Annotated in this window: 61 protein-coding genes and 1 tRNA gene (2 of these 62 cut by a window edge); 32 read left to right on the top strand and 30 right to left on the bottom strand. The window is 64.0% G+C overall.

Going from position 1 to position 52,339, the window contains the following annotated elements; genetic code table 11:
* From R3C13_RS04455 to R3C13_RS04435, 5 genes are all read left to right on the top strand, one after another.
* Positions 1-67, top strand: the 3' portion of a protein-coding gene (locus R3C13_RS04455) for an alpha/beta fold hydrolase (protein WP_371309588.1). The gene continues 875 nt to the left of window position 1, outside the view; only the last 67 of its 942 coding nucleotides appear in the window; its start codon lies off the left edge, out of view; its stop codon occupies positions 65-67.
* Positions 68-119: 52 nt separating this feature from the next.
* On the top strand, positions 120-380 hold the full coding sequence (locus tag R3C13_RS04450) for a DUF2312 domain-containing protein (protein WP_371309587.1): 261 nt from the start codon (positions 120-122) through the stop codon (positions 378-380).
* Between the two features lie 38 nt (positions 381-418).
* Positions 419-883, top strand: coding sequence for a hypothetical protein (locus R3C13_RS04445; protein WP_371309586.1), 465 nt, complete (start codon positions 419-421; stop codon positions 881-883).
* Positions 884-918: 35 nt separating this feature from the next.
* Positions 919-1,773: an SDR family oxidoreductase gene (locus tag R3C13_RS04440; protein WP_371309585.1), complete on the top strand. Its 855-nt coding sequence runs from the start codon at positions 919-921 to the stop codon at positions 1,771-1,773.
* 82 nt (positions 1,774-1,855) lie between these two features.
* Positions 1,856-2,737, top strand: coding sequence for an SDR family NAD(P)-dependent oxidoreductase (locus R3C13_RS04435; protein ID WP_371309584.1), 882 nt, complete (start codon positions 1,856-1,858; stop codon positions 2,735-2,737).
* A gap of 9 nt (positions 2,738-2,746) precedes the next feature.
* Here the strand turns inward: R3C13_RS04435 and R3C13_RS04430 are convergent, their stop codons facing one another.
* Positions 2,747-3,031, bottom strand: a complete 285-nt coding sequence (locus tag R3C13_RS04430) for a hypothetical protein (protein WP_371309583.1) — start codon at positions 3,029-3,031, stop codon at positions 2,747-2,749.
* On the opposite strand from R3C13_RS04430, the gene R3C13_RS04425 reads away from it, so the two are divergent.
* Both R3C13_RS04425 and R3C13_RS04420 read left to right on the top strand, forming a co-directional pair.
* Entirely contained in the window at positions 3,030-3,965 is a 936-nt protein-coding gene (locus tag R3C13_RS04425; RefSeq protein ID WP_371309582.1) for a DMT family transporter, read from the top strand. The genes R3C13_RS04430 and R3C13_RS04425 overlap by 2 nt on opposite strands.
* A gap of 60 nt (positions 3,966-4,025) precedes the next feature.
* Entirely contained in the window at positions 4,026-5,048 is a 1,023-nt protein-coding gene (locus R3C13_RS04420; RefSeq protein ID WP_371309581.1) for an SDR family oxidoreductase, read from the top strand.
* On the opposite strand, the gene R3C13_RS04415 is transcribed toward R3C13_RS04420, so the two are convergent.
* Positions 5,045-5,563 (bottom strand): disulfide bond formation protein B, encoded by a 519-nt coding sequence (locus tag R3C13_RS04415; protein WP_371309580.1) that lies wholly within the window; start codon positions 5,561-5,563, stop codon positions 5,045-5,047. The two genes, R3C13_RS04420 and R3C13_RS04415, sit on opposite strands and share 4 nt — an antisense overlap.
* Positions 5,564-5,612: 49 nt before the next feature.
* Entirely contained in the window at positions 5,613-6,251 is a 639-nt protein-coding gene (locus R3C13_RS04410) for an exopolysaccharide biosynthesis protein (protein WP_371309579.1), read from the bottom strand.
* 87 nt (positions 6,252-6,338) lie between these two features.
* Between R3C13_RS04410 and R3C13_RS04405 the strand changes: the two genes are divergently transcribed.
* Positions 6,339-6,425, top strand: a tRNA-Leu gene (locus R3C13_RS04405).
* 17 nt (positions 6,426-6,442) lie between these two features.
* Here R3C13_RS04405 and R3C13_RS04400 read toward each other — a convergent pair.
* Genes R3C13_RS04400 through R3C13_RS04385 form a run of 4 tightly spaced genes read right to left on the bottom strand, consistent with a single transcriptional unit; the run spans position 6,443 to position 9,801 of the window.
* Positions 6,443-7,129, bottom strand: coding sequence for a DUF3299 domain-containing protein (locus R3C13_RS04400; RefSeq protein WP_371309578.1), 687 nt, complete (start codon positions 7,127-7,129; stop codon positions 6,443-6,445).
* Between the two features lie 53 nt (positions 7,130-7,182).
* On the bottom strand, positions 7,183-8,451 hold the full coding sequence (locus tag R3C13_RS04395; protein WP_371309577.1) for an ABC transporter permease: 1,269 nt from the start codon (positions 8,449-8,451) through the stop codon (positions 7,183-7,185).
* Entirely contained in the window at positions 8,448-9,143 is a 696-nt protein-coding gene (locus R3C13_RS04390) for an ABC transporter ATP-binding protein (protein ID WP_371309576.1), read from the bottom strand. Before R3C13_RS04390 ends, R3C13_RS04395 begins: the two co-directional genes overlap by 4 nt.
* 10 nt (positions 9,144-9,153) lie before the next feature.
* Complete coding sequence (locus tag R3C13_RS04385; RefSeq protein ID WP_371309575.1) at positions 9,154-9,801, bottom strand: DUF2796 domain-containing protein; 648 nt, start codon at positions 9,799-9,801, stop codon at positions 9,154-9,156.
* A 150-nt stretch (positions 9,802-9,951) separates the two neighbouring features.
* Here R3C13_RS04385 and R3C13_RS04380 point away from each other — a divergent pair, with 150 nt between their 5' ends.
* The 3 genes from R3C13_RS04380 to R3C13_RS04370 are packed head-to-tail and all read left to right on the top strand — an operon-like array spanning position 9,952 to position 12,204.
* On the top strand, positions 9,952-10,743 hold the full coding sequence (locus tag R3C13_RS04380; RefSeq protein ID WP_371309574.1) for a ZIP family metal transporter: 792 nt from the start codon (positions 9,952-9,954) through the stop codon (positions 10,741-10,743).
* Positions 10,740-11,546, top strand: a complete 807-nt coding sequence (locus R3C13_RS04375) for a HupE/UreJ family protein (protein WP_371309573.1) — start codon at positions 10,740-10,742, stop codon at positions 11,544-11,546. The genes R3C13_RS04380 and R3C13_RS04375 overlap by 4 nt, the downstream gene beginning before the upstream one ends.
* A 40-nt stretch (positions 11,547-11,586) precedes the next feature.
* Entirely contained in the window at positions 11,587-12,204 is a 618-nt protein-coding gene (locus R3C13_RS04370) for a hypothetical protein (protein ID WP_371309572.1), read from the top strand.
* Positions 12,205-12,208: 4 nt separating this feature from the next.
* Here the strand turns inward: R3C13_RS04370 and R3C13_RS04365 are convergent, their stop codons facing one another.
* Positions 12,209-13,501, bottom strand: a complete 1,293-nt coding sequence (locus R3C13_RS04365; protein WP_371309571.1) for a polyhydroxyalkanoate depolymerase — start codon at positions 13,499-13,501, stop codon at positions 12,209-12,211.
* Between the two features lie 195 nt (positions 13,502-13,696).
* Between R3C13_RS04365 and R3C13_RS04360 the strand changes: the two genes are divergently transcribed.
* Positions 13,697-14,080, top strand: a complete 384-nt coding sequence (locus tag R3C13_RS04360) for a hypothetical protein (RefSeq protein ID WP_371309570.1) — start codon at positions 13,697-13,699, stop codon at positions 14,078-14,080.
* A gap of 9 nt (positions 14,081-14,089) precedes the next feature.
* On the opposite strand, the gene R3C13_RS04355 is transcribed toward R3C13_RS04360, so the two are convergent.
* Together R3C13_RS04355 and R3C13_RS04350 are read right to left on the bottom strand one after the other, a co-directional pair.
* Positions 14,090-14,512: a hypothetical protein gene (locus R3C13_RS04355; protein ID WP_371309569.1), complete on the bottom strand. Its 423-nt coding sequence runs from the start codon at positions 14,510-14,512 to the stop codon at positions 14,090-14,092.
* 33 nt (positions 14,513-14,545) lie between these two features.
* A complete protein-coding gene (locus R3C13_RS04350; RefSeq protein WP_371309568.1) occupies positions 14,546-15,145 on the bottom strand; it encodes a TetR/AcrR family transcriptional regulator in 600 nt (199 codons plus the stop codon).
* 53 nt (positions 15,146-15,198) lie between these two features.
* Between R3C13_RS04350 and R3C13_RS04345 the strand changes: the two genes are divergently transcribed.
* The 3 genes from R3C13_RS04345 to R3C13_RS04335 all read left to right on the top strand — a co-directional run bounded on the left by R3C13_RS04345 (position 15,199) and on the right by R3C13_RS04335 (position 18,819).
* Complete coding sequence (locus R3C13_RS04345; RefSeq protein ID WP_371309567.1) at positions 15,199-16,629, top strand: carotenoid oxygenase family protein; 1,431 nt, start codon at positions 15,199-15,201, stop codon at positions 16,627-16,629.
* A gap of 121 nt (positions 16,630-16,750) precedes the next feature.
* Positions 16,751-17,695 (top strand): hypothetical protein, encoded by a 945-nt coding sequence (locus tag R3C13_RS04340; RefSeq protein ID WP_371309566.1) that lies wholly within the window; start codon positions 16,751-16,753, stop codon positions 17,693-17,695.
* Positions 17,696-17,841: 146 nt separating this feature from the next.
* Positions 17,842-18,819 (top strand): hypothetical protein, encoded by a 978-nt coding sequence (locus R3C13_RS04335; protein WP_371309565.1) that lies wholly within the window; start codon positions 17,842-17,844, stop codon positions 18,817-18,819.
* A gap of 14 nt (positions 18,820-18,833) precedes the next feature.
* On the opposite strand, the gene R3C13_RS04330 is transcribed toward R3C13_RS04335, so the two are convergent.
* Entirely contained in the window at positions 18,834-19,967 is a 1,134-nt protein-coding gene (locus R3C13_RS04330; RefSeq protein WP_371309564.1) for an iron-containing alcohol dehydrogenase, read from the bottom strand.
* Positions 19,968-20,275: 308 nt separating this feature from the next.
* Here R3C13_RS04330 and R3C13_RS04325 point away from each other — a divergent pair, with 308 nt between their 5' ends.
* Both R3C13_RS04325 and R3C13_RS04320 read left to right on the top strand, forming a co-directional pair.
* Entirely contained in the window at positions 20,276-20,947 is a 672-nt protein-coding gene (locus R3C13_RS04325; protein WP_371309563.1) for an OmpW family protein, read from the top strand.
* Between the two features lie 144 nt (positions 20,948-21,091).
* Positions 21,092-22,927 (top strand): dipeptide ABC transporter ATP-binding protein, encoded by a 1,836-nt coding sequence (locus tag R3C13_RS04320; protein ID WP_371309562.1) that lies wholly within the window; start codon positions 21,092-21,094, stop codon positions 22,925-22,927.
* Between the two features lie 130 nt (positions 22,928-23,057).
* On the opposite strand, the gene R3C13_RS04315 is transcribed toward R3C13_RS04320, so the two are convergent.
* Positions 23,058-23,543, bottom strand: coding sequence for a hypothetical protein (locus R3C13_RS04315; RefSeq protein WP_371309561.1), 486 nt, complete (start codon positions 23,541-23,543; stop codon positions 23,058-23,060).
* 297 nt (positions 23,544-23,840) lie between these two features.
* Here R3C13_RS04315 and R3C13_RS04310 point away from each other — a divergent pair, with 297 nt between their 5' ends.
* Positions 23,841-24,716 (top strand): motility-associated protein, encoded by an 876-nt coding sequence (locus R3C13_RS04310; protein ID WP_371309560.1) that lies wholly within the window; start codon positions 23,841-23,843, stop codon positions 24,714-24,716.
* Positions 24,717-24,732: 16 nt separating this feature from the next.
* On the opposite strand, the gene R3C13_RS04305 is transcribed toward R3C13_RS04310, so the two are convergent.
* Positions 24,733-25,374, bottom strand: coding sequence for a TetR/AcrR family transcriptional regulator (locus tag R3C13_RS04305; RefSeq protein ID WP_371309559.1), 642 nt, complete (start codon positions 25,372-25,374; stop codon positions 24,733-24,735).
* Between the two features lie 85 nt (positions 25,375-25,459).
* On the opposite strand from R3C13_RS04305, the gene R3C13_RS04300 reads away from it, so the two are divergent.
* Positions 25,460-25,927: a DUF2147 domain-containing protein gene (locus R3C13_RS04300; RefSeq protein WP_371309558.1), complete on the top strand. Its 468-nt coding sequence runs from the start codon at positions 25,460-25,462 to the stop codon at positions 25,925-25,927.
* A complete protein-coding gene (locus R3C13_RS04295) occupies positions 25,920-26,339 on the top strand; it encodes a hypothetical protein (RefSeq protein WP_371309557.1) in 420 nt (139 codons plus the stop codon). The genes R3C13_RS04300 and R3C13_RS04295 overlap by 8 nt, the downstream gene beginning before the upstream one ends.
* A gap of 8 nt (positions 26,340-26,347) precedes the next feature.
* Here R3C13_RS04295 and R3C13_RS04290 read toward each other — a convergent pair whose 3' ends face one another.
* From R3C13_RS04290 to R3C13_RS04280, 3 genes are all read right to left on the bottom strand, one after another.
* Positions 26,348-26,692, bottom strand: a complete 345-nt coding sequence (locus tag R3C13_RS04290) for a hydroxylase (protein WP_371309646.1) — start codon at positions 26,690-26,692, stop codon at positions 26,348-26,350.
* A 125-nt stretch (positions 26,693-26,817) separates the two neighbouring features.
* Entirely contained in the window at positions 26,818-27,207 is a 390-nt protein-coding gene (locus tag R3C13_RS04285; RefSeq protein ID WP_371309556.1) for a VOC family protein, read from the bottom strand.
* The gene (locus R3C13_RS04280; protein ID WP_371309555.1) at positions 27,204-27,518 is read right to left on the bottom strand and encodes an ArsR/SmtB family transcription factor; all 315 of its coding nucleotides are present in this window, start codon (positions 27,516-27,518) and stop codon (positions 27,204-27,206) included. Before R3C13_RS04280 ends, R3C13_RS04285 begins: the two co-directional genes overlap by 4 nt.
* 113 nt (positions 27,519-27,631) lie before the next feature.
* Here R3C13_RS04280 and R3C13_RS04275 point away from each other — a divergent pair, with 113 nt between their 5' ends.
* Genes R3C13_RS04275 through R3C13_RS04265 form a run of 3 tightly spaced genes read left to right on the top strand, consistent with a single transcriptional unit; the run spans position 27,632 to position 31,176 of the window.
* Positions 27,632-28,639: an endonuclease/exonuclease/phosphatase family protein gene (locus tag R3C13_RS04275; protein ID WP_371309554.1), complete on the top strand. Its 1,008-nt coding sequence runs from the start codon at positions 27,632-27,634 to the stop codon at positions 28,637-28,639.
* A gap of 42 nt (positions 28,640-28,681) precedes the next feature.
* On the top strand, positions 28,682-29,206 hold the full coding sequence (locus R3C13_RS04270) for a hypothetical protein (protein ID WP_371309553.1): 525 nt from the start codon (positions 28,682-28,684) through the stop codon (positions 29,204-29,206).
* 35 nt (positions 29,207-29,241) lie between these two features.
* A complete protein-coding gene (locus R3C13_RS04265; RefSeq protein ID WP_371309552.1) occupies positions 29,242-31,176 on the top strand; it encodes a cation:proton antiporter in 1,935 nt (644 codons plus the stop codon).
* A gap of 149 nt (positions 31,177-31,325) precedes the next feature.
* Here R3C13_RS04265 and R3C13_RS04260 read toward each other — a convergent pair whose 3' ends face one another.
* On the bottom strand, positions 31,326-32,054 hold the full coding sequence (locus R3C13_RS04260; RefSeq protein ID WP_371309551.1) for a M48 family metallopeptidase: 729 nt from the start codon (positions 32,052-32,054) through the stop codon (positions 31,326-31,328).
* Between the two features lie 67 nt (positions 32,055-32,121).
* Here R3C13_RS04260 and R3C13_RS04255 point away from each other — a divergent pair, with 67 nt between their 5' ends.
* Together R3C13_RS04255 and R3C13_RS04250 are read left to right on the top strand one after the other, a co-directional pair.
* A complete protein-coding gene (locus tag R3C13_RS04255; RefSeq protein ID WP_371309550.1) occupies positions 32,122-33,777 on the top strand; it encodes a hypothetical protein in 1,656 nt (551 codons plus the stop codon).
* A gap of 86 nt (positions 33,778-33,863) precedes the next feature.
* Complete coding sequence (locus R3C13_RS04250) at positions 33,864-34,685, top strand: YmdB family metallophosphoesterase (RefSeq protein WP_371309549.1); 822 nt, start codon at positions 33,864-33,866, stop codon at positions 34,683-34,685.
* Between the two features lie 183 nt (positions 34,686-34,868).
* Here the strand turns inward: R3C13_RS04250 and R3C13_RS04245 are convergent, their stop codons facing one another.
* Positions 34,869-35,213 carry an endonuclease domain-containing protein gene (locus R3C13_RS04245; RefSeq protein WP_371309548.1) on the bottom strand — a complete coding sequence of 115 codons (345 nt, stop codon included), beginning with the start codon at positions 35,211-35,213 and terminating at the stop codon, positions 34,869-34,871.
* A 316-nt stretch (positions 35,214-35,529) separates the two neighbouring features.
* Here R3C13_RS04245 and R3C13_RS04240 point away from each other — a divergent pair, with 316 nt between their 5' ends.
* The 4 genes from R3C13_RS04240 to R3C13_RS04225 all read left to right on the top strand — a co-directional run bounded on the left by R3C13_RS04240 (position 35,530) and on the right by R3C13_RS04225 (position 38,027).
* Positions 35,530-35,925, top strand: coding sequence for a hypothetical protein (locus R3C13_RS04240; RefSeq protein WP_371309547.1), 396 nt, complete (start codon positions 35,530-35,532; stop codon positions 35,923-35,925).
* Between the two features lie 256 nt (positions 35,926-36,181).
* Complete coding sequence (locus tag R3C13_RS04235; RefSeq protein WP_371309546.1) at positions 36,182-36,940, top strand: YebC/PmpR family DNA-binding transcriptional regulator; 759 nt, start codon at positions 36,182-36,184, stop codon at positions 36,938-36,940.
* A 142-nt stretch (positions 36,941-37,082) separates the two neighbouring features.
* A complete protein-coding gene (locus R3C13_RS04230; protein WP_371309545.1) occupies positions 37,083-37,706 on the top strand; it encodes a hypothetical protein in 624 nt (207 codons plus the stop codon).
* 9 nt (positions 37,707-37,715) lie between these two features.
* Positions 37,716-38,027: a winged helix-turn-helix domain-containing protein gene (locus R3C13_RS04225; RefSeq protein ID WP_371309544.1), complete on the top strand. Its 312-nt coding sequence runs from the start codon at positions 37,716-37,718 to the stop codon at positions 38,025-38,027.
* On the opposite strand, the gene R3C13_RS04220 is transcribed toward R3C13_RS04225, so the two are convergent.
* From R3C13_RS04220 to R3C13_RS04185, 8 genes are all read right to left on the bottom strand, one after another.
* On the bottom strand, positions 38,028-38,474 hold the full coding sequence (locus R3C13_RS04220; RefSeq protein ID WP_371309543.1) for a GNAT family N-acetyltransferase: 447 nt from the start codon (positions 38,472-38,474) through the stop codon (positions 38,028-38,030).
* Positions 38,475-38,575: 101 nt separating this feature from the next.
* A complete protein-coding gene (gene lpdA, locus R3C13_RS04215) occupies positions 38,576-39,982 on the bottom strand; it encodes a dihydrolipoyl dehydrogenase (protein ID WP_371309542.1) in 1,407 nt (468 codons plus the stop codon).
* Between the two features lie 97 nt (positions 39,983-40,079).
* Entirely contained in the window at positions 40,080-40,445 is a 366-nt protein-coding gene (locus R3C13_RS04210) for a hypothetical protein (RefSeq protein WP_371309541.1), read from the bottom strand.
* Between the two features lie 30 nt (positions 40,446-40,475).
* Positions 40,476-40,913 (bottom strand): hypothetical protein, encoded by a 438-nt coding sequence (locus R3C13_RS04205; RefSeq protein ID WP_371309540.1) that lies wholly within the window; start codon positions 40,911-40,913, stop codon positions 40,476-40,478.
* Between the two features lie 9 nt (positions 40,914-40,922).
* Positions 40,923-41,588 carry a hypothetical protein gene (locus R3C13_RS04200; RefSeq protein WP_371309539.1) on the bottom strand — a complete coding sequence of 222 codons (666 nt, stop codon included), beginning with the start codon at positions 41,586-41,588 and terminating at the stop codon, positions 40,923-40,925.
* 69 nt (positions 41,589-41,657) lie between these two features.
* On the bottom strand, positions 41,658-43,151 hold the full coding sequence (locus R3C13_RS04195; protein ID WP_371309538.1) for a caspase domain-containing protein: 1,494 nt from the start codon (positions 43,149-43,151) through the stop codon (positions 41,658-41,660).
* An 84-nt stretch (positions 43,152-43,235) separates the two neighbouring features.
* Positions 43,236-43,616 (bottom strand): hypothetical protein, encoded by a 381-nt coding sequence (locus R3C13_RS04190; RefSeq protein WP_371309537.1) that lies wholly within the window; start codon positions 43,614-43,616, stop codon positions 43,236-43,238.
* Between the two features lie 46 nt (positions 43,617-43,662).
* On the bottom strand, positions 43,663-44,526 hold the full coding sequence (locus R3C13_RS04185; protein WP_371309645.1) for a ferredoxin--NADP reductase: 864 nt from the start codon (positions 44,524-44,526) through the stop codon (positions 43,663-43,665).
* A 292-nt stretch (positions 44,527-44,818) separates the two neighbouring features.
* On the opposite strand from R3C13_RS04185, the gene R3C13_RS04180 reads away from it, so the two are divergent.
* Positions 44,819-47,014, top strand: coding sequence for a M3 family metallopeptidase (locus tag R3C13_RS04180; RefSeq protein ID WP_371309536.1), 2,196 nt, complete (start codon positions 44,819-44,821; stop codon positions 47,012-47,014).
* Positions 47,015-47,092: 78 nt separating this feature from the next.
* Here the strand turns inward: R3C13_RS04180 and R3C13_RS04175 are convergent, their stop codons facing one another.
* The 3 genes from R3C13_RS04175 to R3C13_RS04165 all read right to left on the bottom strand — a co-directional run bounded on the left by R3C13_RS04175 (position 47,093) and on the right by R3C13_RS04165 (position 49,024).
* Positions 47,093-47,566, bottom strand: a complete 474-nt coding sequence (locus R3C13_RS04175; RefSeq protein WP_371309535.1) for a PTS sugar transporter subunit IIA — start codon at positions 47,564-47,566, stop codon at positions 47,093-47,095.
* 21 nt (positions 47,567-47,587) lie between these two features.
* Complete coding sequence (gene hpf / locus R3C13_RS04170) at positions 47,588-48,181, bottom strand: ribosome hibernation-promoting factor, HPF/YfiA family (RefSeq protein WP_371309534.1); 594 nt, start codon at positions 48,179-48,181, stop codon at positions 47,588-47,590.
* Positions 48,182-48,286: 105 nt separating this feature from the next.
* On the bottom strand, positions 48,287-49,024 hold the full coding sequence (locus R3C13_RS04165; RefSeq protein ID WP_371309533.1) for a WecB/TagA/CpsF family glycosyltransferase: 738 nt from the start codon (positions 49,022-49,024) through the stop codon (positions 48,287-48,289).
* 152 nt (positions 49,025-49,176) lie between these two features.
* On the opposite strand from R3C13_RS04165, the gene R3C13_RS04160 reads away from it, so the two are divergent.
* Complete coding sequence (locus tag R3C13_RS04160; RefSeq protein WP_371309532.1) at positions 49,177-50,976, top strand: PAS domain S-box protein; 1,800 nt, start codon at positions 49,177-49,179, stop codon at positions 50,974-50,976.
* A 9-nt stretch (positions 50,977-50,985) separates the two neighbouring features.
* On the opposite strand, the gene pspF is transcribed toward R3C13_RS04160, so the two are convergent.
* Entirely contained in the window at positions 50,986-52,089 is a 1,104-nt protein-coding gene (gene pspF, locus R3C13_RS04155) for a phage shock protein operon transcriptional activator (RefSeq protein ID WP_371309531.1), read from the bottom strand.
* Between the two features lie 207 nt (positions 52,090-52,296).
* Between pspF and R3C13_RS04150 the strand changes: the two genes are divergently transcribed.
* A protein-coding gene (locus R3C13_RS04150; protein WP_371309530.1) for a hypothetical protein crosses the window boundary here: on the top strand, positions 52,297-52,339 show its beginning. It continues 89 nt past the right edge of the window; 43 of the gene's 132 nt are visible here — the first part of the coding sequence; the start codon lies at positions 52,297-52,299; its stop codon lies off the right edge, out of view.

The following is a 52,339-nucleotide window of genomic DNA, read 5'->3' as shown; positions in this document are numbered from 1 at the left end:
CCATGCCCATGGGGCAGATGTCGCCGACACCATCCGGCGTCTGGCCAGCGGCGGCGAGACCCGCTAAGACGCGGCTCCTTTTCGATTCCGCCCGATTCTGACTGATACTGGAGCCACTCATGGACGATGCCCCCATCGAAAATCTCACCGAAGCCACCCGCGAGAAGCTCCGCCAGACCGTCGCCAAGATCGAGCGTCTGGAAGAGGAAAAAAAGGAGGTCGCCGAGCAGATCAAGGAGATCTATGCCGAAGCCAAGGCGTTCGGTTTCGACACCAAGGCCCTGCGCCAGGTGATCAAGCTGCGCAAGATCGACAAGGCCGACCGGGAAGAGGCCGAGATGATGCTGGAGACCTATCTCATCGCGCTCGGCGAAGCCTGAGGCTGGCGCCGGGGCGTGAAGGCGCCTAGTCTTGGCTCATGGGCCGGGATGTCGACGAACGGAAGAAGCGCGCTGCGCTGCGGAAACTCCGCAAGGCGGCCGAACTTGCCGAACAGGGCAAGGGCCCGCCGCTGTCCGACTGGGAACGGCAATTCCTCGAAGAGGTCGAAGAGCGGATCGAGAAATACGGCTCGGCTTTCGCCGACCCGATGAAGGGCGATGAGGGCGAGGCACTCTCGCAGCTCCAGCAGGTCAAGCTCAAGGAAATCGACAAGAAGGCCCGCGGCAAGGAACGCAAGGGCTTCGGCAGCCGCAGTGCCGGCAAGGGCATGTCCCGCCGCCCGCCCTCCCGTGTGCGGACGATCGGCGACGATGTCGAAGACGAGACCAGCGCGCCCGCGCCCCCTCCGGCGCCGCCTGAACCGCCGGTCCAGCCGCCCCGGCCGCAGGGCCGTCCGGCCTTTCGCGTGATCGAGGGTGGAAAGTCGGGGCAGGAACCCTAGCTTCTCGCAGACGCAATCAGGCAAGGAGTCCTGCCATGAAGACTGTCGTAATCACCGGCGCCTCGACGGGCATTGGCGCAGCTGCCGCAAGGCATATGGCGGCGCAGGGCTGGCGCGTCTTTGCCGGTGTGCGCCGGAAGGCCGATGGCGAGGCCCTGAAACAGTCCGCGAGCGGGAATCTCATCCCGATAATCCTTGATGTGACCGATCCGGCCCAGCTTGCCGCCGCCGTCGAAAAGGTCAGCGATGCGCTTGCGGGCGAGTGCCTTGCCGGCCTCGTCAACAATGCCGGAATTGCCAAATTCGGCCCGCTTGCCATCGTGCCGATGGAAGAGTTCCGCACACAGTTCGAGGTCAATGTCTTCGGCCTCCTCGCCGCGACACAGGCTTTCGTTCCGCTGCTCGGAGGCGATCCGAAGCGTAGCGGACCGCCGGGCCGCATCGTCAATATCACCAGCGTCGGCGGGCGGATTTCCTCACCCTTCCTCGGGCCCTACACGGCGACCAAGCATGCCGTCGAAGCGATGACGGATTCCCTGCGCCGGGAACTCATCATTTATGGCATCGACGCCATCGCCGTCGGGCCCGGCTCCGTCAGAACGCCGATCTGGGACAAGGCCGAGGAGGCGAATGAAACTGGTCCTTATGCGGACAGTGACTGGGCCGGGCCGGTCAAGACCTTCGAGCGGGTCATGGTTGAGGGCGGACGCACCGGTCTGCCGCCGGAAGAGATCGCCAAAGTGATCGGCTATGCCCTGACCGAAGAGAAGCCGAAGGCGCGCTATGCCCCGGTGCCCGACAAGTTCACCAACTGGACCATCGCCTCGCGCCTGCCCAAGCGCATGCTGGACCGCGTCTTCTGGAAACGGCTCGGCCTGAAGAAAAGGTGACGCCCTCGTCACGATTTGCCCTTGACGGACGGCAGGGAAACCCCGCGCATGGTGCCTCAAATATAAACGGAGGAAACACGACATGGCGGATCTCAGCGGCAAAGTAGCGGTCATCAGCGGCGCAGCGAGCGGGATCGGCCTTGCCGGCGTCGAAACCTTCGTGGAGGCGGGCGCGCGGGTCATCGCCGCCGACATCCAGGACGAAAAGGGACGGGCGCTGGAAACCCGCTTCGGCACCGACACGGTGCGCTTCATCCATTGCGACGTGATGAACCTTGCGGAGCTGGAAGCCGTCATGGAAGGCGCTGTCAGCCATTTCGGCCAGCTCGACATTGTCTGGAACAATGCCGGTCATGGCGGCACCCCGGCGAGCATCGAGGAACTGGACGAGGCCGGTTACGACTTGACCATGAACCTGTTGCTGAAACAGGTCTTCTTCGGCACCAAATTCGCCGCCGCCCGGATGCAGGGGAAGGGCGGGTCGATCATCAACACCTCGTCCATTTCTGCGCTGGAAGCAGGCTGGGCGCCCATCACCTATTCGGTCGCGAAGTGCGGCGTTGCGCATTTCTCGCGCATCGCGGCGGCGCAGCTCGCCAAGCACAAGGTGCGCGTCAATGCGATCCTGCCGGGCTTCATCGCCACGTCGATCTTCGGTGCCTCCTTGGGCCTGCCGCGCGAAGTGGCAGACCAGATGGCGGAAATGCTGGCGCAGAATGGCGGGTCGATCCAGCCGATCGGCCGGGTCGGCCGCGGACGCGACATCGCTGAAATGGCGGCTTTCCTCGGCTCGGACGCCGCCGAATTCGTCACCGGCAGCCAGTTCACCGTCGATGGCGGCATCACCGTCGGCCCGCGCCATTCCTGGGACGAGACGGCCGGCGGGCCGGTGCTGGAGGCGCTCGGCATCACGCCGGAGCAGGCAGAGCAGATGATGGCCGGGGCTGGCAGCCTGAAGCTTTGAGTCCTGGCTTCAGGGTTTTGAGGTCGGGTCGAGGCCGGGAATGGCCTCGACAGCGCTCAGCAATTCCTGCAACGAGGCGGCGCGGATCACACGCCGGCCCTTTTCGTCGGACAGGGTGTAGCCCGTTTCGACTTTCTTCAGCGGGAAACGGCGCCAGTGCGCCCGTGTGCGGAAGATCCAGACCTGATCGGGCGACTCGCCAGCCGCCGCCCATCCGGTCCACATATGGTCATAGGGCAGGCTGCGCCACAGGGCGTCGATCTCGTCAATTTCGGAAGGCGTGAAGGCAAGCATGGCGATCAGTCCTGACCAATCCGGTTTAGCCGACGTTAATGAGGCCGGGTCGTCCCGCAACCTCGAAGGGGCGCTCTGGATGATCGCCTCCGGCGCCGTGTTCACGGCGTTCCTCACCCTGTCGAAAGTCCAGTCGTCGCATTTCGATCCCGGTTTCCTCGCCTTCTGGCGATCGTTCGTTGCGCTCTGTCTCACCCTGCCGGTGCTGCTAAGCAATGGCTGGGCCATCCTGCGGGTCCACCAGCCGGGTCTGGTCCTGCTGCGCAGCCTGTTCGGCACGCTCGGTTTCATCCTCGGCTTCTATGCCGTGTCGGTCGAGTTCGGCCTGCCCCTGTCCGAATTCAACGGGATCAGCTTTTCCCGGTCGCTGTTCATTACCGTCATCGCCTTTGTCCTGCTGAAGGAGCCGGTCGGGCGGCACCGCTGGGGCGCGACGCTGGCGGGTTTTGTCGGCGTCCTCGTGATGACCCAGCCGCAGTCGGGCATCAGTTTCGGCATGGTGCTCGCGCTTGCAGCGGCCTTCTGCATGGCCGGCGCTATCACGCTGGTGAAAGTCCTCTCGCGCCGCCACAGGCCGGTGACACTGCTGATCTGGGCGAACCTCCTGTCCTCGATCATGCTGCTGCCGCTGGTGATCTGGAAATGGCCGGCGGTGCCGCCCAGCCTGTACGACTGGTCGATGATCGCACTGATGGGGGCCTGCGGCGTGGTCGGCCAGTATTGTTATATCCGCGCCATGGCCATCGGGGATGCTTCCTTCCTGTCGCCGATCGACTATCTGCGCCTGCCCATGGCGGCGAGCGTCGACTGGCTCCTTTTCCACACCCTGCCGGGGATGTGGGCCTGGGCGGGAACGGCGATCATCATTTCGGCGACCGCCTACATCACGCTGCGCGAGCAGAGGAAGAAACGAAAGCCGGCCCAGGCGCCCTGACATAACCCTTGTGAACAATAATAAATTCGTTCATAGTTCACAAAAATCAGGGAGATTTCAATGGCCAGAGTTCTCGTGACCGGTGCGACCGGCTTCATCGCCGGGCATGTCATCCACCAGCTTCTGGAAGCGGGCCATGAAGTCCGCGGAACGGCGCGGTCCACCGCCCGGGGGCCCGGCCTCGACAAGGTGCTGAGCGCCTATGCCGGCAAGCCGGTGCATGTCGATCTCGTCGCCGCCGATCTCAGCTCCGACGAGGGCTGGGATAAGGCCGTCGCAGGCATGGACTATGTCCAGCATGTCGCCTCGCCCTTTCCGGCGACCGTTCCGAAACATCCCGATGAGCTGGTTGCCCCGGCGCGGGACGGCGCCCTGCGTGTCCTGAAGGCGGCGAAAGCGGCTGGCGTAAAGCGCGTGGTGATGACCTCCTCCATGGCGGCAATCGCCTATGGCTGGGGAGACAAGCGCCCCAGCCTGCTGACGGAGGAACACTGGTCCGATCCCGATAATCTCGCTGACAATACCGCCTATACGCGGTCGAAGACGATCGCGGAGAAGGCGGCCTGGGATTATGTGAACGGCGAAGGGAAGGGCCTCGAACTGGCGGTCATCAACCCGTCTGCGGTTCTTGGCCCTGCGATGAGCGAGGATGTGTCGAGCTCGATCCAGATCCTCACCCAGCTGATGACGGGCAAGGCGCCCGCGTCTCCCAAAGTCGGCTTCTGCGTCGTCGACGTTCGCGATGTCGCCGATGCCCATGTGCGCGCGATGACGGTGCCGCAGGCTGCGGGTGAGCGCTTCCTGGCGGCCGGGAAATTCATGTGGATGTCCGAAGTCGCAGATGTGCTGCGCAACCACTATCCCGCCTATGCGAAGAAGCTGCCGAAGGGCGAGCTGCCCAACTGGCTGCTGAAGGCGATGACCCTCATCAATCCGCCGCTCGGCCAGCTGATCCCCGAGCTCGGCCGCGAGCGGCACGTGTCGAACGAAAAGGCCCGCAAAATCCTCGGCTGGTCGCCGCGCACGGAAGAAGAGGCCATCCTCGATGGCGCGCAGAGCCTTGTAGACCTGAAGATCGTCTAGGAGGTGCGGGCGCCGCGATAGGTCGCCCCGGCGGCGAAGAAGCTCGCCACCGCCAGCACGGTGGAGACGACGCCGTTCCATCCGGCCATGGAGAGGCCCGCGACATAGAAGGGTGCGTCGGTGCAGGAGGGCACCGTCATCGGCTTGTCGAGGTCGCCGATGTTCATGAGGTCGATCGGCCCGCTGCCCGAGCAGCCTTCCGGCGGCGGGAAGATGCCCCATTCAACGCCGGAATGGAAAAACGCGACCACCGCGCCGACGCCGAAGACAAGGCCTATCAGCACGTTCAGCGCCACCAGGAAGCGCCGTTTCGGCTTTGCCTTCCACAGGGCAAGACCCGTCAGCGTCATCGCCAGCAGCGCCCAGTACACTTCCCGCTGCCTGAGGCAGAGCGGGCAGGGATAGAGCTTTCCAAATGTCTCGAAGGCATGGGCGGCGGCCAGCATGAAGGCCGAAACCAGCATGGCGGCGACAGGCCATTGCCAGTCCTTCAACAGGGGGCGCAGGAGCGACATGGCGGTCACGCTAGCTTGGGCGTGAGGCCGGGTGAAGTGCGGCGCAGCGTCACGAGACGAGTGCGCCCACCCAGTCCTTCACGAAGTGGATCGCGGCCAGCACGGCCGTCGGCCCGAGCACAAGCAGCGCTGACACCCAGACAAAGCCAAGGATGCAGCCAAGCACCACCAGCAGACCGTCGCGGTTGATCAGGCCAAAGGCGGCGAGCGCCACGGCAATGCCCGGCACTGTATTGGTCATCGGCAGGGGCACGAGGATGGAGGCGCAGAAGAACACCAGGAACGCGCCGACGATCCGTTCCGAGCGCGGCCCGGTCAGGAAGGTAAGGCGCGGCTTCGAAAAGATCTCCACCCAGCCCAGCCATTTGCGCCCGCCTTTTGCGGTATCCACGAGGCCCGCTTTCTCGATCCGGCGCACGGCCAGCTTTTCCGGCAGCCAGGGCTGTTCGCGGCCCATCGCCATCTGGAGCGCCAGCGCCATCATCGGCAGCGCGACGACCTGCGGCACGCCATAAAGGAAGGGAATGCAGCAGGGCAGCGCCAGCAGGAACAGGCCCGCGCCGAACGCGCTCTCGTCCAGCCGGTCGAGGATTTCGCGCAGCGTGTAACCTTCGCCCGGCGCGCCATCGGCCATCGCTTCAATCGTCTGAAGCAGGGTCTTGTCACTGGTCTGGGCGCTGGCGGTCATGAGGGGCGTGCTGGTCCTGTGTCGGTGCCGCATGGGCGAGATTGACGGGCCGCCGGGCATCGGGCAGGAAGCGGCTTCCTGTCAGGGGCCTCTGTGGCGGAATTGGTAGACGCGGCGGATTCAAAATCCGTTTCTGGCGACAGAGTGCCGGTTCGAGTCCGGCCAGAGGCACCATCTTTCCCGTCAGTCCGTCAGTACTGGTATTTCTCCAAAAGAGACATGTCGATGATGTAGGCAGCGTCCGCGAGGTCGCTGTCCTGGCGTTGTGCATGAAGCGTGCCCTCCACCCACACCGCCTGCGGCAGGTCTTTCAGCGGGATCGGGTCGGCAATCCGGATGAACAGCGTCTGGTTCGGCGGCGGCGGCGGCGCGTGGATACAGGCGCCATAATACGGCACCAGCAGGAATTCCGAGATTTCAGCCTTCGCATCATAGGAGAAGGGTACCGTATAGCCGGGGATACGCACGCTCTTGCCGTCATAGGCATCGACCGTGTTGAACGAGCCGATCTGCACCGGCGCATCGCCGGCGGAGCCTTCGGCGATCGAATACATGGCCGCCATCTGCGCGGCATACATTTCCTGCAGGCGCTCTTCCTCGCCTTCCGGCATCAGGTCTTCCCAGCCGATCACGGTGACGCCGCGCGCCTTGATCTCTTCTTCCTTGCGCAGCGCTTCTGCCGCGGCGGCGGCAATGCTCGCCTCTTTTGCCGCGGCCTTTTCGGCATCGCTCGTGCCGATCTTGTCGCCGACCTGCGGGCCGGCTGCCTCGGCTGGCGCAGCCGCCGCCGGGGCGGTGGCGTCCGGCGCGGGCGCCTTATTGCAGGCTGAGGAAAGGGCGAGCGCGCCGAGCAGGGCAGGGAGGATCAGCTGTTTCATGAGGCTTTCATACGCGGTGGGAGGAAACGGGACCAGAGGACTTTCGCTGTGGCTCAGACCCGGACGGAAAGGCCATCGGCCAGCGAACGGCGGAAAGCGGCCCAGGCGGGGATCGCGCCGGCCACCAGCGAGGCAAGCGTCACCGCGGCCAGGACGATCAGGTCGGTCAGGCCGGGCCCCGTCCCTCCCAACGAGATGCCATAGCGCTGGTGGATCATCGGCCCCGCCACAGCGACGAGCCCGTTGACCAGAAGAATGCCAAGCACCGCCCCGATGAAGCCGATCAGGCCGGCCTCCAGCGTCAACAGGCCGAAAATATGCCCCGGCCGGGCGCCGACCGCGCGCAGGATCGACATTTCCCGCCGCCGCTCATTGAGACTGGTGAGGATGGATGTGAGGATCGAGACGACCCCGACCGCGATGACGAAGACCGACACGGCCATCAGCGCCCGCTCCGCCATGGCGGTGACACTCCACAGCTCTGCCAGCGCCTCGCCGGGGATAATCGCCATCAGCGGCTCGCCCTTGTTGGTGTTGATCTCGCGGCGCGTGCGCAGGATCGTGCCCTTGCGCTTCAGGCCCGCAAACACAGCGGTGACGGATTTGGGCGTCAGGTTGAAGCTGCGGATCGTTTCTTCACTGATTGAATCGGAGAGCGGGTTCTTCGCGCCCGTCTCCCAGCCGACATGGATGGCGGTGATCGCTTCGAGTGACACGTGCACGGTGCGGTCGACCGGCGTGCCGGTCGGGGCGAGGATGCCGGAGACGCGGAAGGGCCGGTTCTCATGGCCGGACCCGAAATCCGCCGCACCCAGCCCATGCGACAACACGATGGGAGAACCGATCGTGTAGCCGAGTTCCCGCGCCACATCGGCGCCGATCACGGCATCGAACAGGTCGTTGAATTCCTTGCCTTCGGCAAATTTAAGCGCTTCGTTGCGGCCGTATTTGTAGTGCTCGAAATAGGAATCGTTGGTGCCCAGCACGCGAAAGCCGCGATGGCTGTCCCCCAGCGAAATCGGCACCGTCCAGGCGATGTCGTCGCGCGCGGCAATCTTCTCATAGGTTGGCCAGGACACTTCCGCCGTCGCATTGCCCATTCTGAACACGGAATACAGCAGCAGGTTCACGCTGCCGGTCGGCGCACCGATGATCAGGTCGGTGCCGGAAATCGTGGCGCCGAAGCCCTCGCGTGCGCCCGTCCGGGCTTTCTCGACGCCCAGGAACAGCGCAACGGAAAGGGCGACCGCGAGGAGTGTAAGGAACACCGAGCCTTTGCGGTTCATCAGGCTCTTCCAGGCGAGGGAGAGAAGCGCGCTCATGCCGCCACCCCCGCCTTGTTGATCTCGCCCAGATCCACCGCACGCCCGAAATGTTTTGCAAGGCTCGCATCATGGCTGACGAACAGCAGCGCCGCGCCGGTGCGGGCGGCCTCGTCGCTGAGGAGTTCGATGAACCGGTCGCGCGCATCGCTGTCGAGGGCCGAGGTCGGCTCATCCGCAATCACAATGTCCGGCCCGCCCATCAGGGCCCGTGCGGCGGCAACGCGCTGCTGCTGGCCGACGGAAAGATCCGACACCCGCCGCGACAGCAGCGCCGGATCGTCGAGGCCGAGCCGGCCGAGCAGGCGTCGCGCCTCCTGCTCTGCCTCCGCGCCCACCGCCTTGCGACGCACCGGAGAGAACAGGAGCGGCAGCGTCACATTCCCGGTCACGGAGAGATAGGGCACGAGGTTGAACATCTGGAAGATGACGCCGAGATGATCGGCCCGCACCCGGTCGCGTCCGGCGGCCTTGAGGGCGATCATGTCATGGCCGAGCACGTCGACGCGGCCCGCCTGCGGCTGCAGCACCCCGGCGATCACGCCGAGCAAGGTGGACTTTCCTGACCCGGACGGTCCGCGCAGGAACAGGCGCTCGCCGCGCGCCATGTCGAACCGGTCGATGTCGAGCACCGGCGGATGGCCCGGCCAGGCAAAGCGGAGGCCCTCGATCGAGATGGCGGCGTCGCTCATCCGCGAGGGCTCAGTAGAAGTCGAGTTCGGCATTGTCCGGGGTCAGTTCCTGCGCCGCCTGGTGACCGTCCGGGCCGAGATAAACGGCATCGATATGACGGAAGCCGGGATAGAGATTGAAGATGTTGAACCGCATGCCTTCGATCCGCTCGATCTTCTTGCAGCGCCAGACGATCGATACTGTCATCGCGCCATGGCTGCCGGTCGAGCGGGCCGTGACCGAGCGTTCCGTTTCCTCGCACCGGGTCGGGCCCATCGGCTCGGCGAGATTGTCGGCATAGGCTTCTGCGTCAGTGTCGCCGGGCGGGTCGCTCTCGGACAGGCCGAAATTCGCGAGCGGCGCTTCCAGCGTCATCGTCAGGAAATCGTCTTCCCGCGTCACGGCAAGTTCGCCGGCGCCATGCTCGTGCACCTCGCCGGCTTCGTCGTCTGCATGCGCTTCCTCGGCATCGAGGGCCGGGTCGGCAAACGGGTCTTCGCCGGCTGCGGGGCTGTCATCGACCGCTTCGGAAGCAGCTTCTGGCGCTGGGACGGCGGCCGGTTCAGCCGGGGCGGGGGGCTCATAGGGCGTGCCCGCCGGGTCGCTGCAGGCCGCCAGAAGCATCGCGCCAATGACTGCTGCAAGTGCGCCGGAACGCAGGCTGTGGCTGGATTTCATCGGTGGGCCTCCCGGGCGCCAAACTCTGGATAAGTGCGAAAAGGTCAAGATTTTTGTCGCAGGCCTGATAATGAGACTATATTACATTTCTTCAAGCGGGTATGCGGCGCATTGGGTGCGGCCCCGAATCGCACCGGGCGCCGGAGTTTCATGTTTCAGTCGCTGCAAGCTCCCTTGCTGTTTGCCCTGACCGCCGCGCTGATCACGACGGCGGGACTCGTGACCGTTTACCTTCGCGGAGACTGGAGTGCACGGCATTCCGGCCTGTTCGCCCTGGCCGCGGGGGGCATGCTGCTGACGCTCAGCCTCATCCATATCGCGCCGGAATCGATGCACCTGTCACGCCATGCGCCGATCTTCATGGCGATCGGCTTTTATGCGGGCCTGCTGCTCGAAAAAGGCATCCGGACCGCGCTGCCGGAGACCGCCGACATGGCCCGCGCCGCCGCGATCACGCCGCTGGCTGCGGTCGCCATGCATTCCTTCATGGACGGAACGATCTATGCCGTCACTTTCGCAGGGAACTTCACCTCGGGCGTCTATGCGGCGCTCTCGCTGATGCTGCATGAATACCCGGAAGGCATCATCGCCTTTGCGATCCTGCGCCGGCACAGCTTTACCAACAAGGAATCCTTCTTCTGGGCCTTCCTGGCAGCAGGCGTGACCACGCCGCTGGCGGTCGTCGTCACGGGGCCGTTCCTGCACGGCCTGACGCCCGACGTAACGGGCAGCCTGTTCGCCCTGTCGGCAGGCCTTCTCCTCTTCGTTGCGACAGGTCCGCTGATGGAACCGTTGCAGGAGGAGCCGCCGGCGCGCGGCTTCCTGGCGCTCGGGGCAGGGGTCGTGCTCGCCGTGCTGATGACGCTGCTGCCGCTGCACAGTCATGACGGCAGCGGGCACGAGACGCATGATGACCACGGCCTGATCGAGGCGCACCAATGAGGTGGCTGCTCGCGGCCCTTGTCTGCTTCCTTGCCGCTTATTGCGTGCTGCCGCAGGCCGCGTCCGCCCATCCGCAGGATGAATTCTGTGCCGGGGGCAGCGGCATGGACCCGGCGCTCTGCCAGGAACTTGCGCGCCTCGACAGCGCCGACGCCGATCCTCAAGACCGCCCCACGGCCGATACCGGGCTTGAGGATACGGTCAGCCTTGACCGCTCGCCCCTCGAAACGGCGGCCTTCTATGTCGGCATCGGCTTCCAGCACATCCTGCCCATGGGGCTGGACCATATCCTGTTCGTGCTGGCCCTGTTCCTGGCGAGCACGCGGGTGCGGCCGCTGCTGCTCCAGATCTCGGCATTTACCGTGGCGCATACGGTCACGCTGGGCCTGACGGCGGCCGGTTTCATTGCTCCGCCGGGCGGCATTGTCGAACCACTGATCGCCCTCACCATCGCCTGGGCGGCGTTTGAGAACATCCTGTTCAAGGAGATGCAGCCCTGGCGGCCGCTGCTCGCCTTCGGCTTCGGTCTCATCCACGGCATGGGCTTTGCCGGCGCCTTCGGCGAGCTGGGCCTGCCACAGCAGATCTTCTGGCCGGCCCTCATCGGCTTCAATGTCGGCGTCGAGGTCGGCCAGCTGACCGTGATCGGCATGGCGCTTGCAGTTTCGCTGCTTGTCAGGGGCGTCCTGGCGCGCATGCACCGGGCCGATCAGTACCGGCACGTCCTCGTCTGGCCCGTTTCCCTTCTGATAGGGATTGCGGGCCTATGGTGGGCCATCGAGAGGGCCTTCCTTCAGGGTTGATGCGCGAAAGGGCCCCTCTCGATTGCGAGGAGGCCCGCCCATGCTGCAACTGCCAATGCTGATGAAAGTGACGTCCGCTGCTGTTGCGGCTGCGATCACGGCGTCCATCTCCTACGGACAGTATGCGGTTGCCTCCGGTCCAAAAGGGTCTGGCCTGATGCCGCCCGCCAACATGTTTGTCCCCTCCGCCGATCCGGCTACGACCGTCGATCCCGTGGCCGAACTGATGCGGGCCTTTTCCGAGATGAAGCTCGAAAAGGCGAAGTCCGAACGCACCCGCGCGATGATCGACTGGCTGGTCAGCCTGCAGGCGCAAGACCTCGCAGGCTTTTCCGTGCGCCGGGTCGATGGCGGCCTCGTCTACGATGTCCGCTTTGACCGCGTCGGCGATGGCGAGCCGGCCCTGATCTACCTTGCCGTGCCCTTCGGCACGGAGCTGCCCTATGCGGTGCGGCTTGTCGAAAGCGGCAACAGCCTGCGCGTGGAAGGCGTCAGCTGTTCGCGCCGCGATGCCCTGTCGGACATGGCCGGAAAGGCTGAGCGGGAAACGGCGGAAAGCTTCGCCCTCGAAAAGGCGTCGGCCTATCTCGGCGCGCCCGAAACGGCCGATCCGATGCTGGCGGCAGATTGCCTGATGGTGGCCCTGTCCGCCGACTGATCAATCAGTCGCGGTTTTCCAGTGCCAGAGCCTCGTCCAAGTCGCGCTTCGTGAAGCGCCGGGTGAACTGCGTCACGCGCGGGGCGATCTCGGTGCGGAAGCGGTTGCCGTTGAACACGCCATAATGGCCGACACCCGGCTGGATGTAGTCATGCTGCATGTCTTCCGGAAGCTTCGTGCACAGATCATGCGCCGCCTGCGTCTGGCCGATGCCTGAAATGTCGTCCTTCTCGCCCTCGACGGTCATCAGGGCGACATCGCGGATGGCGGACGGCTTCACCTTGCGCTGGTAGCGATACTTCAGGATACCGCGCGCAAGGTGGTGTTCCTGGAACACGCGCAGGATGGTCTGCAGGTAGAACTCTTCCGTCAGGTCCAGCACCGACAGGTATTCGTCATAGAATTCGCGGTGCTTGCCGGCATTGTCGCCGTCGCCGTCGACCAGGTGGTTGAAGAATTGCCACTGCGCATCGACGTGCCGGCTCCAGTTCATGTTCATGAACGAGGCGAGCTGGACAAAGCCCGGATAGACCCGCCGGAATGCGCCCGGATAGGGCCCCGGCACGGTGTGAATCATGTTCTGCTGGAACCATTCGAACGGGCGTTCCTCGGCCAGTTCGTTCGGAATGGTCGGGCTGCGGCGCGCATCGATGGGCGAGCCCATGAACGTCATCGTCGCCGGGCGGTGCGGATCGTTGTCTTCGGCCATCATCGAGATCGCTGCCAGCGTCGGCGGGCCCGGCTGGCAGACAGCCAGCACGTGCGCGCCCGGGCCGATATGGGTGATCATGCTACGGACATGATCGATATAATCGTCGAGATCGAAACGGCCGAGCCAGATCGGCGCCATGCGCGCATCGGTCCAGTCGGTGATGTAGACGTCATGTGTCGCGAGGAAGCCTTCGACCGTCCCGCGCAGCAGAGTCGCATAGTGGCCGGACAGCGGTGCGACGATCAGCATGCGGGGCAGGGGCGGCGAGCCCGGCTTGCGCGCTGCGGCGAGGCGTTCGGGATCTTTCTTGAAATGGACCAACGTGCACCAGGGCGATTGCCAGGCCGTGGTCGGCGTGACCTTCACCGGCGCCGAGTTGATCTTGACGCTCTCGATGCCCCATTCCGGCTTGCCGTAATAGCGCGTCGTGCTTTCAAACACGTCGGCGAAGGCCGCAAGCGACTTGCCGTAATCTGTATTGGCGATTGGGTTCAGCGGCGATTTCAGCGCAAGACGTCCGGCCTTTACGGCAAGGCGCATGGGTGCCATCGCAGCCCGGTTCAATTCGACGAGAGAATAAAGCATCGCCTTACCAACCTTTCATGCTGCATTGCAACATACGGGCCGGAACCGCTTGTGGCAAACGGATTCGCCATGCGGGGGCGTGGACTTAGGTTTAACGCAAGGTTTTGAATCCTGGCGAAATTTCCACGCCACAACCTGCCGGGGATTAAGGCCCGGCTGCTAATTTCAGGCCAGTACCGGTTAAGGAGTGGCGAGATGTTCCTCAAATGCCAGCCCAATCCGCACCGCGGCGGCCGCATGACGCGGGCCCTTGTGTTCGACCATGGTGCCGGGCAGCGCTTCGCGGTGGACGCCGAAATGCTGCATAAGCGGCCGGAGCTGCTCAGGGAATTCGGCCGCTTTCACGCCCTGCAGTTCAAGGCGTTGGACATTGTGGCCTATGCGCTCTGCTTCATCGGCGGGGTCGGGACGGTGATGGTTGCCTGGTGGATGTTCTTTGTCGGCCTTGCCGCCTGCGTGATGATGCTGGCCACCAATCGCAAATCCGCCGGCGAAGTCGCCCGCCGCGCCGCCCGCCGGTCGACGGACGATTTCCGCCGCCTGCACGAGATGGGCTGCCTCTGGGTCGTCTATTCCTGACGCGCGGCGTCAGATGCCGATGATGCCAAGTACGGCCGCGGTGACGGCAATCAGCATGAACACCAGCGTCAGGCTGACCGAGACGGCGCGCTGGCCCTTGTGGCTGGTCTTCATGCCTTTCGGCGTCTTGCCCACTTTCGGGGCCAGCATCCAGCGCGTCGAATAGAAGCCGAAGGCGGCAAGCATGGCGGTCGCTCCGGCGGCCCAGCTGGTCGCCAGCATGAAAAAGGCACCCGCCGCCAGCATCATGCCGGCAATCGGAATGGCCGTCTGGTTCAGCAATTCGCGCACATGCCGGTCGGCCCGGCTGCCGTCCAGCTTGTCGAAGCTGCAATTCGGCGAGGCGATGGCGGCAACCCATGCGGCGCCCACGGCCAGTGACGTGAAGACCAGGCCAAGATGGGTGGCGAAACGGGCAATCTGTTCAAGCATGGCGCGGAGTATGCGCAGGATTCGCCGGGCAGCCTAGAGGAGGCTCGTATCCACGACCTGGTCGATCAGGCCGTCCTCGGCCGGCACCTGCCCATCCAGCATGAGCATGGCGAGGCCGTGCACCATCGCCCAGGCCTGGATCCGCTTCGTCCGTCGCTCGGCCGGCGTGGCATCGGGCGGCATCAGCGCTTTCAGCGCGTCCGAGAGGATGGAAGAGGCGAATGCCTGTGTGTCGTCCGACCCGCCAGGGCCGGCAGACGGGTCTGGCCTCGTCATCATCATGCGGAACAGGGTGGGGTTGGCGAGGGCGAAACGCACATAGGCCTGTCCCATCGCCCTGAAGGCTTCCCGGCCGGGCTCGGCGCGGGCCATGGCCGAGCGGAAGGCTTCGCCAAGGCGCTCGTCGCCCACCTTGCACAGCGCCGTCAGCAGGGCCGCCTTGTCAGGGAAGTGGCGGTAGACCGCCGTCGCCGACACGCCGGCCCGCCGGGCAATCTCGCGCAGGCTCACCTGTTCGGGCGACTTGGTCTCGAGCTCGGCGAGGCCTTCCCCGATCAGGGCGGAGCGCAGGTCGCCATGATGGTAGCGACCCTCTCTCGAATTTATGTTGACAGTGTTATCATCTGAGGGCATGTTATCAGTGTAAACATTTTCCCCGCCTCCGCAACGCGACAAGGAGTCCTGCCATGCCGAGCCCTGTTGAAGCTGCCATCCGCGGCGTCGTCACCAAAGGCGTCCTCGCTCTCGGGGAGTTCAACCGTGACCGGCGCAAGGCGAAGGCGCCGAACCCCTATATGGGAGGCGTCCACACGCCGGTGACGCAGGAAGTGACCGACGAAGCCCTGAATGTCACCGGCACCATTCCGGCCGGCCTCAACGGCCTCTATGTCCGCAACGGGCCGAACCCGTTGCAGAAGGTGAACCCGGCGACGCATCACTGGTTCCTGGGCGATGCCATGCTGCACGGCGTGCGGATCGAGGGCGGCAAGGCGCTTTGGTACCGCAACCGCTGGGTGCGCTCCAATGCGGTCAGCGACATCCTTGGCGAGGCGCGCGCACCGGGCCCGCGCAATCCACGCACCGATACGGCGAACACGAACATTGTCAGCCATGCCGGAAAGCTGCTGGCCATCGTCGAGGCGGGTGGCCATCCGGTCGAGGTGTCCGGCACGCTCGACACGATCGCCCATTCGGATTTTGGCGGTACGCTGGGCGAGTCCTTTTCCGCCCACCCGCATCTCGATCCCGAAACCGGCGAGATGCACACGATCTGCTATGCCGGCGGCAATCTGACCACGATCTGGCACACCGTGCTGGGGCCGGACGGCACGATCACCCGCAACGAGCCGATCGAGGTGCAGAACGGCCCGATGATCCATGACTGCCAGGTCACGCCGAACTATGTGATCGTGTTGGATCTGCCCGTCACGTTTTCCATGGCGGCGCTGATCGGCGGGGAAAGTTTCCCGTTCCGCTGGAACCCGAAACACGCCGCCCGGATCGGCCTCCTGCCGCGCAACGGCAAGGGCAGCGACATCATCTGGTGCGCGGTCGATCCCTGCTTCATCTTCCATCCGGCAAATGCATACGAGACCGAAGACGGCAAGGTGATCATGGATGCCTGCGTCTATGAAAACATGTTCGTGTCCGGAATAAACGGACCGGAGACCTCGGCCTCGAAATTCGAGTCGCTCACCATCGACCCCGCCACCCGCCGCGTGACGCGCGATATGGTGGATGCTGATCCGCAGGAATTCCCCCGCTATGACGAGCGCCTCACCGGCCAGCCATACCGCTATGCCTATGCCATCGCGCTGGGCGAAACGGATTTCATCAGCCAGACCCGGCTCTTCAAGCACGATCTCGGCACCCGCACCCGCGAAGTGCATGACTTCGGCCCCGGCCGCATTCCGGGCGAATTCGTCTTCGTGCCGGCCCATGAGCGGGCAGGGGAGGATGAAGGCTGGCTGGTCGGCTTCGTGTCGGACACAAATACCGGCGGATCGGAACTCGTCATCCTGGATGCAGCGAACTTCACCGCCGATCCGGTGGCACGGATCCACATTCCGCATCGCATCCCGCCCGGCTTCCACGGCAATTTCATCCCGTCCATCTGAGCGTGTCGGATCGCGCGCGAAGATTTCGTGAAATTCAGCTTGCACATCTTGATAAACGATAAGAGATGGGGCAGGGTGATTTCGGGCGAAGGTAGAGGTGGCAAGTGGTTCGGGAGTCTTCATGCCACATCTGAAAATTCGCAATTTCCTCATCGCGGCATCCTGTTCGCTGGCGGTCCTCCTGTCCGGTGCCGCGCAGGCGTCTGAAGATGCGCCGGTGCCAGCGGAAGACGCGCCGCTGGTGATCGAAACCGTCACCGTCACGGGCCGCAGCCCCGCCAAGGCGCAGAAATTCATTGAGGATGTCGTCATCTCGAAGCGCTCTGACGAGCAGCTTGCCCGCTGGGACGACCGCGTCTGCATGACGCTGTCCGGCCTGAAGCCGGAGCAGGCGCAATATGTGATCGACCAAGTCTCGGCCCGCGCCGCCCAGGTCGGCCTGCGCCCCGGCGAGCCGGGCTGCGAGCCGGACGTCCTGATCTTTGTGACAGACGACCCGAACGGCCTCGCGCAGGGCCTCTTTGAAAAGCGCAAATCCTTCTTCGCCTATTACAGCACCACCTTCATCAAAACGGCTGGCCGGTCCGCGCTGGACGATTTCCTGACCAGCAGCCAGCCGGTGCGCTGGTGGCATATCGCGCAGGAAGTCACGGCAGATGGCCGCTCGCACGGCGCCGGCACCGGCGGCGTCGATGCCGTCTCCACGATCGGCACCGGCGCGCCTGTCTCCAAGAGCAAGGGCAGCCGCATCCAGTCCAACACACGGCAGAATCTCTATCGTGCCATTGTCATCGTCGACGTGAAACAGATGCAGGGCATTCCGCTGGCGGCGCTGGCCGATTATCTCACCATGGTCAGCCTGGTGCAGGTCGACCCCGAACTCGATACGCTGGCCCAGCCTTCCATCCTCAACCTGTTCGACGAGAATGCCTCCGAACAGCCGCGCACGATGACCGACTGGGATTTCGACTTCCTGCAAGGCCTTTACAGCTCGCAGCGCGATCTGACGTCCTTCCAGCAGGTGCGCGACATCGCCCGCCAGATGGAACGCCAGCCGAAGCGCTGACATTTCCGTCAGGATAATTATCTGTATGCAGAAGAGCGACCGGGAGGCCTTCTCCCGGTCGCTCTTTGCTGGCCGCAAGCCTTGACAGGCCTGCGAAGGTTGGGCTTGCTGTCTTCCGTCTTAGGTGGAAACAGCAAGGGGCTGACATGCCGCACTTTACGCACAAGACACTGGCCGCATGCGTGGCGTTTGCGTCTGCAGCAATCCTGGCAGTGCCGGCCCTGGCGTCGGAAGATCTGGGTACCGGAACGACCGGGGCGCTCGACGAAGCCCCGCTGATCATCGATACCGTCACGGTCACCGGCCGCAGCCCGGAACAGGCAAAGGCGTTCGTCGATGAAGTTCTGGACGCGAACAAGCCGAAGGAACAATTGGCGCGCTGGAATCGCGGCGTGTGTACCTCCGTGGCGGGCATGCGCGAGGACCAGGCCCAGTATCTCGTCGACCGCATTTCCGCCCATGCGGCCAGCCTCGGTCTTCAGCCGGAAGCGCCGGGGTGCGAGCCGGACATCCTCATTTATGTAACGGAAGATCCGAACGGGCTTGCGAAGGGCCTCTTCGAGAAGCGCAAATCCCTGTTCGCCTATTATAGCCATAGATTTATCCTGACAGAGGGACGCGAAGCGCTGGAGGAATTCCTCACCAATGACCGACCCGTCCGCTGGTGGCGCATCTCTCAGGAAATGAACGATGACGGCCGGTCCCTTCTGGGGCTTGCGGGGGGTGGCGAAGCTGCGCTCACCAAGCGTGGCAGGTCAAATGTCAAGATATCGGATGTTGCTCCCGTTTCCGACAGTCCCGGCAGCCGTGTTTCGCTGGACACGCGCGAAGAATTGTTCCGCACCATCATCATCGTCGATGTGAACCAGGTCAAAGGCGTCCCGCTGACAGCGGTGGCCGACTATCTCACCATGGTCAGCCTGGCGCAGGTGTCCGCCGACCTTGAAACGGTCAGCCAGCCCTCGATCCTCAACCTGTTCAGCCCGTCTCCGGGCGCGACGGTCCACGCCATGACGGACTGGGACGCAGACTTCCTGCACAGCCTCTACAGTGTCCGGGGAAATCGCAGCGCGACCAACCAGGTTTACGAAATTGCCCGCAACATGAAGCGGGAGCCTCACTAGAAGCTCCCGGCGCTTCAGCCGAGGGCGGTCTCGTAGACTTTCGCGTAATCGTCCGCGCTCATCGCTTTCGGATTACCGAAATGGGCGAGATCCTTGAGGGCGAAATCCACGACGCCCTGTGCATCGCCGGCGGTCAGGCCAATCGCTGAAAGCGTTTTCGGGATGCCGAGGTCTTCATTCAGGGCTTCGATGGCATCGCCGAGGTCAGCGCCCGGCTTCAGGCCCATGGCCTGGCGCAGGCGCGCATATTTCTCGTCGGCAGATCCCGCATGGAAGCGCAGGATGTGCGGCAGGAAGATCGCATTCAGCGTGCCATGGTGCAGCTTTTTCTCGTGCAGGCGTCCCGCCGCATGGGACAGCGCATGCACGCCGCCGAGGCCCTTCACGAATGCCAGCGCACCCTCATAGCTCGCCATCATCATGTTCCAGCGGGCCTCTGCATCGGCGCCGTCCTTCACGGCCTTCTTCAGCCAGCCATTGCCGAGCGCGCGATAGACGCCTTCATAGCCGATACCTTCCGCGGGCGGATTGATCGACGGCGCCAGCACCGCCTCGATGCAATGGGTGACGGCGTCCATGCCGGTCGCGGCGGTAAGGCCGGCAGGCAGGCCGAGGGTCAGGTCCGGGTCGCAGATCGCGGTGGCCGGGATGAGGTTCGGCGAGACAATGGTTTCCTTACGCCCGTTCTCCAGCGTCACCACCGTGCCGACGGAGACTTCCGAGCCCGTGCCGGCCGTGGTGGGAATGGCGACCAGCGGCGGGATCTTCTTGATCTTCTTCGCCCCGCCGGTGATTGCGGCATAGGCTTCCAGCGGTTCGTCATGGGAAACCAGCAGGCCGATGGCTTTGGCATGGTCCATCGACGAGCCGCCACCGACCGCGATGAGGCCATCGGCGCCGCATTCCTTGTACAGTGCGGCGACCTGCTTGGCCTGGCTTTCCAGCGGGTTCGGCACGGTGTCGGCAAACACGCCTGCGGGCGCCATGCCGAGGGCGTCTTCCACCTTCGCCAGGATCCCCACCGCCTTGATGCCCGGATCGGTGACGATGAAGGGCCGCGTGATGCCGAGGTTTTTCGACACGTTCGCCAGCTGCTTCAGCGCGCCGGAATCGAAGATGCAGGTGGTGAGATAGGTGATGACGGGCATGTCGGGCCTCCGCAAAACTGACTGCCGGCACTCTTGGCGGCGCAGGCGCTGCGGCGCAAGCCTCACGCGGCGGCAAAGCCTGCGGGCGGCATGGCTGCAGGGCGCAAATGCGCCTCGCTCGCAGACATGTTTCGGGTTGCGTTCTGCCAATTTGGACCTGAACGGAACGCCCCGCCATTCGGGCAAATACTTAGTCGCGCGCACGTGTCGCGCGGCACGCGACCGCGCGTCAAACTGGCCGATTATCGCCATCAAAACAAAGGATTATCTGCGCCTCATCACAGCGTTCTTTTCATGGAGGGAAAGACATGAAACGTATTTTTGCAACCGCGCTTCTCGCAGGCGCAGCTTGGGCTGGTGTTGCGGGGGCCGCATCTGCTCAGGACAATCCCTGGATGATCCGGGCTCGCGTCATCGGCGTCATGCCGGATGAAGGCGCAAAGCTCTCCGCCGGCGGCACCGCCCTCGGTGGCAGCGTCGACATCAGCGACGAATATGTCCCGGAAGTCGACATCACCTACTTCTTCAACAAGAACATTGCCGCCGAGCTGATCGCTGCGACCACGCAGCACAGCGTGAAGGCGACCAACGTCTCCGCCGTCGGCGGCGCTGACGTCGATCTCGGCGATGTCTGGGTTCTGCCCCCGACCGTCACCCTGCAGTACCACTTCACCAATATGGGCCAGTTCAAGCCTTATGTCGGTGCCGGTGTGAACTTCACGCTCTTCTACAATGAAGACGAAGGCCCGGTGGCTGACAGCATCGACTATGACTCGAGCGTCGGTCCGGCTCTGCAGGCTGGCTTCGACTACGACCTTGACGGCCAGCCGGGTGGCTGGGCCTTCAACGCCGACGTGAAGAAGATCTGGATCAACTCCGACGTGACGGTCGACTTCACGACCGCCCTCGGCGCCACGGTCAAGGCTGACGCAGACATCGACCCCGTCGTTCTGGGTCTTGGCTTCGGCTACAAGTTCTAAAGCTCCCTGAGCTTCCGCGCCCAAACCCTTTTCGAGCGGAAGACTTAGTAACTGGGCCGCGTTTCCTCCCCGGGACGCGGCCCTTCTTTATTCTTCTGCGCCCCATTCTTGCGCCTGCGCCCGTGGCCGCTACAGATGAAGGCCATGAGCATTCTTTCGGTCAAAGACCTCAAGGTCACCTTCGACACGCCCGATGGCGCCGTGAACGCGGTGAAGGGCATCAGTTTCGATCTCGCGAGAGGCGAGTGCCTCGGCATTGTCGGCGAGAGCGGCTCCGGCAAGAGCCAGTCGGCGCTGGCGGCCATGGGCCTGCTTGCCTCCAACGGCACGGCGACGGGCGAGATCCTGTTCGACGGCACCAATATGCTGACGGCGCCGGTCCCGGTGCTGCGCGACATCCGCGGCGCCCGCATGTCGATGATCTTCCAGGATCCGCTGACCAGCCTGACGCCCCACATGACGGTCGGCGCGCAGATGCGCGAAGTCCTGGCCCTGCACAAGGGCGAGAAGGGCGAAGCGGCCGACAAGCACTGTATCGACTGGCTGGAGAATGTCCGCATTCCGGAAGCCGCCCGCCGCATGAACCAGTTTCCGCACGAACTGTCCGGCGGCATGCGCCAGCGCGTGATGATCGCGATTGCGATGCTGTGCGGTCCGGAAATCCTGATCGCGGACGAGCCGACCACGGCGCTCGATGTGACCGTGCAGGCGCAGGTTCTGGACCTGATGGACGAGCTCAAACGCGAGACCGGCACCGGCATCGCCCTCATCACGCACAATATGGGCGTCGTCGCCCGCATGTGCGACCGCGTCATCGTCATGCGCCATGGCGAGATCGTGGAGCAGGGCAGCGCGGACGACATTTTCTACGCGCCGCAGGCCGACTATACGAAGATGCTGCTGAATGCCGTCCCGCGTATCGATGAGACCGACCGGCCGGGCCGTCCGGTGCTCGCCCCGGCGCCGGCGAAAGAGGTCGCGCCGATCCTCAATGTCGAGGACATGAAGATCCATTTCCCGATCCAGGTGAAAGGCGGCCTGTTCGGAAAGCGCAAGCCCCTGAAGGCGGTCGATGGCGTCTCCTTCGACCTGAAGCCCGGCGAGACGCTGGGCGTCGTCGGCGAATCCGGCTGCGGCAAGTCCACGCTTGCCCGCGGTGTCCTGAAGCTCATTCCGCCGACGGACGGAACCGTCGCCTGGCTCGGCCGCGACATCTCGAAGGCGAACCAGACCGAGATGAACGCCCTGCGCGACGATCTCCAGATCGTCTTCCAGGATCCGCTCGCCAGCCTCGACCCCCGCATGACCATCGGCGCTTCCATCGCCGAGCCGCTGCAGGTGCACCAGCCGAACCTCTCAAAGGCCGAGCGCGAGGCGAAAGTCCGCGAAATCCTGCCGCGCGTCGGCCTCGATCCGAACCTCATCAACCGCTATCCGCACGAGCTGTCCGGCGGCCAGAACCAGCGCGTCGGCATTGCCCGCGCGATGATCCTGAAGCCGAAGCTCGTGATCTGCGACGAAGCCGTCTCCGCCCTCGACGTGTCGGTGCAGGCGCAGGTGGTCGACCTCCTGATCGAGCTGCAAAAGGAATTCGGCCTCGCCATGATCTTCATCAGCCACGACCTCGCCGTCGTGCGCCAGATCAGCCACCGCGTCATGGTGCTGTATCTCGGCCGCGTCGTGGAGCTCGCTGGCCGCAACACGATCTACGCCGATGCGCGCCACCCCTACACCAAGGCCCTGATTGCCGCCGTGCCGAATGCCGACCCGAAGTCGGAACGCACCCGCGAGCGTCTGAAACTCACCGGCGACCTGCCGAGCCCGCTCGACAGCCGCGCGGCGCTGCGCTTCCTGAAATCGAAACTCACCGATGATGCGGATGCGGAGCAATACCGCCCACAGCTCATCGAAGTCACCCCCGGCCATTTCGTGGCCGAGCATGATCCGGTTCTTGGGTCGGAAGGGTTGCTGGCGGGCTGATCCTGTTTTGCCGCCGACCCCTGCGAAGGCAGGGGTCCATCTCCAGCTGTCGCCTGAAGCGCATGAGCAAGTTTCGGTAGATGGATGCCTGCCTGCGCGGGCATCTGCGGAAAATCGGGTTGAGGAAAAGTCAGCCCCGCCCGCTCACCACCGGATAGCACTCACCCGACCAGGGCGACAGCGACCGGTCCACCATCGAGCGGTTGGAGAAATCCACGCACGCCTTGCCGAAATCGCGCACGGCCTGGGTCGCCTGGTCTTCGGCCCAGCTATGGGCACAGGCGGCCTGGTCCGGGGCCGGGCTGTCGGCCGGCGCGCCGGGCCGGCGATAGGAATTGATGAAGGCGCTGACACAGGCGCCATAGGTGTCGACCTGATCGGTAAAGGCCTCGCGTTCGGCGCGGGCGCTTTCCAGTTCGGAGAGGCTGGCGAAGCGGGCGCCGGTGAAACTCGGCGCGCGCAGCACGCCGCACGCATCTTCCACCACGCGCTTGCCCTGATCGGTCATTGCGGGCTGGCACACTCTGTAATCGTAATCGCCATGCGAAGCATATTGCTGGGCGCCGGCAGGAAGGGCGGCAGCCAGCGCAAGAACGGCAACGGCCAGTCGTTTCATAAATCCACTCCACTCCATTCCGGCCACGCCTGGGCGTCGCGACGGCCGGCTTTGTCCCATCGGTCCTGAAGCAACCGATACACTTTGGGAGCACTCCCTTCCCAGCCGAAACACCCGAGCGGGGAATGGGCGCTTTCTGTCCCACCTTCTTGCGTCCCTGTTTCTAGCGCATCCGGCCGCAGATTTCGACACCCCGCCGCAGAACAGGGCAGGCCCCTCCCGGAAAAGGGCAGGGGAAACCCGGGGTTAAGACGCGTCTGCCATTCTGTGCGGCAATCTCGTACAGGAGCGCCCGCCTTGCCCCAGCTGATCGGCCTAGTCCTTGTCATCGTGCTCGTCTTCGGCGGGCTGGTGATGACGGGCGGACGCACTGCGCTCGAGGCGCTGCCCTTCGAACTCGCCCTGATCGGCGGGGCTGCGGCGGCGACCCTCGTCATCGGCAATGCGCCGGCCGTCGCGAAAGAGGCGGGCCTCGGCATCCTCGCCGCCTTCAAGGGCCCGAAATGGCGCAAGGAGGATTACCAGTCCGCCCTCGTCCTGCTCGGCACGCTGATGCGCAAGGCGCGCCGCGGCGGCTTCGTCGCCATCGAGGAAGACATCGAGAACCCGCTGGAATCCGCCACCTTCGCCGCCGCGCCGACGATCCGCGACGATACAGCGACCCGCGCCCTGATCTGCGACGCCTTCCGCCTGATGTCGCTGGACCTGTCGGACCCCGCCCGTGCCGAGGCGCATATGGACCAGTCCATCGGCCAGAACCTTGACCGCCGCATGAAGGCCGTGGCCGCGCTCAACACCGTCGCCGACGCGCTGCCGGCGCTCGGCATCGTCGCCGCCGTGCTCGGCATCATCCGCACCATGGGCTCGATCGACCAGTCGCCCGCCGTGCTGGGCTCGATGATCGGCTCGGCCCTGCTCGGCACGTTCCTCGGCGTCTTCCTCGCCTATGGCGTCGTCGGCCCGCTGGCCGCGCGTTTCGGACAGGTCGTGGAGGACGAGGCCCGCATGCTGGACGTCGCCCGCACCACGCTCTCCGCCTTCGGCACAGGCATCCAGCCCGGCATCTGCGTCGAACTCGGCCGCGCCGCGATCCCGGCAGAGCTGCGCCCCGATTCCGAAGACGTCGAGCGCGCCCAGCAAGCCGCCCGCTTCGCCGAACGCGCAGCCGCCTGATCGGGCTGAAAGACTGTCAGGCGGCAGGATCGGCTTTCAGGATGCCAGACACGGCCGCCCGGACCAACTGGTCCGGCGCCGCCCAGGGGTACGCGCTGATCGTGATCAGGTTGTGCGCGGTGCCATGCAGGGCGCACAACAGCAGTTGCTCCTTCAGCGCCAGGTCCTTCTCGCTGCAGCCTGCCCCAAGGGCCTCTGAGAGGCATGTCCGGAACAGCCCGAAGCGTTGGGCGAGGCCATCATCGCCCACAAAAACACTGACATCCGATTGCGACACGCCGCTGGACATGAAGACCAGGAAATAGCGCTCGCGATGGCGTAGCCAGAAATCGACATATGCAAGCGCCACGCTCTCAAGCCGCTGGAGCGGATCGCTTTCGCCGGCAGCGACCTTATCAAGCAGCTCGAAGAGTTCTGCGAACACCTCGGCCCACAGCGTCCGCAGAATGTCGATCTTTCGCTCGAAATACCGGTAGAGCGTCATCACCGTACAGCCGGCCTCGCCGGCAAGGCGGCGCATGGAAACGGCGTCGTAGCCATGCTCCTGGAACAGCCGCAACGCGCAGTCGGCAATGTGCCGACGCGCTTCGGCCATTTCCTGTTCGGACAGGGTCGGGCGTCCGCGTGGGCGCGATTTGGAAGAACTGGAAGTCGACATGCGCCGAGCCTACGCGGAACAGCCTGATTGACCAAGCAAGCCAATTAAAATATAACGCGTACTAATTAAATAGAGGTGCCTCGTTATGCAGCCATTTGCAGCCTTGTTTTCGGTCGCTTCAGTGATGCTGGCTGGGCCTGCCGGCGCGGCAGATGTCTCCGATCTGGCCGGTCACTGGCGAACCGTCCGTCACGCCGCCGATGTGGAGATTGCAGACTGCGGGGACGGCACCCCGTGTGGATATCTGGCTTCCGCCGGTTCGGAGGTGACCGGGGGACGTGTCCGGGACGAACGGAATCCGGATCCCGCTCAGCGAAATCGTCTCCTCGCGGATCTTCCGCTTCTCTGGGGGTATTCCCGTTCAGGGGAGGGATGGCGGGACGGGCGCCTCTACAACCCCGAAACGGGCCAGACATTCCGGTCCTCTCTGGAACTGGTCTCCGCGAACCAGCTGCGCGTACAGGGATGCCTCGGCCCGTTCTGCCGCACGCAGACCTGGACGCGAATCAACGCCGTCGACAGCACATCCGCAAAGGGCAATGCACATGAATGAACGCCATACTCCCGCACTCAATTTCTTCCGCATCCTGTTCGTGATTTCAGCGGTCTGGAACTTCGCTGGCGCCATCCCCGGTCTTTTCGACACGGCGGGCATGTTCGAACGCGAATTCGGCCGCACCCTGAATGATCCGGTGCTGGTCGCCGTCTATCGCGGTGCCTGGGGAACGGCTTTTCTCTATGCCTTCGGCTTCCTGATGGCCGCAAAGGATCCCTTGCGCCACTCCGGCATCGTGCTGATGGGCGGATTGGGAAAGGCGCTCTTTGCGCTCAATCTTTTCTTTATGTTCCGTGCCGGGTGGACCTCATCTTTTGCCATCGTCGTGATCGGCGGCGATCTTCTTTTTGTGGGACTGTTCGTACTGTATTTCGCGATGCTGAAACGAGCCGGGCACACAATCCTCTGACCTGGCAGTCAGCGCTGCCACAGGCCGTGCTGGATTCCGCCCAGCAGATAGATGGCAAATGTGCCCTGTCCCGGAATCTCCGTCGGCGGCACGGCGATGGCCCCGCCGGCCGCTTCGGCCACCGCCGCCGCAGCCTCAATATCCTCGACCAGCATGTAGGGCCGCACCACCGTCTCTTCTGTCTCTCTCAATGGCGCCCGCACGCCGATCCGTCCGCCCCCGGCCAATGTTGCCACGCGGGCAAAACCGAGTTCCGGCACAGGGTCGCCGAATGAGATACCGTGCGCGGCGGCCAGAATCTCGCAAGTCACGTCCACTTCCGGCGTGACAATCTCCAGATACTCGACCTGCACGCCCGGCGCTTCAATCGGCCCGGCGTTTTCCACCGACGCGCATCCTGAAATGGCAAGCGCCGCGAAGGCCGCAGCGGCAGCCGCAAAAAACTTCCTCATGGACTCTCTCCCAATGCGTCCGGGCCCTAAACGTGCAGTTCAACCAGCTGGATCAGGTTGCCGCAGGTGTCGTCGAAGACCGCCATCGTCGCGCCGCCCGCCTTGACCGGCGGTTGCGTGAAGCTGACCCCCGCCGCCTGCAGCCGCTCGACCTCGGCCTCGATGTCGTCGACGCTGAAGGCCGTGAACGGGATGCCGTCTGCCATCAGCGCATCCTGAAAGGCGCGGCTTGCCGGGTGGGCATTCGGTTCCAGCCCGAGTTCGACCCCCTCCGGGTCGTCAGCGGACACAACCGTCAGCCAACGGAATTCGCCCAGCGGAATATCGTGCTTCACCACAAAGCCGAGCGTGTTCGTGTAGAAATCGAGCGCCTTGGCCTGATCATCCACCATGACGCTCTTCATATACATTTTCATGTCGTGTCTCCTGGGAAGAAGGGTTCCAGCCACGGATTGATCGTGTCCGTCAGTGCGTGTGCGGTAAGGGAATGAACTTTGGTGCGGCCGCTCCACGCTGTAGAGATCAGTCCGGCTTCCTCCAGCGTGTTCAGGTGCCTTGTGATGGCCTGCCGGGTCAGCGTCACGTTGTACCGGTCAAACAGGCGCGCGCAGAGCTCGAACAGGGTCTGGTCGTTTCGCTTCCTCAGCTCATCGAGGATCAGGAGACGCGTATCGTCGCCGAGCGCGCGGAACAGCTTGCTGAGGTTCGGATCGAGTGGAATGCCCATGTCTTCTTATGCAACAAATATGTTGCATGTAAATACACATTCTTTCTACCTCCGGGGCAGGGGAGAGGGGGCCGAATTGACGCGCCGGGCGGAACCGGCCATCAAGCCCGGCCATGCCAGACATCCGCCTCGCCACCTTCAATTGCGAAAACCTGATGATGCGCTGCGATTTCCGCCATGCGGGCATCGCCAATGCGCGCGACCGGCTGACGGAAGTGGACGATGCCCTCGTCGCCGAACAGGTGGATTCAGTGTTCGACGTCCTGTCGGAGGATGACCGGACCCTGACGGCTGAGGCGCTTGCCGCCGCGCAGGCAGAGGTCTGCGCCCTGCAGGAAGTGGAAAACCTCGTCACCCTGACCGCCTTCGACACGCGCTACCTGTCGCGCTGGGAAACGCCTTATCCGGAACGTGTGCTGCTGGAAGGCAACGATTCCCGCGGCATCGATGTCGGCCTTCTGTCGCGCCTTCCGGTCAGCTTCTACCGCAGCCATGCGCGCGAGACCTATGGCACGCTCGGCCTGAAGCCCCCGCCGCGCGCCAGCGTCAACGATTATGCCTTCCGCCGCGATTGTCTTGAGGCTGACATCGTCAAGGACGGCCGCGTGCTGACCCTGTTCGTCTGCCACTTCAAATCCATGCATGGCGGGCGCAAGCGCACCCGCGCCGTGCGTGAGGCCGAATCCCGCGCCGTGCGCCTGATCATCGAGCGGCGCTTCGCCAATCCCGCCATCGAGGACTGGGTCGTCCTCGGCGATTTCAACGATTATTTCGAGGTCGACGGCCGCCGCCTGCGCGACCATGGCCTCGGGCCGCTGATCAATGACGGCTTCGCGGTGGACCTCGTCAGCCACGCCGTGAAAGACCCCTACGACCGCTGGACGCATCATTACAGCGGCGACGACACCTATGGCGCGCTGGACCATATGTTCCTGTCGCCGGCACTGGCCGAGAAGAATCCCCGCCCGCCGGTCAGCATCGTGCGCGGCGGCACGCCCTACCGCGCCCGGCGCTATGAGGGACAGCGCTTCCAGGGCGTCGGCTGGAACCTGCCAAAGGCCTCAGACCATTGCCCGCTGGCTGCAACGCTCCAGTTTGTCGGACGGCCCTTTGTCGCCTAGAAGGGGCGGGCCGTTTGAGAGTCGCTGAGCCGGAGGACTGCCTTGTCGCGTTTGGATAAACTGGTCGAGACCGTGGAAGCCTACCAGGCGCTCGCCACCGAGAATTACGACCGCATCCGCGGCCTTGCCGAACAGATCCGGGGCGGCCTCTGCGATTATATCGGCATGGGGGAGATGACCTGCGTCTATCTCGTCCCGCCGACGGGTGCCTTCGAGCCGAAAGCCCATGGCGACGCGGCGTTTTCCATGCCGCCGCGTGGCTTCCGGGCGCTTGCGCCGGTGTCTTTCGGCCTCGCCGTGCGGCTGACGCGCGGCAATGACTGGCTACGCGTCACGCTCGAATGCCGCAAGGTGGGGGAGGCCTTCAAGGTCCAGATCGAGGACGGTGCGGAATATGAATTCAGCCTGCCACTGTCATTCGAGTCGCAACTGCCCTTCTACGACCATATCTATTCGCACATCCTGGGCTGGTTCACCGACCAGATCGAGCAGTACAAGAATGGCGAATATGGCAGCCGCGTGATCGGATTCGACTTCGCGGATGACACCAACCTGCAGGAAGTCTAGGCTTTCCGCCGGGGCATCACGGAATAGGGGCGTGAATGAACGGCATTGAGTTTGCCCTGGCGAGTGCCGGGTCCAGCGAGCTTATCTTTGCCTGCGCCCTGATCGGGGCGCTGGGCATTGGCGCTCAATGGCTCGCATGGCGCCTGCAGGCCCCGGCCATCGTGCTGATGGCGCTGGCGGGCCTTGCCGTCGGCCCGCTCTGGTCCGTCATCTTCGGCCAGCCGCTGCTCGATCCTCAGCGCGTGTTCAATGGCGGCGGCAAGGAACTCCTGCGCCCGATCGTGTCGCTGGCTGTCGCCGTGATCCTGTTCGAGGGCGGCCTTGTCCTGAAATTCGAGACCCTGCGCGAGGCGGGCGCGGCCGTGCGCCGCATGGTGTTCCTCGGCGGCCCGCTTGCCTGGCTGTTCGGCACCTTCGCGGCCCGCTATGCGGCGGGGCTCGACTGGGGCTCGGCAGTCGTCTTCGCCGGCGTGCTCGTCGTCACCGGGCCGACCGTCATCATGCCGCTGCTGCGCCAGTCGAAGCTGGGCGGCCGGGCAGGGGCCTTCCTCAAATGGGAAGGCATCGTCAACGACCCGATCGGCGCCCTCTTCGCTGTCGCCGCCTATGAGATCATCCGCGTCGCCGCGACCGGCGAGTCCATTCTCGGCAAGGGCGCGATGATCATTTTCGCCGCCGCGCTCGGCGTCGGCCTCGGCATCGCTTTCGGTCTCGGCATGGTGCGCGCCTTCCGGCAGGGCTGGACGCCCGAATACCTGAAAGCGCCGATCATCTTCGCCTCCATCATCCTCTGTTATGCCATGGCAGAGATGATCGAGAAGGAAATCGGCCTCGTCGCCGTCACCGCTTACGGCATGACGCTCGCCAATTCGCGCCTTGCCGCCCTCAACGAGCTGCGCAAGTTCAAGGAAGACATCGCCGTCCTGCTCGTTTCCGGCGTGTTCGTCATCCTCACCGCAAACCTGACGCCGGACGTCATCCGCCGCGCGCTGACCTGGAACACGCTCGCCTTCCTTCTGGTCATGCTGTTCGTCGTGCGCCCCTTGTCGGTCTGGATCTCCACCTTCGGGACGCTGAAGCGCAATGAGGCGATCCTGCTCGGCTGGATCGCGCCGCGCGGTGTCGTGGCGGTGGCCGTCTCCAGCCTGTTTGCAACCCTGCTGTCAGACCTTGGCCGTCAGGGGGATTCGAAATTCTATTTCTCCGGCGCCGAACAGATCACGCCGCTCGCCTTCGCGGTCGTGTTCACCACGGTCGTGCTGCACGGCTTCACCATCGGCCCGCTGGCCCGCAAGCTCGGCCTCGCCCGGCGGGAAAAGCCGGGCGTGCTGCTGGTCGGCGTCAATCCGTGGAGCATCGATTTTGCCCGTGTGCTGAAGGATATCGGCGTCGAGCCGATCCTTGCCGACAATACCTGGCGGCGCCTGCGCCCGGCGCGCGAGGCAGGCCTCAACACCTTCTTCGGCGAAGTTCTCTCGGAAGACGCCGAAATGCGCCTCGACCATGCGGCCTTCGACCAGGTGCTCGGCCTCTCGGCCAACGAGCCCTATAATGCCCTTGTCTCCAGCCACTTCGCGCCGGAGCTCGGCCGCCATAAGGTGTTCCAGCTGTCCGCGCAGGAAACGGAGGAGGAAGATCATCGCTCCCTCTCCATGTCGACGCGCGGGCGCACGCTCATCCGCCGCGGCCGCTCCTATGACAGCCTGATCCGCGACCATTATCGCGGCTGGGTCTTCTCCAAGACGAAGCTCACCGAAACCTACGACATCGAGCATTTCAAGAAGGATCGTCCGAAGGCGGATCTTGTGGCGGAACTCCGCCCCGACGGCACGCTCACCTTCCTCGGCCCCAGCCGCGAAGCCCGCGGCGGCGACGGCGTCATCATCATCAGCTTCGGCCCGCCGCGCGAGGCAGAGGTGCCGGTTGCAGAATCTACCGCCACGCCAGCCGGCGGCTCGACGGGCGCTTAGCCTGAATTCAGAATCCATATTTTGAACTAAGCTGGAGTGCGGAAACTGGTCTCAGGCTGGATTCGTCGCACGCCTATGGCCTGTATTTCGCCCCTCGCGCGAGCGAGTGATCACAAAAATATTTTTTGCCAATTTCATCTTGACACGGATTATTCGCCTGCTGCCTGAAGTTCGACGCCATTGGCGCGGAGCCAGGCGCGCTGGCGCTTCCAGTCAGGGCAGCAAATGGCCACTTTTGCCCAGAATTTTGGCGAGTGGTTCATCTCCAGCAGGTGGGCGCATTCGTGCGCGGCGACATAGTCCAGCACCCCGGCCGGGGCCATGATCAGGCGCCAGGAGAAGGCAAGCTGGCCATCATGCGTGCACGAGCCCCAGCGGGAGCGGGTATCCTTGATGGAAATTCCTTTATAATCAACGCCAAGGGTCTCGCAGTGCTTCTTCACGGCGCGGGTCAGGTCGGCCTTGGCCTGTTTCTTCAGGAACCGGGTCACGCGCGGGCCCATCGTGTCCGGATCACCCGGAACACTCAGTAATTTCGGGGAATTTTCGTCTTCCGGCCAGATCTTCGCCAGCCGCCCCTCGCCCTCGGAGGTCAGGAGGATCGATTCCCCGCGATACTTGATCGTGGCGCCTTCCTCGAAGCGCACAGGCTCCGGCAGGCGCTGCAGGCGCGTGGAAATCCACTCGGCGCGCTCCTCGGCAAAGGCGGCGGCTTCCTTGATCTGGCGGCGTGACGGCGCAACAGCAACAGCTTCCCGGCGGCGCTCGTCGAGGCGCAGGATCAGGCGCCGCGCCTTGGCATTGACCTCGAACCGGACGCGCACACGCTGCCCGTTCGGAGCCTTCACTGTCATTGTCTGGCCATTGTTGTAGGTCATTGCTAAGACATCCACTTTACCGGTCGGACGCATCTACACTCCAATACGCATATCAGAGGGTCAAAACATGAAATATCTGCTGACGGGCGTCGCTGCCATAGCCATGCTTACGGCTTGCTCGAAGAAAGACAAGCCGCCTGGCGAGGAAGCTCCCGCAGGGATTGTATTCTCGCAGGAGAAAATTCCGGACTACAAGATCCAAAAAGGAGACCCAGCAACCGCCGCACAGGCCCTTGCCGCCATGTCGCTGGACACGTCCGGCGCCGGCCTCGTCTCCTGGGACAACAAGAACCTCTCCGGCGACAAGGTCGTCTTCACCAATGTGACGCTGGTGTCCGCCGGCGACGATGAGGAAGACGAAGACGGCATGAGCTTCGATGCCGATGACGATTCCTTCGATCTCGACGGCGCCGACCTCAAGGCGAAGAAGCTCGAATTCGAAGGCCTCGCCATGAAGGACGGCCAGGCCACCTTCTCGCGCATGCTGATGAGCGACATCGCCCTCGTACCGACCGATCCGGAAGAGGCCGATCAGGGCTCCGGCAAGATCGGCTCGATCGAGCTTGTGAACCCGTCGCCGGAAACCGCGGCCTGGGTGGCCAGCCTCTTCGGCACCGGGCCGGAGCAGGACATGCCGGAAGGCGCCGCCCTCTCCTTCGACCACTGGGCCATCAACGACATCAATTTCAGCATCGATGAAAACGAGGGCGACCAGGGCACTTTCACCCTCGACACGGTCGAAGTGACGGGCCTGAAAGACCAGAAGGCCGCGCTGATGAGGGTCGGCAAGCTCGACTTCGACATGGTCGACGGCGAAGACGGCAACCGTATCAAGATGAAGCTCGGCGGCATCGAGATGCACGGCATCGACCTCAAGATGCTGAGCGAAGCCACGGACGAGGCCGAAAATCCCGGCAACATGTCCGACATGATGAAGCTCGGCGCGCAGGATCCGGCCAATCCGGGCTATGAATCCCTGCTGGTCGACAATCTCAGCATGGACATCGCCGGCGTGAAGCTGGACCTGCCGAAGCTGACCTCGAATGTCGGGCGCAACAAGGCGAACACCGTCGTTGCCGTGAAGACCGATCCGTTCAAGATGACCCTCTCCACCGGGGAAGGGGAGCTGGGCGACGAGCTTGCCGGCCCGCTCGCCATGATGGGCTTCCAGACGGTCGAACTCACCGGCGCCGGCTACCAGACCTATGAGCCGTCTACGGACCTTACCACCTATGTGAAGGGCCAGAACTTCTGGGAAGTCAAAGACGGCTTCCGCATGGATCTCGGCATGCAGTTCGCCGGCGCCAAGGCGATCGCCGCCGCCGAGCAGGATTATGGCATGTCCGCCAGCCCCACCGCGGCGCTCGACTCTGCGCTCGAGAAGCTGGTCCTGCACAATTTCGAGATCAACCTGAAAGATGACGGCCTCGTCGACCGCGCCTTCAACGCCTACGCCACCACCAATGGCCAGGATCCGAAGACCGCCCGCAACCAGGTCGCCGGCATGCTGGCCATGGCCCCGATGATGGCCGGCGGCAGCGGCATCGACATGGACCTCGTCAACGAGGCCTCCGCCGCGCTGTCCAGCTTCATCTCCGATCCGAAGACGCTGACCATCAAGCTGGCGCCGAAGGAGCCGGTCTCGATGGCGGCCCTTGCAGACCTTGAGGATCCCTCGCAGGTCACCAAGGAAACGCTGGGCTTCACCGCCTCCAACAAGTAAGCCCGCTACGCAGCGGCAATTGGCGCGCGTCCCGTCTGGGGCGCGCGCTTTTCTTTTGCGCGCGGCGGGTGCATAGGCTGGTACTCATGAGACTGGCCTTTTTCGGAGACGTTGTCGGAAAACCCGGGCGGCAGGCGGTGCTGGACCACCTGCCGGGCCTGAAGGCACGCCTCCGGCTCGACTTTGCCGTGGTCAACGCGGAAAACGCCGCCGGCGGCTTCGGCCTCACCAGCGCCATCGCGGAAGAGTTCTTCGCCGCCGGGGCCGACTGCCTCACCCTGGGCGACCATGCCTGGGACCAGCGCGAGGCGATGACCTATATCGAGCGCGAGCCGCGCCTCCTGCGCCCCGTCAATTATCCGTCCTCGGCCAATGCGCCGGGCAAGGGGGCGCACCTCTTCACCCTGCCGGACGGCCGCCGCGTCGGCGTCATCCAGGTGCAGGGCAATGTCTTCATGCGCCAGTCGCTCGCCTGTCCGTTCGATGCGGTGGATGCGGCGCTCGATTCCATGCCGCTGGGCGCGGTGGCCGATGCCATCCTGGTCGACATGCATTGCGAGGCGACGAGTGAGAAGATGGCCATGGGCCACCATTGCGACGGCCGCGCCAGCCTCGTCGTCGGCAGCCACACCCATGTGCCCACCGCCGACACGATGATCCTCGAAGGCGGCACCGCCTACCAGACCGATGCCGGCATGTGCGGCGACTATGACTCGGTCATCGGCATGCAGAAACAGATCTCGCTCTACCGCTTCCAGACCCAGCTCCCCGGCGAACGCTACCAGCCCGCCCTGGGGGAGGGCACACTCTGCGGCACCTTCGTCGAAACCGACGACCGCACGGGCCTGGCAGCGCGCATCGAGCCAATCCGGATAGGCGGCAGGCTGAGCGAAATCGTGCCGGGGTGACGTGACCCACCATCCCCTCTCCCTTGGGAGAGGGGCAGGGGTGAGGGGTCGCGGAGGTTCGACAGGCGGTGTGCGGAAAGGCACGCGCAGACATGCGTGCCTCTGGCACCGGCGCATGAAGGGAAGTCCGTCACCCCTCTCCCCCAGCCCCTCCCCCTAGGGGGAGGGGAGTGCCCGCGAACCTCAAATCTCCAGCGCCTCGCACACCCGCGCCCACAGATACTCCGCATCCATCGCCTCTTGCGCACTCAGACGCAGGACGCGCCAGCCCATCTGCTCGAGATCGGCTTGTCGTGTCGCGTCTGAGATCGCCACATCCTCGCGGCCATGCACGCTGCCATCGATTTCGATAGCCATCTGCACAGAGACGATTGCGAAATCGACAATGTAGCCGCCAACCGGATGCTGTCTGCGCACGGGAAAGCCGTGTTTGCGCAAATTCCTGAGCGTCTGCCATACTACCTGTTCCGGCGTGTTGGCCATCTGCCGGAGTTTCCGGGCGCGGTGGATGGAGGGGGAGCGGGTCATGTCTGTGACCATTGCAGATGCTGCTTCGGGTGGAAAGCCTACGCCACGCGCACCGGACCAATTCCCCTCTCCCCTGGGAGAGGGGTTAGGGGTGAGGGATTGCGGAGGTTCGTCATGGGATGAAAGTGGCGGCGCTGAACTCTTCTCGTGCCACAGAATGCGGGATTGGTGGAACGTGCGTTTCCCCTCACCCCCGGCCCCTCTCCCAAGGGAGAGGGGAGTTTATCCCCCATCTCCCCACGCCAAACCTGTCGCAGCCACGCGCGTAAAAATAAATCCATCCCACACCCTCCGCATCCGGCGTATCTTCACGCCCATGTCGCCGTTCTGTCCTCCTGCCGGGTTCCCGCCGCACCTCTGCCTGATCTGGCCGCTCATCTGGGCGCAGATCCTGGTGTTGCGCGGCTGGGTGCGGGCGGTGCATGGCAAGGGCACGCACTATCGCTGGAGCGTGACCGTCTGGGGCCAGGTCTTCCTCGTGCGGATCGTCGGCAAGCCCGGCGAGGCAGAAGAGGAGGGCGCGGAGCTTCAGCTTGCTGCCCTCATCGCCCGCGCCTGCCGCCGCATCGGCGCGCTCAGCCTTGGCGAGCCTGACTGGCCGGAGGCCCTCCGGACCCATCCGGAGCGTTCCCGGAGCCTTGTCGGAGTTTTGGCCGGAGCCTTGGCCGGAACGTCGCCGCAACCCGCCGTCCCGATCCGCGGCCCGCCTTAGAGCCATAGCTTGCCGCAGACCCCTGCGAACGCAGGGGTCCATCTCCCGTCATCGCCGCATGCACTTGAGGACGCTTCAGGAGATGGATACCTGCCTGCGCAGGTATCGGCGGAACACAAACGCCAATCCTCTGTTCCTCACCGGACGGGCCCACGCCCGCGCCGGCCGCACGTGCTGGTGCCGATGCCTTGGCCTCCGCCCGCCCATGCGCTAAAGGCCTGCCTTTCCAGTTCCAAACCGACCTAGAGAGGGTTTCATGGCCGGCCACAGCAAATGGGCGAACATCCAGCACCGCAAGGGCAAGCAGGACAAGAAGCGCGCGGTCCTCTTCGCGCGCCTGTCCAAGGAAATCACCGTTGCCTCCAAGATGGGCGGGCCGGACCCGGCCATGAACCCGCGCCTGCGCCTCGCCGTGCAGAACGCCAAGGGCCAGTCGGTGCCGAAGGACAATATCCAGCGCGCCATCGACAAGGGCCAGAGCGGCGGCGGCGCCGACTATGTCGACATCCGCTATGAAGGCATGGGCCCCGGCGGCGTCGGCATCATCGTCGAGGCCTCGACCGACAACAAGAACCGCGCCGCGACCGACGTGCGCACCGCCTTCTCGAAGAATGGCGGCAGCCTCGGCACCACCGGCTCGGTCTCCTTCGGCTTCGAGCAGATGGGCGAGATCGAGTACGGCCCGGAAGCCGGCACCGCCGACGAGATCATGGAAGCCGCCATCATGGCCGGCGCCCAGGACGTGGAATCCGATGAGGAAGGCCACTGGATCTACACCGCCCGCGAAGACCTCGGCGCCGTGGCCGATGCGCTGGCCGAACATTTCGGTGACAAGGTGGAGTCGAAATCGACCAAGCTGATCTGGAAACCGAACACCCGCGTGCCGGTGGCCGGCGATGCGGCCGAGTCGCTGATGAAGCTGCTCGACGTTCTCGACGAGCTCGATGACGTCGCCAACGTCTACGACAATTCCGAATTGTCCGACGAGGAAATGGCGCGTCTCGCGGGCGACTGACGGGTCTCTTCCGGTCAACGCTGTCCTTGTCCGGGGCAACATAAAGTCAATTTACGGTCATCCTGCCGACACCGGTTGCGGGCCTTGACTCCCGCCTCTCGTGCAAGTACTTTGTATTTCAAAGTACTCTATGGAGCGTGAAATGAGCCCTCAGACCTTCGCCGACGACCTTGCCTATATCCGCGACCTTGCCGAGGCGGGCCAGAAGGCCCCCTTGCTGGCGGGCCGGTTCCTCGCCTGGTGGGGCGGCCTCGCGGCGCTGGCCTATGTCGGCCATTACCTCATCAGCAGCGGCGCGCTGGGCCTGCCGCTCTATTATGTGTCCTGGATGTGGGGCGTGTTCTTCGTGCTCGGTTTCGGCGGCTTCAAGTTCATGCAGCTGACCTTCCCGCCAGCAAAGCCAGGGGCCGGCTCAGCTGGAAACCGCGTGTCTGCGCTGGTCTGGATGGGCGCCGGCTTCATGCTGTTTGCCTTCTTTGCCGGCGTGATCGCGAAATCCTTTCTGGATGGAAGTGCCAGCATCGGCTTCCTCTGGTCGGTGCCGGTTGTCCTGGGCGCCTACGGCCTGTCGCAACTGACAAGCGGGCTGATTGCCCAGTCCCGCCCGTTGATTGTTGCCGGCTGGGTCGCCATTGCCAGCGTTTTCGCGGCGGTCCTGCTGGTCGGACGCGAAGAGATCTGGCTGCTCGGCGCGGCTGTCGCCTTCTCGACGGTCTTTGTGCCCGGCATGATCCTGATGCGGGAAGAGCCGTCCGAGACGGTCTGAGGTGCTCCCATGTCGGACGAAAACCCCTTCGATCATAATGACATCGACGATGTCATCCATGGCCGCCTCCGCCTCGGCATTATGGCTTACCTGTCCACAGTCAGCCCCGCGATCTTCGGCGAGCTGCGCGACAAGGTCGGCACCACCGACGGCAACCTCTCCACGCATCTCCGGAAGCTGGAAGAGGCGGGATACGTGGAGCTGGAAAAGCGGTTCGTCGACCGGCGGCCACAAACCCGGGTGCATCTGACGGAGACCGGGCGCAAGGCCTGGCTCGCCTGGCTCGACCGGATGCAGGCGCTGATGAAAGCGGCGGAGTGATTACGGGCTGACGAGCCGGATCTGGCCGCGGCCGTTGCCGTCGCCGGCCGAGGCGGCCACCCGCCAGCCAAGGCTTTCATAGGCTTTGCGGGCCCCGAAATTCTGCGTGTCGACATCCAGCGTCAGGGGCTTGCCGGCGTTCTCGCGAGCTACTTCCAGCAGGCCGCGCCCGACCCCGCAGAACCGCCAGTCCTGATGTACGAAGAGGTGGTCGACATAGGCTTCGCCGGGCTGCAGCGTGATGAAGCCGATGATGCCGGCCGCCGGTTCTTCCGCCACCCAGATCCGCGCATTGGGGATCGCCCGGATCAGCCGCGCCACATAGGGCCGCGGCGTGCCACGCCATGGAAACTTGCGCAGGCACGCCATGAAGATCGACATGCACGCCTGACCGTCATGCCGTTCGAACGCCCTTATATGCCAGCCTGCGCCTTCATGCGTGTACATGATGACAACGTTATCATGGACTGTATTTCCGTCCAGCCTTTCGGCCGGCATCCGGGGGCCAATCGTTGCTGCGCCGCACCAAATTGCGGCGGCAGACCGGCCTACATCTGCATGGTCCAGCCTTCGACGCCCATCGCGGCCTGGCGGATGGCTTCCGACAGGGTAGGGTGAGCGTGGCAGGTGCGGGCGACATCTTCAGAGGCTGCGCCGAACTCCATGGCCACGCAGATCTCGCCGATCATCTCGCCGACGCAGGGGCCCATCATATGGGCGCCGAGGATGCGGTCGGTGTTCTTGTCGGCGAGGATTTTCACGAAGCCGACGGTCTCGTGATTGGTGCGCGCACGGGAGTTGGCAGTGAAGGGGAACTTGCCCTTCTTGTATTCGATGCCGGCTTCCTTGAGCTGGTCCTCAGTCTTGCCGACCCAGGCAATCTCCGGGTTCGTGTAGACAACGCTCGGCACGAGGTCGTAGTCCACATGGCCCGCCTTGCCCGCGATCAGTTCGGCGACAGCCGTGCCGTCGTCCTCGGCCTTGTGGGCCAGCATCGGGCCATGGATACAGTCGCCGATTGCCCAGACGCCCTCGGCAGCCTTGAAGTGGCCGTCGATGACCTGCACGACGCCGCGTTTGTCAGTGGTGACGCCGACCGTCTCAAGAGCGAGACCGTCCGTATAGGCGCGGCGGCCGACCGCGACGATGACCACATCTGCGTCCAGCGTTTCCGTCTCGCCGCCCCTGGCCGGCTCCATGGAGAGTTTGAGCTTCGACTTCATCTTCTCGACGCCGGTGACCTTCATGCCGAGGCGGAAGGTGAGGCCCTGCTTCTTGAAGGTGCGCTCGGCTTCCTTGGCGATCTCGGCATCAGCGCCCGGCATGATGCGGTCGAGATACTCGATCACGGTGACTTCGGCGCCGAGGCGCGACCACACCGAGCCCATCTCTAGGCCGATGACGCCGGCCCCGATCAGGATGAGGCGCTTCGGGATGGAGGTCAGCGACAGGGCGCCGGTGTTCGTCACCACACGCTCTTCATCGATCTCGATGCCCGGCAGGCTGACCGGCTCGGAGCCGGTGGCGATCACGATGTTCTTGGTTTCCAGCGTCTGCTTGCCGCCGTCGAGGCCGTCGACCTCCACCTTGCCGGGACCGGCGATCTTTCCGCGGCCCTTGACGTAATCGACCTTGTTCTTCTTGAAGAGGAACTCGATTCCCTTGGTCAGGCCGTCCACCGCGTCGGCCTTCTGGGCCATCATCTTCTCAAGGTCGACTTCCACTTTGCCGGTCTTGATGCCCATGGCTTCGAAATCGTGCTGGGCGGCGCGGAAGAAATCGGATGCGTGAAGCAGCGCCTTGGACGGGATACATCCGACATTGAGGCAGGTGCCGCCGAGCGTGCCGCGCGACTCGATACAGGCGACCTTCAGGCCAAGCTGTCCGGCGCGGATTGCGCAATTGTAGCCGCCGGGGCCGCCACCGATGATGACGACGTCATAGGTCTCTGCCATGGGAAAATCTGCCTTGCGATAGGGGCCTTAAGGAATCAGGCGCCAACCTAGGCATTTGCGACCTGAAATCAATGCGCCCTTCGTCGAGACTGCAGCTTCAATGCCGCCGCTGGAACACCAGAAGGCCCGTCAGCACCAGAAGGGCCGCAGAATAGGCAGCTTCGTCGCGCCACAGGATGGCTTCGGCGCCCGACAGGACCATCATCACGGTCAGGAGAAGAAAGATGCCGGTGCCCAGCGCGGCGACCCATGCTCCGGGCCGCTTGTTCAGGAATGCCAGCAGGCCGCCGATCAGGGCGAATCCGGTCCCGAGCAGCCGCAGAAGGCCGGTCGGCGGGTCCATGACCGCTTCATAAAGCGGGCTGCCGGTCGCCATCACGAACTGGATCGCGTGAACAGCCTGCCACAGCAGGTATCCGGCAAGCAGCGCCAGCAATAAGCCGGCCAAACGGCGCAGGGTCATGCGATCCTCCCAGATCTGATCCGGGTTACCTTAAGCCTTGTCGCCGGAATGCGAAGCGGTTTCGCCTGAGGGGGCTGATTTGGCTGTTGTTGCGGCGGTGCGGCCGCGGGCCACGACGACGGCCAGGAACAGGCCGGTCAGGACGCTGAGCGAAATCGCCTCCGAGGCCCAGTCGGCAACGATGCTGCGGCTGGCGATCAGCCCGAAGACGCTGAGGCCGAAAATGAAAGCGGAGAGGCCGGTCAGCCAGCTGCCGCCATTCTTTTCCGTCAGGGCGGCAAGGCCGCCGACAAAGGCGGCGAGGGCCGCCAGAAGGCGCAGGGCATATTTCGGCTCGAACAGGGCATCATGCACGCTTTTAACGCCATCGGCGGAGACGATGTATTGCTCCATACCGACGCCGGCATGCCACATCATCCAGACCCCGAATCCCCCGAGGACAAAGCCGAGAAACTGACGCAAATCCATGGCGAATCCCTAGCCGCCAGCCATCGCCGCACGGCGCGCGGCGGCCTTTTCCAGCGCGCGCTCGCGGCGCTCGCGCTCCTTGCGGCCATGATGGGCGAAGCTGGCGCGCTGGCGGGCGACCGCAGCGGACACGTAAGCGGGCCGCGCTGCCGACGGACGCACCACGACCGGGCCATCTTCCTGCTGGGAGACATAGACGACCTGCACGGGAGCAGGGGCCGGCGCAGCGGCGGACATGTCTTCCTCGGCTTCGCGGGCGGGGCGGTGGCGCAGCTCCCAGACGGCGATCAGCAGCAGGCCGCCGATCACGCCGAGGCCGGCGACGACGCCTTCGGCAATGCTCGGATCCTGCCACCAGCTGGGCTCGAACGTGACGAGGTAGAAGACCGGGAAGCCGAAAGCGAGGCCGCAGATATAGGAGAGAATGGCGCCGCGGCGCCGGGTCGAGACCAGTGCGGCAGCGGTGTAGAAGCAGATCGCGGCGACCAGGTACGGGCCGCCATGGGTGATGCCGAGTTCGCGCCAGTTGACGGTCGCGACGCCCTCGGCCAGCTCATCCTTCACCAACCAGGTCATCACCATCATGATCGACGGCCAGCGGACGGCGGTCAGGGCGCCGAACGCAAAGGCGATCGAATATCCGGCAATCAGGGTGGCGATGAGCTTCCGGTGCATCCGGAAGAACTACCATGTAGCTCGTGACAACCGGCTGAACGCAATCGATGAAATTTGTTCAGATTTACTTTAATCGCCGCTGTTTTCGAGCTGATCGTACATCAGCATCGCGCAGACTTCGGACTCGTATTCGAAATCCGGGACGTATTCACCGGATGCCGGGTCCAATCTGTACTCAACCTTACGATCTTCGCCTTTCACCTCGCTGGTGAACTTGTAGTCGACGAAGAAGGAATCGGTGCCGGTGCGGGACGGTTTGATCGTGCCTTCCAGCACGCAGGGCTTCAGCTCGTCATAGGCCGCGCCGGTCGTGTCATCCAGCGTCAGGACGTTGGCCCGGAAGACGGGGCCGTCCGGCGTGATCTCGATCAGCTCTTCGGAGCTGAGGACCTGGCCCTGGCCCATCCAGCCGGACTTCACCATCATGGTCGGATAGTTCAGGAGGCCGGTGCGGAGCGAATAATCCGGCGGCATGCCGAATCCGTTGCCATAGGCAAGGTCCTGCCAGGTGCCGATCACTTCGCCGTCCTTGATGTAATGCGCGCTGATGCGGCCCGAATTGACGTGCGCATCATCCTTGTTGGTCCCCTTGGAGACGACGGCGATATAGTCGTCGAACTTGACGGCGAAGGCCGGGTTGAAGGTGAAGGTTTCCAGTTGGCCGCCGAAATCTTCGTCGGCCTTGATCTGCACTTCCGCCTCGCCGTATTTGCCATAGGCGGCGAAGAAAGCCTGGTCGAGCACGGCGCCGGACATTTCCAGCTCGAAGGGCTGGGGGCGTTCGGTTACGGCCGGCTTCTCGCAGGCCGAGAAACAGAACTCATTGTAGAGCAGATTGTTGGTCCAGGGCAGCTGGCTGCGATTGGTTCGGCCGGCGACGCGGCGCTGGGCGGCGGCGAAGGCATCTTCCGCCTTCTGGCCGGGGCGCTGCAGCTCTTCCGCCAGCACCGGGGCATAGACGCCTTCCTTGGCGACGTCGCCGATGCCGGTCGCATAGGCGATCAGCATGTCGGGCGCCGCCTCGACCCGGGACAGGCCCTTCACGGCGGATTTGTAGCCCTCAAGGCCCGGCACATTGCGGCAGGCATCAAAGACCAGGAACACGGCCTTCGCGCCCGTCGCGGCAAAGCCGTCGCGCTGGGTCTGCATGTCGAGGCCATAGACAGCGAGGTCAGACGCCGCGACCAGTTCGGCATCGATGCCGAGCAGGTAGGAGTCGCCGCTCTCAGGATGCTGGGCGCCATGGCCGGTGTAGTAGATGAACGCGACCGCCTCGGAACCTGCGGCGTCGACCTTGCGGCGGAAATCGTTGAGGGCAGATTTGAGCTCGTTGCGGGTCAGGTCATGGGCCCGGGTCACGTCGAACCCGGTATCCTTCAGCGCTCCGGCAATCGTGTCGGCTTCCTGTCCGGCGCTGAGAACCTTCGACAGGTCTCCCGCATAGTCAGTCTGCGAAATCACCAGCGCGAGCCGGGTCTCAGCAGCCGATGCGATCGCTCCCGGCAGAAGGCACAGGCAGGTGATCGCAAGAACGCGGATCCAGCGCGGAAACAGGATTGTCATGGTGGCTCCTTTTCCCCTCGGACAAGATTAACCACACTGATCGGGTCCGTCGAGCGGCAAGAAGCGCATCAATGACCGCGCGGGTCAGACAGGCTCGAAGGGGATGACCCGGGTTGCCACATACACCGACAGGACGGGCAGGAGCAGTCCGATCGCGACCATCCAGGCCGGATGCGGAACGGAGAACAGGATCAGCGTGATGATCGCCAGAACGCCGCCAGCCACGATAACGGTCGCGCGCCGGGAGCCGTTGCTGAGAAGCAGCGCAGACCAGATGCCCGCCTGAACGCCAAGGAACCAGGCCAGGACTTCGACCAGCTGATAGGCGAAAGACACACTTCCCTGCCCGTCGGCATGGCTCGCCGCCTCACCCGGCACAACCAGGTGCCCGAGGTATCTCGCTGCAATCAGTACGATCACGGCGGTCACCAGGCCCAGCAATCCCGATGAAATCTTCCGGTCCATCCTCAGCCTCCCCGCTGCAGATGCGACAGGTTTGCACAAAAAAGCCTTATCCGGCAAATGCCTTTTCGATCACGAACTGGGCCGGGGCGGCGTTCGAGCCTTCGGTCAGGCCGGCCTTGATCATCAGGGCCTTGGTGTCCTGGATCATCTCCATGGATCCGCAGATCATGGCCCGGTCGGTCTCGGGATCGATCGGCGGAACGCCCAGATCTGTAAATAGTTTTCCAGATTCGATGAGATCCGTGATGCGGCCCTGGTGTTCATGCGCCTCCCGCGTGACGCTCGTATAGAGGCGCAGTTTGCCCTGAACCATCTCGCCGACCAGCGGGTCGTTGATCAGGCTGTCGACCAGGTTGCGGGAATAGGTCAGCTCGGCCAGTTCGCGGCAGGTATGGGTGACGATCACCTCATCATAGCGCTCATAGGTGTCCGGATCGCGCACGAGGCTCGCAAACGGGGCAAACCCGGTGCCGGTGGAGAACATGTAGAGCCGCTTGCCCGGCAGCAGGGCATCCAGCACCAGCGTGCCGGTCGGCTTGCGCGCCAGCAGAACCTTGTCCCCCGGCTGGATATTGCACAGGCGCGAGGTCAGCGGGCCATCGGGCACCTTGATCGAGTAGAATTCGAGCTCCTCGTCCCAGGCGGGCGAGGCGACGGAATAGGCGCGCAGCAGCGGCTTGCCGTCTTCCTTGAGCAGGCCGATCATCACGAATTCACCGGAGCGGAACCGGAAACTCATCGGCCTTGTGATGCGAAACCGGAACAGGCGGTCGGTATAATGCTCCACATCGAGCACGGTTTCCTCGGTCGGTCCGTTCGGGTTTGCCGGCTTGGCCGGGGCAGGGGCCGGAGGGGGTGAGGCGCCGGCGGCTGGCGTCGCAGCATCGGTGCCGGTCGTATCGGAAGACATGGCGGGCTCTTTCGGCTGTTCGGTCGGAACGTCGATCTTGTCGGTGTTTCTGAAAAATGACGCGAAAAATGACTTCATCTTGGCCGCTCACATGACAAGCGGGCCGATGAAAAGCAATGTGTCAGATGAACGCTTAAGTTTTTCTACGGATTGCCGGTCCTGCCGGTCCCCATGCGCCGCAGGGCTTTGGGGTTGCTCCAACGCAGTATTTGTGCCCCAAACGCTTCAGAATAGCTGGCGGTTCCCTGCGAATTGCTGTTAAAAGTTTCAAAGAAATTTGAAGAGGAATGTCATGACGATCAAACACATGTTGCTTGGCGGGACCGCTGCCATTGCGCTCGCGGTAACCGCGTGCGGCAAGACCGAAACCAAGGCGCCGGACGGGGAAGCCCCAGCGGCCATTGAAAAGGTCGAAGCAGAGCAAATCACGGTGACGGACGCCGAACTCGCCGGAAACCCCTTCCGCGAGGACTGGACCGGCCCCTATGGCGTGCCGCCCTTCGCCGCCATCAAGGATGAGCATTACATGCCGGCGGTCAAGAAAGGCGTGCTGGAACTCCGCGGCGAGATCGCCGCCATCGTCGCCAACCCGGACGAGCCCTCCTTCGACAATACGATCGTTGCCCTCGATCAGGCCGGTGCCTCGCTCTACAAGGTGATGAACGTCTTTGGTAACATCACCTCGACCGACACCAACGATACGCTGAACGCGCTGCAGTCGGAAATCTATCCGCTGCTGACGCGCGAGACCGATGCGATCAATTTCAACCAGGACCTGTTTGCCCGCGTTCAGTCGGTCTACCAGAACCGGGACCGCCTCGGCCTCGACGAACAGGACGCGCGCCTCTTGGAGCTGACCTATCGCCAGTTCGTGCGCAACGGTGCAGCGCTGTCGCCGGAAGCCAAGGTCGAAGTCGCAAAGATCAATGAGGAACTGTCTTCGTTGCAGACCAGCTTCGGCCAGAACGTCCTGCAATCGACCAAGGCCTTCCAGATCGACGTGACGGATGAATCCCGTCTTGCCGGCCTGTCGCCGGATTTCAAGGCCGCCCTCAAGGTCGACGGTGAGGACAAGTGGATCCTCACCGCCGATCGCTCCGTGTTCGAGACATTCATGACCCAGGCCGAAGACCGCGACCTGCGCAAGCAGATGTTCGACGGCTATCGCCTGCGTGCCTCGTCCGGCGAGTTCGACAACGGCCCGATCCTCGTCAAGATCGCCCAGCTGCGCGCCAAGCGGGCCGAGCTCATGGGCTACAAGAACCACGCCGAATTCCAGCTGGCCGAGCGTATGGCCAAGACGCCGGAAGCTGCGGAAGACTTCCTGAAGAAGGTGCTGGAGCCGGGCCTCAAGCGGGCAGCCGAGGAAAAGGCCGACATGCAGGGCATGATCGGCGACGCCTTCCAGATCGAAGGCCAGGACCTGTGGTATTATGCCGAGAAGGTGCGCCAGGCGAAATATGATTTCGACGACAACGCGCTGAAGCCCTATTTCGAACTCGGTGCCGTCCGGGCAGGGGCGTTCGATGTCGCCTCAAAACTCTTCAACATCACGATCACGCCGGTTGAAGTGGAGGGCTGGAACCCGGTCGTCACCTCCTATGAAGTGAAGGATGCCGAGACGGGCGACTTCCTCGGCCTCTTCATGTCCGACATGTATGCCCGCAAGTCCAAGCGCCCCGGCGCCTGGATGAGCTCGTTCCGCAATACGTCCGACGTCAAGGGTGATCGCATCCGTCCGATCATTTCGAACAATCTCAACCTCATCACGCCCGCCAAGGGCGAGCCGACGCTGATGCGCTTCGACGAGGTGGAGACCCTGTTCCACGAATTCGGTCACGGCCTGCACGGCCTGCTCACGCAGATCCGCTACACGACCTTCTCCGGCGTCGACGGGCCGCGCGACTACACCGAATTCCCGGCGCAGATCCTCGAGCACTGGGCCGGCGCGCCGGAAGTGCTGGAGACCTATGCCAAGCATTACCAGACGGGCGAGCCGATCCCGCAGGATCTGCTCGACAAGATGAATGCCGCCGCGACCTTCAACCAGGGCTTCAAGACGACGGAATACATCGCCGCCTCGCTGCTCGACCTGCGCTGGCACATGCTGAGCTCGGAGGAGGCCGCGAAGATCACCGACGCGCGCGAATTCGAGAAGAAGGTGCTGGCCGAGTACGGCATTCCGGAAGAGATCGAGCCGCGCTATCGCTCGCAGTATTTCAGCCACATCTTCGCGGGTGGCTATTCGGCCGGCTACTATGCCTATCTCTGGTCTGAAATTCTCGATGCGGACGGTTTCACCGCCTTCCGCGAGACCGGCGACATCTTCAATCCGGAACTTGCCGGCAAGCTGAAGAAGTGGGTCTATGAATCCGGCGGCCTGCGCGAAGCCGACGAGCTATACCGCAACTTCCGCGGCTCCGATCCGACGATCGAACCGCTGCTGAAAATCCGCGGCTTTGCCGAGGAAGAAAAGCCGGAAGGCTGATCTGCCTCTCCCCGGAAACAAGAGACCCGCCGGTCACCCGGCGGGTCTTTTTTATTTGGAGTTTTGTCAGCGGCCAGGTCAGGATGCGGTCGGCTCGACCTGTTCCTTGCAGACGATGGCGCGGACGGCGTCTTCGCTGCGGGCGTCGCGCAGGGCGTCGCGGATCGCGCTCTGGCGGAACACGCGGGAGACCTGGGCGAGGGCCCGCAAATGGTCTGCGCCAGAGGCCTTCGGCGCCAGCAGCATGAAGACCAGGTCGCAGGGGCGCTCATCAATGGCCTCGAAGTCGACGCCCTGGTTGAGGCGCATATAGCCCCCCACCGGCTTGTCGATGCCTTCGACGCGGGCATGCGGAATGGCGACGCCTTCACCCACCCCGGTCGAGCCGAGGCGTTCGCGTTCCATGACGGCATCCTCGATCTGGCGCGCGCTGAGGCCGGTCGCGCCCGCCAGGGCTTCGGCCAGCGCGTGGATCGCCTGCTTGCGGCTCGTCGCTTCAAATGATGGCAGGATGACCCCGCCTTCGAGCAGGGATGTCAGATCGGTTGCCATTCAACTCGCTTCCGTTGCGCCTCAGTTTCTGGAGGCGTCTGCTGGGTCCACCCAACCAATGTGCCCGTCCGGGCGGCGGTACACCATATTCAGGCGCCCATGGCCAGCGTTTCTGAACATCAATGCCGGAACTTCCTGCAGTTCCAGCTGCATAACTGCCTCAGAAACAGCCATTGTGCGGATCTGGACGGACGTTTCGGCAACCGTCAGGGGCGAATCCGCAGCTTCCTCAACGTCTTCGTCATTATCCACGTCATGCCCGTTGGTCTGGAAGACGGCTTCGGCGGCCGGTTCGGACGGGAAGGGGCCGGCGGCGATGGCATGGTGGTCCTTCAGGCGGCGCTTGTACCGGCGCACCCGTTTTTCCATCTTGTCGAGGCTGTCTTCGAGCGCGGCATAGGGGTCTTCGGCCTTGCCGGTGGATTGCAGCACAATGCCCGACGGCAAGTGCACATTGCAGTCCACCTCGACGAACGGACCATGCTGGGAAACGAATACGCGCGCCTCGCCCGCTCGATTGAAATACTTACTGACGGCTGCTTCAAGTCCGGTCTCAATACGCCCCCTGAGGGCTTCGCCGAGATCCATATGCTTGCCAGTAATCTGTATCTGCACGAGCGGTCTCCTTTACTTTTCAGGGCTCAATTATGACCCAGAACGTCGCATGATGCGACTCCCTTCCCATTAAATGGGCAAGACTTAAGCCAGTGGAAGGGGCGATCAGCCGCGTCTGTCGCGCCGCCAGATACGAAATATGGCCGGTCCCTCGACCAGATAGCGCCTGGCAAGCCGGCCTGGCTCGGATCCGAGACGGTGCAGCCATTCCAGCCGGGCCTGCCGCATCCAGGCCGGGGCCCGGTCCGTCTTGCCGGACAGGAAGTCGAGGCTGGCCCCGCAGCAGAGGCCGACGCCCGTGGCCGTCCCGAGCTCCAGGGCGGCATGGGCCACCATTTCCTGCTGGGGCGAGCCGACGCACAGGAAATGGAACCGGGCCGGATTAGCCGCGAGGAAGGCCGCGGCGGCCGCAATGGCGTCCGGGTTTTTCCGCATCCCGAACGGCGGCTCATGCCGGCGCAGGTCGGTCAGGCCATACCGCGCTTTCAAGGCGGCTTCGAGCGCGGCGTCGCCGCCCACAATGGTGACGGTCTCGTCGGGCCGGATCACGCCCGCAAACAGGGCTTCGACAATGTCGGCGCCGGGCGAGGCGGGCAGGTCGATCCCGTCGCGCCGGGCGAGCAGTTCCAGGATCCGGCTGTCATTGAGGAGGAGCCCTGCCGCATCGTAGAGCGGGCGCAGTTCCGGCTCGCGTTCGAGGCGGATACGGTGATCGACATTCGGCGTCACGACATAGGTGAAAGGCGCGCCGGCCGACGCCGTTTCGGCCAGGAAGCGCGTCGCTTCCGCAGTTGTCATGGGCTGGAAGTCCAGTCCCAGGAAGCGTGTTGCCTGCTTGTCCATGCCGGTGCCCCGAATGCCGCGCAGGCACCTTATCCCGGATTTTCTTTCCGGACTGTTTGTGCGCCTGCACGGCCGGCGTAAGGGTTCTTACACCAAAGCGCTGTCAGCTGACCGGACCTGTCGATACCGGCCGATACCGGAGTGATCCGCGCATGACCTCTGCAGCCCAGAACTCACCGGCCGGTCTCGAAGCCAGCCAGGCCGAGGCCTTGCGCGAAAGCGAGGCGCGCTTCCGCTCGACCTTCGAGAACGCCGCCGTCGGCATGGCCCATGTCGGCCCCGACGGACGCTGGCTGCGCGTCAACCGGAAGGTCTCGGAAATCCTCGGCTACACGCCCGAGGAATTGCTGAAAACCACCTTCCAGGACGTCACCCATCCGGACGACCTCGACAATGACCTCGAATTCCTGGCGGCCACGCTGCGCGGCGAGCGCGACACCTACCGCATCCACAAGCGCTATATCCGGAAGGGCGGGGCGATCGTCTGGGCAAACCTGACGGTCGGGTGCGTCCGCAAGGAGTCCGGCGAGGTCGACTATTTCATCTCCGTCATCGAGGACATTTCCGAGCAGACGCGCATGAACGAAGCGCTTGCCGCCAGCGAAGCGCGATTCAGGGCGGTGCAGCAGACCACGCCGGACGGCTTCCTCATCTTCCAGAGTATCCGCAATACCAGCGGGCAAATCGAGGATTTCCGGGTCGAGTTTGCCAACCCGGCAGCGGTCCGCATGTTCCATCAGGCGCCGCATGAACTGCTGGGCAGCACGATGCGCGGCCAGCTTCCGGCAACCGTCGATGCGGGCATCTTCCGGATTTACGCCGACATTGTCGAAACCGGGGAGCCCTGGCAGGGCGAATACATGTATCCGGGCCGCAATGGCGAAGAATGGTACCGCGTCGCGGCGGCGAAACTGGATGACGGGTTTGCCGTCTCCTTTGCCGATGTGACGAAGCGGAAAGTCGACGAAGAACGCCTGCGCAAGAGCGACGAGCATCTGCGGTCGATCCTCGACAATGTGATGGCCTTTGTCGGCCTTCTCTCACCCGACGGCATCATGCACGAGTGCAACGAGACAGCCCTGGCGTCCGCCGGGCTGACGCTCGACGACGTCGTCGGCAAGCTGTTCTGGGAAACCTACTGGTTCTCACACGACCCCGCGCTTCAGGACGCGATCCGCACGGCGTTCTTCCGGGCGGCCGGCGGAGAGCGGGTGAGGCGGGACATCACCATCCGGGCCGCAGAAGGCCGGAACATCACGGTGGATGTCCAGTTCGCGCCGACCTTCGATGAGCGCGGCAATGTGGTGAACATTATTCCGTCTGCGGTCGATATTTCGGACCGCAAGCGCGCCGAGGAGCATCGCGAGATGCTGCTGCGCGAGCTGAGCCACCGGGTGAAGAACACGCTGGCAACCATCCAGACGATCGCCTCCCATACGCTGCGCGAAGCCGACGATATGGACTCGTTCCGGGAAGCGTTCGTCGGCCGGCTCATGGCGATATCGAAAAGCCATGACCTTCTGGTCGAGTCCACGCGGCGGGACGCCGACCTCACCCAGCTGGTCAGGGATCAGGTGATGCCCTATGCCCAGATCGGCTCGGCGCAGGTTTCGCTGTCCGGGCCGCCGCTGGAGCTCGGCGCCGAAGCGGCGCATTCGTTCGGACTGGTCCTGCATGAACTCGCAACCAACGCTGCCAAGTATGGCGCGCTGTCGACCGGAGAGGGGCGGCTGGAAATTTCCTGGAGCCGCGCGACCGACCGTGGCCGCCCCGAGGCTATCGTGGAATGGCGCGAGTCCCGTGGCCCTGCCGTTTCTCCGCCGACGCGCCGGGGCTTTGGCAGCATCCTGATCGAGCAGAGCCTGACCTATTCGATGGATGGTCAGGTCGAGATCGAATACCGGCCAGAAGGCCTGTGGGCCCGGTTCAGGTTTCCCAGGCACAATCGGTAGCGGACCAGGCTACATGCCGGGGCGCGGCGCGCCCCTGAGCGGTGTGCCCTCGTCTTCTTTCGGCTTGCCCGGCTTCCTGCCGTAATCGTGTTTTTTCAGCAGGCCGCGGAACTGGTGATAGGTCAGGCCGAGCATGTCTGCGGCGCGGCCCTGATGGCCCTGTGCCACCGCCAGCGCCTCGTCGATGAGGCGCATTTCAAAGGCCGCGACCTGGGCATTGAAGTCTGCCGTGACGCTCGGATCGATGCGCCCGGGTGTGACCGCCGGGGGCGCTATAATTGACTTTACTGGCGCGGAATTCACGCTTTGCGCCGCTGACTGCGGCCGCCACGGCGAATCGAACGGATCGAGCGCGGACGGATCGAACACGACCGGCTCGCCCGGATGCATCAGCATCGAGCGGTGGGCGAGGCGCTGGGCGAAATTGCGAAGCTCGCGCACATTGCCCGGCCAGTCATGGCTTTCGATCGCGGCGATCGCAGACGGCGCGAAGCCCGGAAAATCCTCGCCCATTTCGACGGCCATGCGGCGGGCGAAATGATCGGCGAGGAGGCTCGCGTCGCCTCGCCGCGCCCGCAGCGGCGGCAGGGTGATGACATCGAAGGCGAGCCGGTCGAGCAGGTCGGAGCGGAACTGCCCGGCCTCTGCCATCGCCGGCAGGTCGCCATTGGTGGCGGCGATGATCCTTACATTGGTCGCCAGCACGCGCGAGCCGCCGAGCCGCTGGAACTCGCCATATTCCACCACGCGCAACAGCTTCTCCTGCACCTGCTGACTGGCCGTCGCGATCTCGTCGAGGAAGATGGTGCCGCCGTCTGCCAGTTCGAACCGGCCCTTGCGCTGCTCGGTCGCCCCGGTAAAGGCGCCGCGCTCATGCCCGAAGAGTTCGGAGTCGAGCAGCGTCTCGGACAGGGCCGCGCAATTCACCTTCACGAACGGGCCTTCCCAGCGCTTCGACAGGAAGTGCAGCCGCTCCCCGATCAGCTCCTTGCCGGTCCCGCGCTCGCCGATGACGAGGATCGGGCGCTCCAGCGGCGCAACCCGCGAAACATGCTCCTGCGCGCTGAGCCAGGCGGGCGCTTCCCCGATCAATTGGGTGGGTTGATCAATCATGCGGTATAAATAGCCAAATCAATTTGAAAAATCGACTAATAAATTAGTCAAAAAAACGAAATTGTCTTTCGCAAATCGTCTCCGAAAACTTTTTTAGCATTTAAAAACAAGGCTCTATAGAATTAATTTTGGTCTGGCACGGTCCTTGAAATGAAAGAAGGGCTCAGAGCGACAGGGCGTTGCTCAACCCAAGAAGGACCAACTGAAATGGAAGACCGCGACTACCGCACCGAAACCCGCACCGACGCCG

It is taken from the genome of Hyphomonas sp. (genome assembly GCF_041398385.1).
GTDB lineage: Bacteria > Pseudomonadota > Alphaproteobacteria > Caulobacterales > Hyphomonadaceae > Hyphomonas.
The sequence above is the reverse complement of the archived record's forward strand: the minus strand, read 5'-3'. Positions and strand labels throughout refer to the sequence as shown.

What these genes read in the sequence shown, in the direction of transcription:
- R3C13_RS04195 (WP_371309538.1), bottom strand. Translation starts at nt 43,151, where the DNA reads ATGACAATCCTGTTTCCGCGCTGGATCCGCGTTCTTGCGATCACCTGC.
- R3C13_RS04230 (WP_371309545.1), top strand. Translation starts at nt 37,083, where the DNA reads ATGAGCCCTCAGACCTTCGCCGACGACCTTGCCTATATCCGCGACCTT.
- R3C13_RS04225 (WP_371309544.1), top strand. Translation starts at nt 37,716, where the DNA reads ATGTCGGACGAAAACCCCTTCGATCATAATGACATCGACGATGTCATC.
- R3C13_RS04400 (WP_371309578.1), bottom strand. Translation starts at nt 7,129, where the DNA reads ATGAAACAGCTGATCCTCCCTGCCCTGCTCGGCGCGCTCGCCCTTTCC.
- R3C13_RS04300 (WP_371309558.1), top strand. Translation starts at nt 25,460, where the DNA reads ATGCAGCCATTTGCAGCCTTGTTTTCGGTCGCTTCAGTGATGCTGGCT.
- R3C13_RS04190 (WP_371309537.1), bottom strand. Translation starts at nt 43,616, where the DNA reads ATGGACCGGAAGATTTCATCGGGATTGCTGGGCCTGGTGACCGCCGTG.
- R3C13_RS04355 (WP_371309569.1), bottom strand. Translation starts at nt 14,512, where the DNA reads ATGCTTGAACAGATTGCCCGTTTCGCCACCCATCTTGGCCTGGTCTTC.
- R3C13_RS04410 (WP_371309579.1), bottom strand. Translation starts at nt 6,251, where the DNA reads ATGACCGCCAGCGCCCAGACCAGTGACAAGACCCTGCTTCAGACGATT.
- R3C13_RS04325 (WP_371309563.1), top strand. Translation starts at nt 20,276, where the DNA reads ATGAAACGTATTTTTGCAACCGCGCTTCTCGCAGGCGCAGCTTGGGCT.
- R3C13_RS04250 (WP_371309549.1), top strand. Translation starts at nt 33,864, where the DNA reads ATGAGACTGGCCTTTTTCGGAGACGTTGTCGGAAAACCCGGGCGGCAG.
- R3C13_RS04165 (WP_371309533.1), bottom strand. Translation starts at nt 49,024, where the DNA reads ATGGACAAGCAGGCAACACGCTTCCTGGGACTGGACTTCCAGCCCATG.
- R3C13_RS04200 (WP_371309539.1), bottom strand. Translation starts at nt 41,588, where the DNA reads ATGCACCGGAAGCTCATCGCCACCCTGATTGCCGGATATTCGATCGCC.
- R3C13_RS04375 (WP_371309573.1), top strand. Translation starts at nt 10,740, where the DNA reads ATGAGGTGGCTGCTCGCGGCCCTTGTCTGCTTCCTTGCCGCTTATTGC.
- R3C13_RS04450 (WP_371309587.1), top strand. Translation starts at nt 120, where the DNA reads ATGGACGATGCCCCCATCGAAAATCTCACCGAAGCCACCCGCGAGAAG.
- R3C13_RS04265 (WP_371309552.1), top strand. Translation starts at nt 29,242, where the DNA reads ATGAACGGCATTGAGTTTGCCCTGGCGAGTGCCGGGTCCAGCGAGCTT.
- R3C13_RS04340 (WP_371309566.1), top strand. Translation starts at nt 16,751, where the DNA reads ATGCCACATCTGAAAATTCGCAATTTCCTCATCGCGGCATCCTGTTCG.
- R3C13_RS04180 (WP_371309536.1), top strand. Translation starts at nt 44,819, where the DNA reads ATGACGATCAAACACATGTTGCTTGGCGGGACCGCTGCCATTGCGCTC.
- R3C13_RS04185 (WP_371309645.1), bottom strand. Translation starts at nt 44,526, where the DNA reads ATGTCTTCCGATACGACCGGCACCGATGCTGCGACGCCAGCCGCCGGC.
- R3C13_RS04255 (WP_371309550.1), top strand. Translation starts at nt 32,122, where the DNA reads ATGAAATATCTGCTGACGGGCGTCGCTGCCATAGCCATGCTTACGGCT.
- R3C13_RS04360 (WP_371309570.1), top strand. Translation starts at nt 13,697, where the DNA reads ATGTTCCTCAAATGCCAGCCCAATCCGCACCGCGGCGGCCGCATGACG.
- R3C13_RS04345 (WP_371309567.1), top strand. Translation starts at nt 15,199, where the DNA reads ATGCCGAGCCCTGTTGAAGCTGCCATCCGCGGCGTCGTCACCAAAGGC.
- R3C13_RS04235 (WP_371309546.1), top strand. Translation starts at nt 36,182, where the DNA reads ATGGCCGGCCACAGCAAATGGGCGAACATCCAGCACCGCAAGGGCAAG.
- R3C13_RS04285 (WP_371309556.1), bottom strand. Translation starts at nt 27,207, where the DNA reads ATGAAAATGTATATGAAGAGCGTCATGGTGGATGATCAGGCCAAGGCG.
- pspF (WP_371309531.1), bottom strand. Translation starts at nt 52,089, where the DNA reads ATGATTGATCAACCCACCCAATTGATCGGGGAAGCGCCCGCCTGGCTC.
- R3C13_RS04385 (WP_371309575.1), bottom strand. Translation starts at nt 9,801, where the DNA reads ATGAAATCCAGCCACAGCCTGCGTTCCGGCGCACTTGCAGCAGTCATT.
- R3C13_RS04210 (WP_371309541.1), bottom strand. Translation starts at nt 40,445, where the DNA reads ATGACCCTGCGCCGTTTGGCCGGCTTATTGCTGGCGCTGCTTGCCGGA.
- R3C13_RS04295 (WP_371309557.1), top strand. Translation starts at nt 25,920, where the DNA reads ATGAATGAACGCCATACTCCCGCACTCAATTTCTTCCGCATCCTGTTC.
- lpdA (WP_371309542.1), bottom strand. Translation starts at nt 39,982, where the DNA reads ATGGCAGAGACCTATGACGTCGTCATCATCGGTGGCGGCCCCGGCGGC.
- R3C13_RS04275 (WP_371309554.1), top strand. Translation starts at nt 27,632, where the DNA reads ATGCCAGACATCCGCCTCGCCACCTTCAATTGCGAAAACCTGATGATG.
- R3C13_RS04430 (WP_371309583.1), bottom strand. Translation starts at nt 3,031, where the DNA reads ATGCTTGCCTTCACGCCTTCCGAAATTGACGAGATCGACGCCCTGTGG.
- R3C13_RS04330 (WP_371309564.1), bottom strand. Translation starts at nt 19,967, where the DNA reads ATGCCCGTCATCACCTATCTCACCACCTGCATCTTCGATTCCGGCGCG.
- R3C13_RS04335 (WP_371309565.1), top strand. Translation starts at nt 17,842, where the DNA reads ATGCCGCACTTTACGCACAAGACACTGGCCGCATGCGTGGCGTTTGCG.
- R3C13_RS04395 (WP_371309577.1), bottom strand. Translation starts at nt 8,451, where the DNA reads ATGAGCGCGCTTCTCTCCCTCGCCTGGAAGAGCCTGATGAACCGCAAA.
- R3C13_RS04435 (WP_371309584.1), top strand. Translation starts at nt 1,856, where the DNA reads ATGGCGGATCTCAGCGGCAAAGTAGCGGTCATCAGCGGCGCAGCGAGC.
- R3C13_RS04425 (WP_371309582.1), top strand. Translation starts at nt 3,030, where the DNA reads ATGGCGATCAGTCCTGACCAATCCGGTTTAGCCGACGTTAATGAGGCC.
- R3C13_RS04440 (WP_371309585.1), top strand. Translation starts at nt 919, where the DNA reads ATGAAGACTGTCGTAATCACCGGCGCCTCGACGGGCATTGGCGCAGCT.
- R3C13_RS04415 (WP_371309580.1), bottom strand. Translation starts at nt 5,563, where the DNA reads ATGTCGCTCCTGCGCCCCCTGTTGAAGGACTGGCAATGGCCTGTCGCC.
- R3C13_RS04365 (WP_371309571.1), bottom strand. Translation starts at nt 13,501, where the DNA reads ATGCTTTATTCTCTCGTCGAATTGAACCGGGCTGCGATGGCACCCATG.
- R3C13_RS04245 (WP_371309548.1), bottom strand. Translation starts at nt 35,213, where the DNA reads ATGACCCGCTCCCCCTCCATCCACCGCGCCCGGAAACTCCGGCAGATG.
- R3C13_RS04280 (WP_371309555.1), bottom strand. Translation starts at nt 27,518, where the DNA reads ATGGGCATTCCACTCGATCCGAACCTCAGCAAGCTGTTCCGCGCGCTC.
- R3C13_RS04260 (WP_371309551.1), bottom strand. Translation starts at nt 32,054, where the DNA reads ATGACCTACAACAATGGCCAGACAATGACAGTGAAGGCTCCGAACGGG.
- R3C13_RS04350 (WP_371309568.1), bottom strand. Translation starts at nt 15,145, where the DNA reads ATGCCCTCAGATGATAACACTGTCAACATAAATTCGAGAGAGGGTCGC.
- R3C13_RS04305 (WP_371309559.1), bottom strand. Translation starts at nt 25,374, where the DNA reads ATGTCGACTTCCAGTTCTTCCAAATCGCGCCCACGCGGACGCCCGACC.
- R3C13_RS04240 (WP_371309547.1), top strand. Translation starts at nt 35,530, where the DNA reads ATGTCGCCGTTCTGTCCTCCTGCCGGGTTCCCGCCGCACCTCTGCCTG.
- R3C13_RS04445 (WP_371309586.1), top strand. Translation starts at nt 419, where the DNA reads ATGGGCCGGGATGTCGACGAACGGAAGAAGCGCGCTGCGCTGCGGAAA.
- R3C13_RS04315 (WP_371309561.1), bottom strand. Translation starts at nt 23,543, where the DNA reads ATGAAACGACTGGCCGTTGCCGTTCTTGCGCTGGCTGCCGCCCTTCCT.
- R3C13_RS04380 (WP_371309574.1), top strand. Translation starts at nt 9,952, where the DNA reads ATGTTTCAGTCGCTGCAAGCTCCCTTGCTGTTTGCCCTGACCGCCGCG.
- R3C13_RS04390 (WP_371309576.1), bottom strand. Translation starts at nt 9,143, where the DNA reads ATGAGCGACGCCGCCATCTCGATCGAGGGCCTCCGCTTTGCCTGGCCG.
- R3C13_RS04175 (WP_371309535.1), bottom strand. Translation starts at nt 47,566, where the DNA reads ATGGCAACCGATCTGACATCCCTGCTCGAAGGCGGGGTCATCCTGCCA.
- R3C13_RS04220 (WP_371309543.1), bottom strand. Translation starts at nt 38,474, where the DNA reads ATGTACACGCATGAAGGCGCAGGCTGGCATATAAGGGCGTTCGAACGG.
- R3C13_RS04160 (WP_371309532.1), top strand. Translation starts at nt 49,177, where the DNA reads ATGACCTCTGCAGCCCAGAACTCACCGGCCGGTCTCGAAGCCAGCCAG.
- R3C13_RS04320 (WP_371309562.1), top strand. Translation starts at nt 21,092, where the DNA reads ATGAGCATTCTTTCGGTCAAAGACCTCAAGGTCACCTTCGACACGCCC.
- R3C13_RS04420 (WP_371309581.1), top strand. Translation starts at nt 4,026, where the DNA reads ATGGCCAGAGTTCTCGTGACCGGTGCGACCGGCTTCATCGCCGGGCAT.
- R3C13_RS04205 (WP_371309540.1), bottom strand. Translation starts at nt 40,913, where the DNA reads ATGGATTTGCGTCAGTTTCTCGGCTTTGTCCTCGGGGGATTCGGGGTC.
- R3C13_RS04370 (WP_371309572.1), top strand. Translation starts at nt 11,587, where the DNA reads ATGCTGCAACTGCCAATGCTGATGAAAGTGACGTCCGCTGCTGTTGCG.